The sequence below is a fragment of the Microbacterium sp. FG3 genome, from assembly GCF_057809335.1.
This window is the reverse complement of the sequence record NZ_JBMDJT010000006.1, coordinates 1-54971: the sequence shown is the minus strand read 5'-3', so window position 1 is coordinate 54971 and position 54971 is coordinate 1. Positions and strand designations below refer to the sequence as shown.

53 protein-coding genes, 1 tRNA gene and 1 pseudogene (1 of these 55 running past the window's edge) are annotated in these 54971 nt (G+C 72.5%); 22 read left to right on the top strand and 33 right to left on the bottom strand.

The annotated features are described in order from the left end of the window. The 6 genes from ACODR5_RS03585 to groES all read right to left on the bottom strand — a co-directional run. Window positions 1-1199 carry the 5' portion of a PTS fructose transporter subunit IIABC gene (locus tag ACODR5_RS03585; RefSeq protein WP_488982785.1) on the bottom strand. Its footprint begins 850 nt before the window's first position, so 1199 of the gene's 2049 nt are visible here — the first part of the coding sequence; it begins with the start codon at window positions 1197-1199; its stop codon lies beyond the left edge, outside the window. A gap of 54 nt (window positions 1200-1253) precedes the next feature. After that, the gene (locus ACODR5_RS03580; RefSeq protein ID WP_460815867.1) at window positions 1254-2276 is read right to left on the bottom strand and encodes a 1-phosphofructokinase family hexose kinase; all 1023 of its coding nucleotides are present in this window, start codon (window positions 2274-2276) and stop codon (window positions 1254-1256) included. Further along, a complete protein-coding gene (locus tag ACODR5_RS03575; RefSeq protein ID WP_460815866.1) occupies window positions 2264-3043 on the bottom strand; it encodes a DeoR/GlpR family DNA-binding transcription regulator in 780 nt (259 codons plus the stop codon). Before ACODR5_RS03575 ends, ACODR5_RS03580 begins: the two co-directional genes overlap by 13 nt. Window positions 3044-3187: 144 nt before the next feature. Then, complete coding sequence (locus ACODR5_RS03570) at window positions 3188-4459, bottom strand: ABC transporter substrate-binding protein (protein WP_449853497.1); 1272 nt, start codon at window positions 4457-4459, stop codon at window positions 3188-3190. A 144-nt stretch (window positions 4460-4603) separates the two neighbouring features. Next, window positions 4604-5548, bottom strand: coding sequence for an EamA family transporter RarD (gene rarD, locus ACODR5_RS03565; protein WP_449853498.1), 945 nt, complete (start codon window positions 5546-5548; stop codon window positions 4604-4606). A gap of 213 nt (window positions 5549-5761) precedes the next feature. Further along, window positions 5762-6058 (bottom strand): co-chaperone GroES, encoded by a 297-nt coding sequence (gene groES, locus ACODR5_RS03560; protein ID WP_039394204.1) that lies wholly within the window; start codon window positions 6056-6058, stop codon window positions 5762-5764. A gap of 137 nt (window positions 6059-6195) precedes the next feature. Between groES and ACODR5_RS03555 the strand changes: the two genes are divergently transcribed. Genes ACODR5_RS03555 through ACODR5_RS03545 form a run of 3 tightly spaced genes read left to right on the top strand, consistent with a single transcriptional unit; the run spans window position 6196 to window position 8732 of the window. Next, window positions 6196-7383, top strand: a complete 1188-nt coding sequence (locus tag ACODR5_RS03555; RefSeq protein WP_488982753.1) for a class I SAM-dependent methyltransferase — start codon at window positions 6196-6198, stop codon at window positions 7381-7383. 42 nt (window positions 7384-7425) lie between these two features. Then, on the top strand, window positions 7426-8349 hold the full coding sequence (locus ACODR5_RS03550) for an LLM class F420-dependent oxidoreductase (protein WP_460815862.1): 924 nt from the start codon (window positions 7426-7428) through the stop codon (window positions 8347-8349). A gap of 8 nt (window positions 8350-8357) precedes the next feature. Continuing rightward, window positions 8358-8732 carry a DUF3052 family protein gene (locus tag ACODR5_RS03545; RefSeq protein ID WP_460815860.1) on the top strand — a complete coding sequence of 125 codons (375 nt, stop codon included), beginning with the start codon at window positions 8358-8360 and terminating at the stop codon, window positions 8730-8732. 5 nt (window positions 8733-8737) lie between these two features. On the opposite strand, the gene tadA is transcribed toward ACODR5_RS03545, so the two are convergent. Then, window positions 8738-9199, bottom strand: a complete 462-nt coding sequence (tadA, locus tag ACODR5_RS03540; protein ID WP_460815859.1) for a tRNA adenosine(34) deaminase TadA — start codon at window positions 9197-9199, stop codon at window positions 8738-8740. Window positions 9200-9240: 41 nt separating this feature from the next. Next, window positions 9241-10284 (bottom strand): NAD(P)-dependent alcohol dehydrogenase, encoded by a 1044-nt coding sequence (locus ACODR5_RS03535; protein ID WP_488982752.1) that lies wholly within the window; start codon window positions 10282-10284, stop codon window positions 9241-9243. Window positions 10285-10430: 146 nt separating this feature from the next. On the opposite strand from ACODR5_RS03535, the gene upp reads away from it, so the two are divergent. Continuing rightward, on the top strand, window positions 10431-11069 hold the full coding sequence (gene upp / locus ACODR5_RS03530) for a uracil phosphoribosyltransferase (RefSeq protein ID WP_449853504.1): 639 nt from the start codon (window positions 10431-10433) through the stop codon (window positions 11067-11069). Window positions 11070-11078: 9 nt separating this feature from the next. Here upp and ACODR5_RS03525 read toward each other — a convergent pair whose 3' ends face one another. Next, complete coding sequence (locus tag ACODR5_RS03525) at window positions 11079-14597, bottom strand: TM0106 family RecB-like putative nuclease (RefSeq protein WP_488982751.1); 3519 nt, start codon at window positions 14595-14597, stop codon at window positions 11079-11081. A gap of 68 nt (window positions 14598-14665) precedes the next feature. Between ACODR5_RS03525 and ACODR5_RS03520 the strand changes: the two genes are divergently transcribed. Further along, window positions 14666-16729, top strand: a complete 2064-nt coding sequence (locus tag ACODR5_RS03520) for an NAD(+) synthase (protein WP_488982750.1) — start codon at window positions 14666-14668, stop codon at window positions 16727-16729. 49 nt (window positions 16730-16778) lie between these two features. Further along, window positions 16779-18233: a lipase maturation factor family protein gene (locus tag ACODR5_RS03515; protein ID WP_488982749.1), complete on the top strand. Its 1455-nt coding sequence runs from the start codon at window positions 16779-16781 to the stop codon at window positions 18231-18233. 3 nt (window positions 18234-18236) lie between these two features. Here the strand turns inward: ACODR5_RS03515 and ACODR5_RS03510 are convergent, their stop codons facing one another. From ACODR5_RS03510 to ACODR5_RS03490, 5 genes are all read right to left on the bottom strand, one after another. After that, window positions 18237-18797 (bottom strand): hypothetical protein, encoded by a 561-nt coding sequence (locus tag ACODR5_RS03510; RefSeq protein WP_460815852.1) that lies wholly within the window; start codon window positions 18795-18797, stop codon window positions 18237-18239. A 121-nt stretch (window positions 18798-18918) separates the two neighbouring features. Further along, window positions 18919-19464, bottom strand: coding sequence for a hypothetical protein (locus tag ACODR5_RS03505; RefSeq protein WP_488982748.1), 546 nt, complete (start codon window positions 19462-19464; stop codon window positions 18919-18921). 327 nt (window positions 19465-19791) lie between these two features. Then, complete coding sequence (locus tag ACODR5_RS03500) at window positions 19792-20814, bottom strand: transposase (RefSeq protein WP_488982747.1); 1023 nt, start codon at window positions 20812-20814, stop codon at window positions 19792-19794. A 383-nt stretch (window positions 20815-21197) separates the two neighbouring features. After that, window positions 21198-21626: a hypothetical protein gene (locus tag ACODR5_RS03495; RefSeq protein ID WP_449853510.1), complete on the bottom strand. Its 429-nt coding sequence runs from the start codon at window positions 21624-21626 to the stop codon at window positions 21198-21200. Between the two features lie 83 nt (window positions 21627-21709). Next, window positions 21710-22882: a phosphotransferase family protein gene (locus ACODR5_RS03490; protein WP_488982746.1), complete on the bottom strand. Its 1173-nt coding sequence runs from the start codon at window positions 22880-22882 to the stop codon at window positions 21710-21712. 112 nt (window positions 22883-22994) lie between these two features. Between ACODR5_RS03490 and ACODR5_RS03485 the strand changes: the two genes are divergently transcribed. Both ACODR5_RS03485 and ACODR5_RS03480 read left to right on the top strand, forming a co-directional pair. Continuing rightward, window positions 22995-24617 carry a sensor histidine kinase gene (locus tag ACODR5_RS03485; RefSeq protein WP_488982745.1) on the top strand — a complete coding sequence of 541 codons (1623 nt, stop codon included), beginning with the start codon at window positions 22995-22997 and terminating at the stop codon, window positions 24615-24617. Continuing rightward, window positions 24602-25276, top strand: a complete 675-nt coding sequence (locus ACODR5_RS03480; protein ID WP_449853513.1) for a response regulator transcription factor — start codon at window positions 24602-24604, stop codon at window positions 25274-25276. The genes ACODR5_RS03485 and ACODR5_RS03480 overlap by 16 nt, the downstream gene beginning before the upstream one ends. Window positions 25277-25280: 4 nt before the next feature. On the opposite strand, the gene ACODR5_RS03475 is transcribed toward ACODR5_RS03480, so the two are convergent. Genes ACODR5_RS03475 through ACODR5_RS03460 form a run of 4 tightly spaced genes read right to left on the bottom strand, consistent with a single transcriptional unit; the run spans window position 25281 to window position 30266 of the window. Then, entirely contained in the window at window positions 25281-25886 is a 606-nt protein-coding gene (locus tag ACODR5_RS03475; protein WP_488982784.1) for a nucleoside deaminase, read from the bottom strand. 11 nt (window positions 25887-25897) lie between these two features. Then, window positions 25898-26077: a hypothetical protein gene (locus ACODR5_RS03470; RefSeq protein ID WP_449853515.1), complete on the bottom strand. Its 180-nt coding sequence runs from the start codon at window positions 26075-26077 to the stop codon at window positions 25898-25900. A gap of 26 nt (window positions 26078-26103) precedes the next feature. Then, window positions 26104-29091 (bottom strand): AAA family ATPase, encoded by a 2988-nt coding sequence (locus tag ACODR5_RS03465; RefSeq protein ID WP_488982744.1) that lies wholly within the window; start codon window positions 29089-29091, stop codon window positions 26104-26106. Next, window positions 29088-30266 (bottom strand): exonuclease SbcCD subunit D, encoded by a 1179-nt coding sequence (locus tag ACODR5_RS03460; RefSeq protein WP_488982743.1) that lies wholly within the window; start codon window positions 30264-30266, stop codon window positions 29088-29090. Before ACODR5_RS03460 ends, ACODR5_RS03465 begins: the two co-directional genes overlap by 4 nt. Before the next feature lie 92 nt (window positions 30267-30358). Between ACODR5_RS03460 and ACODR5_RS03455 the strand changes: the two genes are divergently transcribed. Next, a complete protein-coding gene (locus ACODR5_RS03455; protein WP_488982742.1) occupies window positions 30359-30661 on the top strand; it encodes a DUF1905 domain-containing protein in 303 nt (100 codons plus the stop codon). A 4-nt stretch (window positions 30662-30665) separates the two neighbouring features. Here the strand turns inward: ACODR5_RS03455 and ACODR5_RS03450 are convergent, their stop codons facing one another. Together ACODR5_RS03450 and ACODR5_RS03445 are read right to left on the bottom strand one after the other, a co-directional pair. Then, window positions 30666-31097, bottom strand: a complete 432-nt coding sequence (locus ACODR5_RS03450) for a type II toxin-antitoxin system VapC family toxin (protein WP_488982741.1) — start codon at window positions 31095-31097, stop codon at window positions 30666-30668. Window positions 31098-31102: 5 nt separating this feature from the next. Beyond that, a complete protein-coding gene (locus tag ACODR5_RS03445) occupies window positions 31103-31363 on the bottom strand; it encodes a type II toxin-antitoxin system prevent-host-death family antitoxin (RefSeq protein WP_488982740.1) in 261 nt (86 codons plus the stop codon). A 163-nt stretch (window positions 31364-31526) separates the two neighbouring features. Between ACODR5_RS03445 and ACODR5_RS03440 the strand changes: the two genes are divergently transcribed. The 3 genes from ACODR5_RS03440 to ACODR5_RS03430 all read left to right on the top strand — a co-directional run bounded on the left by ACODR5_RS03440 (window position 31527) and on the right by ACODR5_RS03430 (window position 35358). Then, window positions 31527-31853 carry a hypothetical protein gene (locus tag ACODR5_RS03440; protein ID WP_449853521.1) on the top strand — a complete coding sequence of 109 codons (327 nt, stop codon included), beginning with the start codon at window positions 31527-31529 and terminating at the stop codon, window positions 31851-31853. A 71-nt stretch (window positions 31854-31924) separates the two neighbouring features. Further along, window positions 31925-32380 (top strand): (deoxy)nucleoside triphosphate pyrophosphohydrolase, encoded by a 456-nt coding sequence (locus tag ACODR5_RS03435; protein ID WP_488982739.1) that lies wholly within the window; start codon window positions 31925-31927, stop codon window positions 32378-32380. Beyond that, window positions 32377-35358: a DEAD/DEAH box helicase gene (locus tag ACODR5_RS03430; RefSeq protein WP_449853523.1), complete on the top strand. Its 2982-nt coding sequence runs from the start codon at window positions 32377-32379 to the stop codon at window positions 35356-35358. Before ACODR5_RS03435 ends, ACODR5_RS03430 begins: the two co-directional genes overlap by 4 nt. A gap of 118 nt (window positions 35359-35476) precedes the next feature. Here the strand turns inward: ACODR5_RS03430 and ACODR5_RS03425 are convergent, their stop codons facing one another. Beyond that, window positions 35477-35866: a PNPOx family protein gene (locus ACODR5_RS03425; RefSeq protein WP_488982738.1), complete on the bottom strand. Its 390-nt coding sequence runs from the start codon at window positions 35864-35866 to the stop codon at window positions 35477-35479. Window positions 35867-35917: 51 nt separating this feature from the next. Between ACODR5_RS03425 and ACODR5_RS03420 the strand changes: the two genes are divergently transcribed. Next, a complete protein-coding gene (locus tag ACODR5_RS03420) occupies window positions 35918-36697 on the top strand; it encodes an alpha/beta fold hydrolase (protein ID WP_488982737.1) in 780 nt (259 codons plus the stop codon). Window positions 36698-36706: 9 nt separating this feature from the next. Next, complete coding sequence (locus ACODR5_RS03415) at window positions 36707-37492, top strand: SseB family protein (protein ID WP_488982736.1); 786 nt, start codon at window positions 36707-36709, stop codon at window positions 37490-37492. A gap of 56 nt (window positions 37493-37548) precedes the next feature. Here the strand turns inward: ACODR5_RS03415 and ACODR5_RS03410 are convergent, their stop codons facing one another. Both ACODR5_RS03410 and ACODR5_RS03405 read right to left on the bottom strand, forming a co-directional pair. Further along, window positions 37549-38265: an alpha/beta fold hydrolase gene (locus ACODR5_RS03410; protein ID WP_488982735.1), complete on the bottom strand. Its 717-nt coding sequence runs from the start codon at window positions 38263-38265 to the stop codon at window positions 37549-37551. Between the two features lie 41 nt (window positions 38266-38306). Next, on the bottom strand, window positions 38307-38597 hold the full coding sequence (locus ACODR5_RS03405) for a GNAT family N-acetyltransferase (protein ID WP_449853528.1): 291 nt from the start codon (window positions 38595-38597) through the stop codon (window positions 38307-38309). A 383-nt stretch (window positions 38598-38980) separates the two neighbouring features. On the opposite strand from ACODR5_RS03405, the gene ACODR5_RS03400 reads away from it, so the two are divergent. From ACODR5_RS03400 to ACODR5_RS03385, 4 genes are all read left to right on the top strand, one after another. Beyond that, complete coding sequence (locus tag ACODR5_RS03400; protein ID WP_488982734.1) at window positions 38981-39697, top strand: winged helix-turn-helix domain-containing protein; 717 nt, start codon at window positions 38981-38983, stop codon at window positions 39695-39697. Between the two features lie 49 nt (window positions 39698-39746). Then, window positions 39747-40715, top strand: a complete 969-nt coding sequence (locus tag ACODR5_RS03395; RefSeq protein WP_488982733.1) for a DNA-3-methyladenine glycosylase family protein — start codon at window positions 39747-39749, stop codon at window positions 40713-40715. A gap of 88 nt (window positions 40716-40803) precedes the next feature. After that, window positions 40804-40998 carry a hypothetical protein gene (locus tag ACODR5_RS03390; RefSeq protein WP_449853537.1) on the top strand — a complete coding sequence of 65 codons (195 nt, stop codon included), beginning with the start codon at window positions 40804-40806 and terminating at the stop codon, window positions 40996-40998. A gap of 360 nt (window positions 40999-41358) precedes the next feature. Then, complete coding sequence (locus ACODR5_RS03385) at window positions 41359-42183, top strand: aggregation-promoting factor C-terminal-like domain-containing protein (protein WP_488982732.1); 825 nt, start codon at window positions 41359-41361, stop codon at window positions 42181-42183. Between the two features lie 13 nt (window positions 42184-42196). Here ACODR5_RS03385 and ACODR5_RS03380 read toward each other — a convergent pair whose 3' ends face one another. The 4 genes from ACODR5_RS03380 to ACODR5_RS03365 are packed head-to-tail and all read right to left on the bottom strand — an operon-like array spanning window position 42197 to window position 46031. Beyond that, entirely contained in the window at window positions 42197-42952 is a 756-nt protein-coding gene (locus tag ACODR5_RS03380) for an iron ABC transporter ATP-binding protein (RefSeq protein WP_488982731.1), read from the bottom strand. Beyond that, complete coding sequence (locus ACODR5_RS03375) at window positions 42949-43962, bottom strand: iron chelate uptake ABC transporter family permease subunit (protein WP_488982730.1); 1014 nt, start codon at window positions 43960-43962, stop codon at window positions 42949-42951. The genes ACODR5_RS03380 and ACODR5_RS03375 overlap by 4 nt, the downstream gene beginning before the upstream one ends. Next, a complete protein-coding gene (locus ACODR5_RS03370) occupies window positions 43952-44974 on the bottom strand; it encodes an ABC transporter permease (protein ID WP_488982729.1) in 1023 nt (340 codons plus the stop codon). Before ACODR5_RS03370 ends, ACODR5_RS03375 begins: the two co-directional genes overlap by 11 nt. A 31-nt stretch (window positions 44975-45005) precedes the next feature. Further along, the gene (locus ACODR5_RS03365) at window positions 45006-46031 is read right to left on the bottom strand and encodes a siderophore ABC transporter substrate-binding protein (protein ID WP_488982728.1); all 1026 of its coding nucleotides are present in this window, start codon (window positions 46029-46031) and stop codon (window positions 45006-45008) included. Window positions 46032-46151: 120 nt separating this feature from the next. Here ACODR5_RS03365 and ACODR5_RS03360 point away from each other — a divergent pair, with 120 nt between their 5' ends. After that, window positions 46152-46949 (top strand): siderophore-interacting protein, encoded by a 798-nt coding sequence (locus ACODR5_RS03360; RefSeq protein ID WP_488982727.1) that lies wholly within the window; start codon window positions 46152-46154, stop codon window positions 46947-46949. A gap of 12 nt (window positions 46950-46961) precedes the next feature. Here ACODR5_RS03360 and ACODR5_RS03355 read toward each other — a convergent pair whose 3' ends face one another. Next, a complete protein-coding gene (locus ACODR5_RS03355) occupies window positions 46962-47798 on the bottom strand; it encodes an aldo/keto reductase (RefSeq protein WP_488982726.1) in 837 nt (278 codons plus the stop codon). Between the two features lie 34 nt (window positions 47799-47832). On the opposite strand from ACODR5_RS03355, the gene ACODR5_RS03350 reads away from it, so the two are divergent. After that, window positions 47833-48423 (top strand): DnaJ family domain-containing protein, encoded by a 591-nt coding sequence (locus ACODR5_RS03350; RefSeq protein ID WP_488982725.1) that lies wholly within the window; start codon window positions 47833-47835, stop codon window positions 48421-48423. Between the two features lie 16 nt (window positions 48424-48439). On the opposite strand, the gene ACODR5_RS03345 is transcribed toward ACODR5_RS03350, so the two are convergent. Beyond that, window positions 48440-50107 (bottom strand): alpha-amylase family protein, encoded by a 1668-nt coding sequence (locus ACODR5_RS03345; RefSeq protein ID WP_488982724.1) that lies wholly within the window; start codon window positions 50105-50107, stop codon window positions 48440-48442. Next, window positions 50104-51069, bottom strand: coding sequence for a TIGR03885 family FMN-dependent LLM class oxidoreductase (locus ACODR5_RS03340; protein WP_488982723.1), 966 nt, complete (start codon window positions 51067-51069; stop codon window positions 50104-50106). Before ACODR5_RS03340 ends, ACODR5_RS03345 begins: the two co-directional genes overlap by 4 nt. Window positions 51070-51420: 351 nt before the next feature. On the opposite strand from ACODR5_RS03340, the gene ACODR5_RS03335 reads away from it, so the two are divergent. Beyond that, the gene (locus tag ACODR5_RS03335; RefSeq protein ID WP_488982722.1) at window positions 51421-51852 is read left to right on the top strand and encodes a MarR family winged helix-turn-helix transcriptional regulator; all 432 of its coding nucleotides are present in this window, start codon (window positions 51421-51423) and stop codon (window positions 51850-51852) included. A gap of 87 nt (window positions 51853-51939) precedes the next feature. Here the strand turns inward: ACODR5_RS03335 and ACODR5_RS03330 are convergent. From ACODR5_RS03330 to ACODR5_RS03320, 3 genes are all read right to left on the bottom strand, one after another. After that, a tRNA-Arg gene (locus ACODR5_RS03330) sits at window positions 51940-52012 on the bottom strand. Window positions 52013-52070: 58 nt separating this feature from the next. Beyond that, entirely contained in the window at window positions 52071-52664 is a 594-nt protein-coding gene (locus tag ACODR5_RS03325) for an asparagine synthase (RefSeq protein ID WP_488982721.1), read from the bottom strand. 76 nt (window positions 52665-52740) lie between these two features. Further along, window positions 52741-54174, bottom strand: a complete 1434-nt coding sequence (locus ACODR5_RS03320) for a glyceraldehyde-3-phosphate dehydrogenase (RefSeq protein ID WP_488982783.1) — start codon at window positions 54172-54174, stop codon at window positions 52741-52743. A 258-nt stretch (window positions 54175-54432) separates the two neighbouring features. Here ACODR5_RS03320 and ACODR5_RS03315 point away from each other — a divergent pair. Next, window positions 54433-54971 (top strand): annotated as a pseudogene (locus ACODR5_RS03315) (hypothetical protein); the annotation flags it as partial.

The following is a 54971-nucleotide window of genomic DNA, read 5'->3' as shown; positions in this document are numbered from 1 at the left end:
CCGGCGAGCGCCGGTACGAGGAAGCTCATCGAGATGTTGCCGATCGCGAACGCCACGGCCCCGAGGTACTGCAGCAGGCCGCCCTCCGGCAGGTGCCACAGCGCGTTCTCGACCGCGATCGTGTTCGCGACCTCGTTGATCCGGTAGCCGCCCAGCAGGAAGCCGAGCGCCATCAGCAGGCCGCCGCCCGCGACGAACGGGATCATGTACGACACGCCGGTCAGCAGCACGCGCGTGATGCGGGCGCCGAGCGACTCGGCCGGGCGCTGCCCCTCCCCCGCGTCCGCCGCGCCGGCCGTGCCGGGCACGCGCTCGGCCGCGGGGTCGGCCGCCGCCCGCGCAGCCTGGGCCAGCAGCTCGGCCGGGTGCTCGATGCCCGCCTTGACCGGGCGGCGCACGACGGGTTTGCCTGCGAAGCGCTGCGGCTCGCGCACGTCGACGTCGACCGCGAAGACGACGGCGTCGGCGGCCGCGATCACCGCAGGGTCGATGGCCGCGTAGCCGCTCGATCCCTGCGGCTCTACGTGGAAATCGACGCCGGCCTTCCTCGCGGCCGCGGTGAGGGCGTCGGCCGCCATGTACGTGTGCGCGATGCCCGTGGCGCACGCCGTGACGGCGACGATGCGCGCCGGCCGCCCCTCGACGAGGAGGCCGTCGGCCCGCGCCGCCTCCGCGGGCGCCTCGGCCGGCGTCGCCGGCTCGGAAGCGGCATCGGGAGCGGCATCGGGAGCGGCGGTCTCGCCCGCCTCCTCGCCGATGGCCCGGCGCACGATCCCGACCACCTCGTCCGCGTCGCCCGCGGCCCGCAGCGCGGCCAGGAAGTCCTCGTCCATCAGGTTGCGGGCCAGGTGCGAGAGCACGGCCAGATGCTCCTCGGCGGCCGTGTCGGGCGCCGCGATCATGAACACGATGTCGCTCGGCTCGTCCTCGGCGCCGAAGTCCACGCCGGGCTTCAGCCGCGCGAACGCGAGCGACGCCTCGGTCACGACCGCGCTCTTCGCGTGCGGGATGGCGATGCCGCCCGGCAGGCCCGTGGCGTCCTGCTCCTCGCGCTTCCACGCGGCGGCGAACAGGGCCTCGGCGTCGGTGGCGCGGCCCTGCGCGACGAAGCGCGCGGACAGCGCGCGCAGCACGCTCTGCTTGTCGGACCCGAGATCCTCGTCGAGACTGACGAGCTGCGGGGTGATGGTGGACACGATCTCCTCCTCGAATGGGTGCGGCGGCGGTGCCGCGCAGGTGATGTCGGTGCCGGATCAGCCGACCGGACGCACGGGGATCTCCCCCGTCGGCAGATCGGCGGGCGTGGCGAGCTGCGTGCCGGGCAGCGCCGCGGTGGCGGACCCGTGCCGGATCGCGGAGCGCAGCCGCCCCGCGGCGTCGTCCCCCGCCAGATCGGCGAGCAGGTAGCCGGCGAGCGCGCTGTCGCCGGCGCCCACCGTGCTGCGCACCTCGGTGCGCGGCGGCTGCCCGGCCCACGCGCCGTGGGCGTCGATCAGCACGGCACCGTCGCCGCCGAGCGTGATCAGCGCGGACCGCACGAGCGCGGGCACGACGGGGGCGGCGAGCTCCACCGCCGCGGCGGCGGGATCGGCCGAGAACCGGCTGCGCAGCCCCGGATAGACCTGCGCGCCCTCCCGCGGCCCGAGCTCGCCGCGCGCGTCGCCCAGGGCGTACACCAGCCCGGCCAGCTCGTCCTCGTTCGGCTTGATCAGGTCGACGGCCGCGTGGGCGACGACGTACGCCAGCGGCGCGCCCGACGCGTCGACCGCGATGCGCGGCGGGCGCTCCGTGCGCTCGCGCACCGCCCTGACCACGTCGACGTAGAAGTCGGCGGGCACGCCGGGAGGCAGCGAGCCGCACAGCGCCAGCCAGGCGGCACCGTCGGCCGCCTCCACGACGGCGTCGATCAGGGCATCCGCGCGGGCCTCGTCGAGCACCGGCCCCGGCAGGTTGATCTTGGTGGTCTCGCCCTCGGGGTCCGTGAGGGTGAGGTTCGCGCGCACACGGGCGTCGATCGGCACGGTGCGCAGCCGCAGCGACGGGGGCGCGGCGGTCTCGGCGAGCGCGCGGTACGGATCGTCGCCGGCCAGCGGCAGCACGGCCGTGACGTCCCGCCCGGCGGCGGCGACGATCCGCGCCACGTTCATGCCCTTGCCGCCCGCGTCCTCGCGCGCCGCCTCCGCCCGCTGCACCTCGCTCGGCCGCAGCGGCTCCCCCAGCACCACCGTGCGATCGAGCGACGGATTCATCGTCAGCGTCACGATCACGGCGTCCACACCTCCACATCCGCCTCGGCGAGGGCCCGCGCCAGCTCGCCCCCGGGCGCCCGGTCGGTGACGAGCACGTCGATCTCGTCGAAACGGGCGAAGCGCTGCAGCGACTCCTCCTCGAACTTCGAGGCGTCGGCGAGCAGGATGGCGCGCCGCGCGGCGCGGATGATCGCCCGCTTCACGTCCGCCTCCTCGGGATCGGGCGTGCTCGCCCCGAAAGCCGCGGAGAGCCCGTTGGCGCCGATCAGCGCGACGTCGGGCCGCAGCGCGGCGATCGCCGCCACGGTGCTCGCGCCCACGGCCGCTCCGGTGATGCCGCGCACGCGCCCGCCGAGCGCGGTCAGGTCGGCGAATCCCGCGGCGGTCAGGCCCGCGGCCAGCACGACGGAGTGGGTGACGACGTGCACGCCGCCGTCGCCGAACCACCGCGGCAGCAGCTCCGCCACCGCGCCGGTCGTCGTGCCGGCGTCGAGCAGGACGGAGCCGGTGAAGGCGCGCCCGAGGCCGTCGAGCGCCCGCGCCGCGATCGCGGCCTTGGCCGGCGCGCCCCGGCGCTGCCGTTCGCGCAGATCCGCCTCGGCCGCGCTGCCGCGGTCGGGGGCGACGGCGCCGCCGTGGACGCGGCGCAGTGCGCCCGCCCGCTCGAGCGCGGCCAGGTCGCGCCGCACGGTCTCGGTGGTGACCCCGAGCCGCTCGGCCAGGCCCGCCACCGACACCCGCGCCTCGTCGAGCAGCACCCGCTCGATCAGCTCCCTGCGCTCCGTCGCGTACATCGTCCTCCCTCGGATGCACAGACGATACAACACATTCCCACAGAACCCAACACATCCACAGGTGCGCGGGCTACGTGGTCCCCGCCGCACACGACGGAGCCCCGCTCCCCTCGGGGGAGGAGCGGGGCTCGTCGCGTGCGGGCGTCAGCCCTCGTACGGGGTGTACGTGTTGTCGGGGCCGTACTGGTAGATGTTGATGAAGCCCTCGGTCGGGTCTCCGACCTCGTCGAACGTGATCGGGCTCGACGGGCCGTCGTAGTCCGCCACGCCGCCGCCGAGGATGATGTCGGCGCAGGCCGCGAACGAGTCGCACTTCTCGCCGTCGCCCGATCCGCCCGAGACCTCGATGAGCTTCTCGGCGATCGCCGCCGAGTCGGTCGACTGCGCCGCGAGCGACGCGAGCGCCAGCAGGATCGTCGCGTCGTACGACTCCGGAGCGTACGTGTAGTCGGTCAGCGCCTCGCCGCCCGACTCCTCCAGGAAGCCGTCCAGGCCGTCGATGAAGTCCTGCACCTGGTCCGGGGTCGGCCCGGGGTAGGTGCCCTTCGCGCCCTCGAGCAGGCCGGCGGGGAAGTCCGCCTCGTACGACGCCATGTTGCCGTCGACGAGGAAGACGTCCTCCGCGGCGAAGCCCTGCTCGATGAGGCTCGGCAGGATCGTCTTCGCCTCGTCGAACGAGATCACCGTGATGGCGTCGGGGTCGGCCGCCAGCACCTCGGAGATCTGCGAGTCGAACGACGTGTCGCCCGGGTTGAACGTCGGGGCCGCGACGACCTCGCCGCCCGCGGTCTCGAACGCCTCCGTGATGTACTTCGCCAGGCCCGTGCCGTACGAGTCGTTCAGCACGATGAGGCCGAGCGTCTGGTGCCCGAGCTCGGCGACGAAGTTGCCGTGCACCTCGCCCTGCAGCACGTCGGACGGCGCCGTGCGGAAGTAGAGGCCGTTGTCGTCGTACGTCGTGAAGGCGTCGGAGGTGTTGGCCGGCGAGAACTGGATGACGCCGGCGCCCGTGACCTGGTCGATGAACTGCAGCGAGACGCCCGACGAGGCGGCGCCGATGATCGCGGCGGGGTCCTCGCTCAGAAGGCGGGGGATCTCGGCCTCGTACGCCTTGTTGTCGAGGTCGCCCGAGTCGCCGTGCACGATCTCGACCGACAGGCCGGTCGTCTCGGCGTACTCGTTGATGAGCGACTCGGCGTAGTCGACGCCGGCGATCTCGGGCGGGCCGAGGAACGCGAGCGAGCCGGTCTGGGGCAGGGCCGTGCCGATCGTGAGCGTCAGCTCCTCGCCGGGGGTCACGGGCTCGGCGCTGTCGTCGGGCGCGGCCTCGGTGCCGCCCGCGCAGCCTGCGAGCACGAGCGACGCCGCGCCCGCGAGCGCGGCGAAGCCGAGCAGCGCCTTCCTGGATCGAACCATCGGGGTATGTCCTTTCGAAGTGGCTTCCGCGGGTTCGGGTTGAACACATCGCCCACGGTTGCACGCACGTTACCCCGGAGGATGTTTCCGGTATGTTTTCGCGACGTTTAATAACTGAGCAGTATGCCCCGCGACACCGGATCGTTATCTTCCGCGTGCCCTGCGGATGCGACGGCCCTGCCGCACCATGTCGACCACGAGCACCGCGCACGCGAGCCACACGATCGCGAACCCGGCCCAGCGCTCGGGCGGCATCGGCTCGCCGAGCAGGAAGGCGCCGGTGACGAACTGCAGGATGGGCGCGATGAACTGCAGCAGGCCGACGGTCGTCAGGGTGACGCGGCGCGCGCCCGAGGCGAAAAGCAGCAGGGGGATGGCGGTGGCCACCCCCGCGAGCGCGAGCAGGACGGCGTGCACCGGCCCCGCGGTGCCGAAGGTGAGGCCCGTCGTGAGCGCCACGATCACGAGCTGCACGATGGCGATCGGCGTGAGCCAGAACGTCTCGAGCGCCAGGCCGCTGACGGCGTCCACGGCGCCGCCGATCCGGTTCTTGACGAGGCCGTACAGTCCGAAGCTGGCCGTCAGCGTCAGGGCGATCCACGGCACCGATCCGTACGCCACCACGATGACGAGCACGGCGACCACCGCGATGCCGATGGCAGCCCACTGCAGCGGGCGCAGCCGCTCGTGCAGCACGAGCACGGCGAGCAGGACCGTGGCGATCGGGTTGATGAAGTAGCCCAGGCTGGCCTCGACGACATGGCCGGTCTGGGTGGCCAGGAGGAACGCCTGCCAGTTGACGTAGATGAGCACGCCGGCCACCGCGGTCCACAGCGCCAGGCGGCGATTGCGCAGCACCGCGAGCATGCGCGTCCAGCCGCCCGCGATCGTCAGCACCACGGCGCAGAAGACGAGCGAGAGCAGCACCCGCCAGCCGACGACCTCCCACGGGCCGGTCGGCGCGAGCGCGACGAAGTACAGGGGCAGGAAGCCCCACAGCAGGTAGGCCCCGAAGGCGTACCCGGTGCCGAGCACCCGCTCCCGATCCGGATCGACGATGCGGGCGGGAGGCGGCACGGGCACGGTCACCGGATCAGGCTACTCGCGCCGCGGCGGCCACCCGGCGCGCACGCCTGCCAGATGCCGCGCGATTCCCGCCGATCCGGCACGACCGATCCGGGGACGACGTCCGATCCGGCACGACCGATCCGGGGACGACGTCCGATCCGGGGACGCGCGTGGATCGGGAACGACGAAGGCCCGACCCCCTTGCGGGAGCCGGGCCTTCGCGCGAGCTGCGTGTCAGCGGACGACGACCGCGAGGACGTCGCGGGCCGAGAGCACGAGGTACTCGTCGGCACCGAACTTCACCTCGGTGCCGCCGTACTTGCTGTACAGGACGCGGTCGCCGACGGCGACGTCGAGCGGGACGCGGTTGCCGTTGTCGTCGATGCGGCCGGGGCCCACGGCCACGACCTCGCCCTCCTGGGGCTTCTCCTTGGCGGTGTCGGGGATGACCAGACCGCTGGCAGTGGTCTGCTCGGCCTCGACCTGCTTGATGACGATGCGGTCCTCGAGCGGCTTGATGGAAACCGACACGGTGTACCTCTTCTTTCCCTGTGCTGTCAGAAGACTTGAGTTCGCACTCTCGCGCGGAGAGTGCTAACGCCAAGTGTAGGGACCCGTTGGCACTCTCGCAACGCGAGTGCCAACCCCCGTCGCCGTACCCTGAGGGGATGGATCGGTCCGAGCTCGACGCCCTGCTCACGCGCGAGGGGCTCGCGCTGCTCGACTCGCTCGATCCCGTCGAGACGGCCGCCGACGTGGCGCGCGCCGTGTCGCGCCTGCGCGCCGCGGGGCGCTCCCCCGACCTCGTCTCGGCCGTGGTGGGCCAGGTGCGGCTGCGGCAGCGCGGCGCGGTGAAGTTCGGCGCGCTCGCCGAGCGCATGCTCTTCACCCGCGCGGGGCTCGAGCAGGCCACGCGCCTGACGGTCGCGACCCACCACGCCGAGCGGATGCGCCGGGCGGGCATCGGCCGCGTGGCGGACCTCGGATGCGGGATCGGCGGCGACGCGCTCGCGTTCGCCGGGCTGGGGATCGACGTGGCCGCGGTCGACGCCGACGAGGTTACCGCGGCTCTGGCCGCGTACAACCTCGCGGCGTTCCGGCCGGGCACCACCGTCACGCACGGGCGCGCCGAGGACGCCGACCTGTCGTCGGTCGATGCCGCGTGGCTCGATCCCGCGCGGCGCACGGCGGGCCACGCCGAGACCAGGCGCGTGGCGCCGTCCGACTACTCGCCGCCGCTGGATTGGGCCTTCGGGCTCGGCGACCGTGTGCCGACGGGCATCAAGCTCGGCCCCGCACACGACCGCGACGCCCTGCCCGACGACGCCGAGGCGCAGTGGGTCAGCGCCGACGGCTCCACGGTGGAGCTCGTGCTGTGGTCGGGCGCGCTCGCGCGCGACGGCGTGCGGCGCGCGGCCCTCGTGCTGCGCGACGGCGCCGCGCACGAGCTCACCGCCCCCGGCGACACCGAGGACGAGCCGGATCGGCCGCTCGGCGCCTTCGTGCACGAGCCGGAGGGCTCGGTCATCCGCGCCCGCCTCGTCGGCGACGTCGCCCGCGCGCTCGACGCGGGGCCGATCGCCCCGGGGATCGCGTACCTCACCGGCGACGCGGCCGTGACGAGCCCGTTCGTGTCGAGCTTCCGCGTGCGCGAGACGCTGCCGGCCGACGTGAAGGGCCTCGGCAAGGCGCTGCGGGCGCGCGGGATCGGCACGCTGGAGATCAAGAAGCGCGGCGTCGACGTGGATCCCGCCGCGCTGCGCCGCAAGCTGGCGCTGCGCGGCGACGAGTCGGCCACGCTCCTCCTCACCCGGGTCGGCGGCCGCCGGCTCGCGATCCTCGCCGACCGCGTCTGACGCCGCGAGCCCGACCCGTGGCGGGTGCGGCAGACTGGCCGCATGGAGTACTGCGTCTTCACCGAGCCCCAGCAGGGCGCCGACTACGACACCCAGCTCGCGTTCGCGCAGGCGGCCGAGCGCCTCGGCTTCGACGGCTTCTTCCGCTCGGACCACTTCCTGAAGATGGGCGACTTCTTCGACGGCCTGCCCGGCCCGACCGACGCCCTCACGACCATCGCGGGACTCGCGCGCGAGACGTCGCGGATCCGCCTCGGCACGCTCGTCTCGTCCGTCACGTACCGCCACCCGGGCCTGCTGGCGATCCAGGCCGCTCAGCTCGACGCGATGTCGGGCGGCCGCTTCGAGCTGGGCCTGGGCACGGGCTGGTACGAGGACGAGCACCGCGCGTACGGCATCCCCTTCCCCGCCAAGCGGTTCGACCTGCTCGAGGAGCAGCTGCAGATCCTCACGGGCCTGTGGGCGACGCCGGTCGGCGAGACCTTCTCGTTCGAGGGCGCGCACTACCGCCTCGAGGACTCGCCCGCGCTGCCCAAGCCCGTGCAGAGCCCGATGCCGCTCATCGTGGGCGGCGCGGGCCCCACGCGCACGCCCGCGCTCGCCGCCCGGTACGCGACGGAGTTCAACATCGTGTTCCAGCCGGAGGACGTGATCGCCGATCGGTTCGCGCGGGTCACCGCGGCGTGCGAGCGGATCGACCGCGACCCCGCCACGCTCAAGCGCACGGTGGGGCTGACGGTCCTCGCCGGCGCCACCGAGGCGGACGTCGCGCGGCGCGCGGCGAACACGGGCGTGGACCTCGAGCGGTTCCGCGCCGGCTTCAACCTGTGCGGCTCGGCGGCCGAGATCGCCGACCGTGTCGGCCGCCTGCAGGAGCTGGGCGCCGAGCGCATCTACCTCCAGATGATCGACATGACCGACCTCGACCACCTCGCCTACCTGGGCGAGGAGCTGCTGCCGCGCTGAGGCCCGTCATGTCGAGGACCGTCGCGGAGAAGCTGCAGATCAAGCCGGGCACCGAGCTGCTGTTCGGCCCCGCCACCGCCGAGCAGCGCGCGCTGCTCGATCCCCTGCCCGAGGGCGTCACCGTGGTCGACGGGATCGAGCGCGACACCGACGGCGTCGCCGTCCTGTTCGCGGCGGATCGCGCGGAGCTCGACCGGCTGCTCGCCGACGTGATGCCGGTGCTCGCGTCGGCGCGGGCGGTGTGGATCGGCTACCCGAAGGGCAATCGCACCGACATCAACCGCGACAGCATCTGGGCGCGCGTGCGCGAGTTCGGATGGACGCTCAACGGCAACATCGCCCTCGACGACGAGTGGTCCAGCGTCCGCGCGAAGCGGGTCTGATCGGATCAGCGGCGGGCCTCGAAGAAGGCGCGCAGCAGCTTCTGCGACTCCTCCTCGCGCACGCCGCCGACGACCTCGGCGCGGTAGGGCAGGCGGCGGTCGCGCACGACGTCGTACATCGATCCGGCCGCGCCCGCCTTGTCGTCCCACGCGCCGAACACGAGTCGGCCGATCCGCGCCTGCAGCACCGCGCCGGCGCACATGAGGCACGGCTCGAGGGTGACGACGAGCGTGCGGCCCTCGAGGTTCCACGATCCGACGTGCTCGGCCGCCTGCCGCAGCGCGACGACCTCGGCGTGCGCGGACGGGTCGTGGTGCTCCTCGCGCCGGTTGCGCCCCTCGCCGATCACGCTGCCGTCGACATCGAGGACGACGGCCCCGACGGGGATCTCGCCGGCGGCCGCCGCCTCGGCGGCGAGCGCGAGCGCGCGCGCCATCGCCGCGGCGTCGGCGGGATCGGGCGTCATGCCTCGAGCGTACGCGGCGACCGGCGCGGGCCAGGCCCGCGTCAGGGCGTGATGACCGCGCGGCCGCGGAGCGTGCCCTCGTGCAGGCGGTCGTACGCCTCCGGCGCGTCGTCGAGCGAGAAGCGCTCCGTCTCGACGTGGACGAGGCCCGCGCGGGCCAGGTTCAGCACCTCGATGAGCTCGGAGCGCGAGCCCCAGTACGGCGAGCGGATGCTCGAGTCGTACGGCTTGGCGAGCATGCCCACGTCGGCCTTCGTCGCGCCGACGCCCACGAGCACCTGATCGGTCTCGATGCCCGAGAGCGCCGCGCCCAGGTCGACGGTCGGCTGGATCGCGACGAAGTCGAAGATCGCCGTGACGGTGCGGCGCCCCGTGGCCTTCTCGATCGCGGCGGGCGCGTCCTCGTTGGACAGGAACGCGTGGTGCGCGCCGACGTCCTTCGCGAGCGCGAGCTTCTCGTCGTTCACGTCGAGGGCGATGACCGTGGCGGGAGTGAGGGCGCGCAGGATCTGGATGGCCACGTGGCCGAGGCCGCCGGTGCCGATGACCACGGCCGTGCTGCCGGGACCGAGCTTGCCGAGCGATCCCTTGATCGCGTGGTACGGCGTGAGGCCCGCGTCGGTGAGCGCCACGTTCTCGACGGGATCGAGGTCGCCCAGCGGCACGAGGTGGCGCGGATCGTCGATGATCATGTACTCCGCCATGGACCCGTCGTGGCCCAGCCCGGGAGGCGTGATCCCGAGCTCCGCCGCGCGCTCGCAGTAGTTCTCCTTGCCCTGCGAGCAGGGGTAGCAGGTGCCGCAGCCCCACGGCCCGTACACCGCGACGGCATCGCCCACGGCCACGCTCGTCACGCCCTCGCCGAGCTTGTCGACGACGCCGACGCCCTCGTGACCGAGCGTCATGGGCAGCGGGTAGCCGAACTGGGCGTACTCCTCCTCGCTCAGCCCCATCACGAACGAGTCGGAGTGGCACGCACCGGCGGCGGTGACCTTGAGGCGCACCTGCCCGGGACCGGGCTCGGGAGTCGGGACCTCGACGACCACCGGCGGCTTGCCGACCTCGACGTACTGCAGTGCCTTCATGATGAGCTCCTCTCCGGGGCGCCGGGCGGCGTCCTCCACCCCCACTCTCTCGCGTGCGCGGCCGCGGGGGAAGCCCGCCGCGCCCGGGCGCGCCTCGGCGGCCGCCCGACTGGCTGGGTCCCAGGCGCCGCGACTACCTTGGTCTTATGCGCCTGCACGTTGCGGACCACCCGCTCATCACCCACAAGCTGACCGTCCTCCGCAACGAGAAGACGCCCTCCCCCGTGTTCCGCCAGCTCACCGAGGAGCTCGTGACGCTGCTGGCCTACGAGGCGACCCGCAACGTGCGCGTCTCGCCGCGCGAGATCCAGACCCCGGTGACGACGACGATGGGCGTGGAGATCAGCGAGCCGAAGCCGCTCGTCGTGCCGATCCTGCGCGCGGGACTCGGCATGCTCGACGGCATGGTCAAGCTCGTGCCGACGGCCGAGGTCGGCTTCCTCGGCATGGTGCGCGACCACGAGACCCTCGAGCCCACGACGTATGCCGAGCGTCTGCCCGACGACCTCAGCGACCGCCAGTGCTTCGTGCTCGACCCGATGCTCGCGACCGGCGGATCGCTGGGCGCGGCGATCGACTTCCTCTTCGACCGCGGGGCGCAGGACGTCACCGCGATCTGCCTGCTCGGCGCGCCCGAGGGCGTGGCCGCGATCGAGCGCCAGGTCGACGGCAAGGACGTCACGCTCGTGCTCGGCGCCCTCGACGAGAAGCTCGACGAGCGCGGCTACATCGTGCCGGGCCTGGGCGACGCGGGCGACCGCCTGTACGGCTCCGCCGGCTACTGAGCCCCGGCTCTACGCGCCGACCAGGCGGGCGAACGCGCTCATCCGCGCGACGCCGTCCGCCGTGTGCGGCAGATCGTCGAGCAGCGCGGGCGAGTGCACGAGGTACGACGCGACCATCGCGCGCGAGACCGCCACGTTGAGGCGGTTCTGCAGCAGCAGGAAGTCGCTGCCGCGCGGGGCGTCGCGGCCCGAGGAGGCCGCGAGCGTCACGATCGAAACGGCCGCCTCCTGTCCCTGGAACCGGTCGACGGTGCCGACCCGCACGGCGCCGAGGCCGGCCTCGGCCAGCGCGCGCTCGACGCACAGCACCTGGGCGTTGTAGGGCGCGACGACGATGACGTCGGCGGGCGCGAGCGGGCGGGCATCGCACGGCGTCGCGGTGCCGTCGTCCTCGATCCGGATGTCGGTGAACGAGCGGCCGATGAGCCCGCGCGCGATCCGCACGACTTCCGCCGCCTCCTCCGGCGACTCCGTGGCGTTGCCGTGGTGACGCACGGGCACGACGTGCAGGCCCGGCTCGAGGCCCTCGACGGCCCGCAGCTCGGCGCCGGCGCGCGAGGCGAGGCGGGCGGCGTACGACAGGTCGGACACGACCCGGGCGACGGCGGGGTGCATCCGCACCGAGCGGGCCAGGAAGTAGCCGTGCGTCGACGGGATCACCTGCTCGCCGGCCATCACCCAGCCGAGCGCCGACGTGTCGACGGGCTCCGGGTGCGTGCCCTGGCTCACCTGCGGCAGCTGCTGCGGATCGCCGAGCAGCAGCAGGCGGTGCGCGGCCAGCGAGACGGCGATCGTCGAGGCGAGCGAGAACTGCCCGGCCTCGTCGATCACGAGCAGGTCGAGGCTGCCGCGCGGCACGCGCTGCTCGTGCGCGAAGTCCCACGCGGTGCCGCCGATGACGTAGCCGTCGGGGTGCTCGGCGGCGAAGGCCGCGACGCCGTTCTTCGGGATGACGGTGAATGCGGCCTCCGCACCGCCGTCCTTCGGCGCCTTGGCAACGCGGCCGGGCGCCAGGCCCGCGGCGATCACGCGGTCGAGCATGTGCTCGACGACCGCGTGCGACTGTGCGACCACGCCGACCTTGAAGCCGTGCTCGGCCACGAGACGCGCGATCACGTGCGAGCCGACGTACGTCTTGCCCGTGCCGGGCGGGCCCTGCACCGCCAGGTAGCCGCGCTCGAGGGCGAGCAGCGAGGCGGTGATCGCCGCGACGTCGTCGCCCGCGCTGGGCGCGAGCCCGCCGGGCACGCGCGGCGGGACGCGGCGCAGCAGGTCGGTGGCGGCGTCGGCGGGGAAGCCACCCGACTCCGCGGCCGACAGGACCGACTCGGCCCAGGCCTCGATCGCCTTCTGCTGGTTGCCGGCGCGCGGCGGCGGGGCCGGCGCGACGGCCACGGGCAGCTCGCTCCAGGTCATGCCGCCGATCGCGGTCTCCTCGACCACGATGCCGTCGTCGAGCTCCTCGATCACCCGCACGCCGCGCGGCACGTGGATCCACCGCGACGACACCTCGGCCGCGAACGGCGCGGGGCGCGCATAGAGCACGAACGGCTCCGCACCCTCGCGGATGCGCGTGCCGGGCGCGACGTCGCCGCGCAGGGCGACGACGCGGCGTTCGGCGCGGCGCCCCTCCTGCGGCACGTGCCAGTCCTCGACCATGCGGCTGCGCGATGCGTCGACCGCGACGACGTCGCGCGTGTCGGCCCACAGTGACAGCGGCTCACGCAGGCGCTGGAAGTGCCCCTGCCAGTAGCTCTTCGCCTCGCGCGGGTAGTAGTCGATCGCCGCGGCGCCCAGGCGCAGGGCCGCCGCATCCGCGCCGTCCGGTTCGGCCGCGTCGGCGCGCAGCCGCAGCGCCTCGGCGAGCGGCGACGGCTCGTACGTGATCGCCTCGTTGTGGTCGGGCGGCGCCGGCCGTACGCCGGTCTCGCGGGCGCGGTCGACGAGCCAGTCGCGCAGGCGCCGCGTCGAGACGCAGTCGTAGGCGTTGTACGCGGCGAGGTCGTCGAGGATCGCCCGAGCCTCGTCCGCGCGCCCGGCGGCCAGGAGCTCGCGCGCCTCGACATAGCGCAGGATCGAGTCGCCGCCCTGCTGCACGTCCTGCGTGCGCACCTCGTCGCCCATGTAGAGCGGCTCGAGCTTCTTGATGGAGTACGACCGCGAGCCCACCCGCACCGCGCGGCGCACGATCGGGTAGAGGTCGACGAACAGCTCGTCGCGCAGCATGCGGTCGACGTCGCCCTCGCGCACGCCGTGCCGGGCCGCCATGGCGGCCAGGTGCGTGGGCTCGTAGGGCGCGTAGTGGTAGATGTGCATGCCGGGGTGCGCGGCCCGGCGCGCGGCGACGAAGTCGCAGAACCGCTCGAGCGCCTCGCGCTCGGCCGCCAGGTCGTGCGCCCACAGCGGCGTGTAGCGCTCCTGCATGTCGACCCAGCCGAAGAGGTAGTCGATGCCCCACTCCTCGTGACCGTCGCCGTCGCCCTCGCTGTAGAGCGGGTCGCCCTCGAAGTCGAAGAAGATGTCGCCCTCGTCCGGTCGCGGCATGGTCGCGAGTGCCTCCGGCATCACGACCTCGTACGACGGGACGGGGTGCTCCTCGACCGCGGCGTCGGGCGCGGGCACGCCGGCCGGGCTCGCGAGCTGCAGGCGCGCCTGCGTGCGCAGCCCCGCGAACACGTCGGGGTTCATGCCGCGCGGGGCCTCGGGCGCGGCGGCCAGCTCGTCGACCGTGGCGATGCCCGCGGCGCGCAGCCGCTCGCGCTGCACGGGCCGCATGCCGGCCACGAGCAGCACGTCGCGCTGCGCGATCACCTCCTGCTCGCACGTGGCGCACCGCCCGCACGCCACGACGCCGAGCTCGCCGCGCGGGTCGCCCCACGCGAGGGGCTCGCCCGCCGCGCCGAGCTCGAGCCGGCGGTCGGCGATGAGGTCGCGGATCCGTCGGCGGCGCACGCGGAACAGCGGCAGCAGGTCGTCGACCCGGTGGGTGCTCGTCGATCCGTCGCCCAGCAGCAGGTCGACCTCGTCGGAGTGCGGGATGCCGAGCCGGTCGAGCTGGTCGACGTACGCCGCCAGCTGCATGAGCGCCGTCACCTTGGCCCGGCGCGCGAGCTTGGAGTCCTGCACGCGCCAGGATCCGTCGGGCTCGCGCAGCAGGAAGTCGGCGAACCCGACGAACTCCGCTGTCGAGAACGCGGCCTGGAACACGACGCGCGCGTGCGGCGCCGTCAGCGCCGCCATCGTCTCCTCGACGGCGCGCGCCATGCCGGCCTCGTCGCTCGAGCGCTGCCGCTCGATCTCGACGACCGCGCCGCCGAACCGCTCGCGGTACCGGGCCAGCACGCGCTCCTCGTGCGCGTCGCCGAGGCGGGCGGCCCGCTCGAGCATCTCGTCCTCGGGCTCCTCGACCTCCGGCACGCGACCGAGCCGGGCGTCGAGCGCGCGCAGCCACGCGAACTCGCACTCGGCGGCGGCCTTGAGGTCGCTCGCGCTCCACACGACGCGCTGCTCGGACGGGATGTATCTCACCCCTCGAGGCTATCCGCGGGGTCCGACATCGCCGGACCGCGGCGGCCCTCCCGTGACAGACTGAACCCGTGAGCGACTTCGCATTCGAAAGCGCGTACGGGCACGGCTTCGCGCGGGTGGCGGCCTGCACGATCCCGCTCGCCATCGCCGATCCCGCCGCCAACGCCGAGGCCGTGCTCGCGAGCGCGCGCGAGCTGCACGACGAGGCCGTCGCCGTGGCCGTGTTCCCCGAGCTGTGCCTGTCGGGCTACGCGATCGACGACCTCGTGATGCAGGACGCGCTGCTCGATGCCGTCCGCGAGGCGATCGAGCGGATCGCGGCGGCCTCGGCCGACCTGATGCCGATGCTCGTCGTCGGCGCGCCGCTCGCGCGCGGCAATCGCCTCTACAACTGCGCCGTCGTCATCCACCGCGGCGCGGTGCTCGGCGTCGCGCCGAAGTCCTATCTGCCCACGTACCGCGAGTTCTACGAGCGCCGCTGGTACGCGCCGGGCGACGACGCGCGCGGCGAGATCGAGCTGGGCGGAGCGGCCGTGCCCTTCGGCCCCGACCTGCTCTTCGAGGCCGAGGACGTGCCGGGCCTCGTCGTCCACGCCGAGGTGTGCGAGGACTTCTGGGTGCCGATCCCGCCGTCGGCGCTCGCGGCGCTGGCCGGCGCGACCGTGCAGCTGAACCTCTCGGGCAGCCCTATCACGATCGCCCGCGCGGACGACCGGAGGCTGCTCGCGCAGTCCGCCTCGTCGCGGCACCTGTCCGCCTATGCGTATGCCGCCGCCGGCATGGGCGAGTCGACGAACGACGTCTCGTGGGACGGGCAGACGATGATCTACGAGGCCGGCACGCTGCTGGCCGAGACGGAGCGCTTCCCCGACGGTCCGCGCCACGCCGTGGCGGACGTCGACCTCGACCGCCTGCGCCAGGACCGCATCCGCCAGGGCACGTTCGACGACAACCGCCGCGCCTTCGCCGACCGCATGGCGTTCCGCACCGTGCGCTTCCGCCTCGATCCGCCGACCGGCGACGTGGGCCTGCGGCGCACGCTCGACCGCTTCCCGTTCGTGCCGGACGACCCGGACCGCCTCGCGCAGGACTGCTACGAGGCCTTCCATATCCAGGTTTCGGGCCTCGTGCAGCGCATGCGCTCGATCGGCGACCCGAAGCCCGTGATCGGCGTGAGCGGCGGGCTCGACTCCACACACGCGCTGCTCGTCATCGCGCGGGCGATGGATCGGATGGGCCGCCCGCGCAGCGACATCCTCGCGTACACGATGCCGGGCTTCGCGACGAGCGAGCACACGAAGTCCAACGCGATCGCGCTGGCCGAGTCGGTGGGCGCGACGATCGAGACGATCGACATCCGGCCCGCCGCCACCGAGATGCTGCGGCAGATGGGCCACCCGTTCGGCGCGGGCGAGCCGGTGTACGACGTGACCTTCGAGAACGTGCAGGCGGGCCTGCGCACCGACTACCTGTTCCGCCTCGCCAACCACCACGGCGGCATGGTCATCGGCACGGGTGACCTCTCGGAGATCGCGCTCGGCTGGTCGACCTACGGCGTGGGCGACCAGATGAGCCACTACGGCGTGAACTCGGGCGTGCCGAAGACGCTCATCCAGCACCTCATCCGCTGGGTGATCGCGCACGGCGACGAGCAGGGCGTGACGACCGAGGAGGCGACCGTGCTGCAGGCCGTGCTCGACACGGAGATCAGCCCCGAGCTCGTCCCCGCCGGCCAGGACGGCGCGGTGCAGTCGACCGAGTCGACCATCGGCCCCTACGCGCTGCACGACTTCGCGCTGCACCACATCCTGCGGTACGGCATGCGGCCGTCGAAGATCGCCTTCCTCGCCCAGCATGCGTGGGCCGATCCGCAGTCCGGCGCGTGGCCCCCGGGCTTCCCGGAGGAGGATCGCTTCGGCTACGACCTGCCGACGATCGCGAAGTGGCTGCAGGTGTTCCTGAAGCGCTTCTTCGGCTTCGCGCAGTTCAAGCGGTCGGCGATCCCGAACGGCCCCAAGGTCTCGCCCACCGGCTCGCTCTCGCCGCGCGGCGACTGGCGCGCCCCGTCGGACGGCAACGCCCGCGCGTGGCTCGCGGAGCTGAAGCGGGCGCTCCCCGACCTCGTGGAATGACGGTCGCGCGCCGTGGAGTGACCGGCCCGCGCCGCCTATCGTGTGACGCATGGACGGCTTCGCGGCGGTCGACTTCGAGCTCGCGCGGCAGGTGCTGCAGCGCGGCGTCGCGGCGCTGTACCTCATCGCCTTCCTCTCGAGCCTGAACCAGTTCCGGCCCCTGCTCGGCGAGCGCGGGCTGCTGCCCGCACCCGAGCTGCTGGCCTGGGCGCGCTCGTCCGACCGCGCCGGGCGGATGCTGCGGCCGACGCTGTTCCGATGGATCCGGTACACGGATCGCCGGCTCGTCGCGCTCTGCGTGGCGGGGATCGTCGTCTCGGCGCTGCTCGTGGCGGGCCTGCCGCAGCTCGGGCCGCCGTGGCTGCCGATGCTCTGCTTCCTCGCGATCTGGTTCGGCTACATGTCCATCGTCTCGATCGGGCAGACGTTCTACGCCTTCGGCTGGGAGATGCTGCTGCTCGAGATGGGCTTCCTCGCCGCGTTCCTCGGCTCGAACGGCCAGCCGCCGGCCACCGGGATCCTCGTGATGTTCTGGTGGCTGGCGTTCCGGCTGGAGTTCGGCGCCGGCATGATCAAGATCCGCGGCGGCCGCGAGTGGCGCGACCTCACGGCCATGACGTACCACCACGAGACGCAGCCGATGCCCGGGCCGCTCAGCAGGCAGGCGCACCTGCTGCCGCGGTGGTTCCACCGGTTCGAGGTGATCGGCAACCACATCGCGCAGCTGCCGGCGCCGTGGCTGCTGTTCGCCCCCGCACTCGGGCTGCTCGTGCCCGACGCGATCCCGCAGGCGATCGGCGCGGCGGCGGCGGCCGTGATGATCCTGACCCAGCTGTGGCTCGTGGCGACGGGCAACTTCGCGTGGCTGAACTGGTCGGCGATCGTGCTGGCCGCCTCGGCGATCGCGGTGCCGTGGGCGCCGTCGCCGTCGGCGGAGATCCCGCCGTGGTGGATCGTCGTGACGAGCGTCGTCGCGGTCGGCTACGCCGCGCTCAGCTGGCCGGCCGCGCGCAACCTCGCCTCGCGCGGGCAGCTGATGAACGCGAGCTTCAACCGGTGGAACCTCGGCAACACGTACGGCGCGTTCGGCACCGTGACGCGCGTGCGCGACGAGGTGGTCGTCGAGGCGACCGAGGACGACGATCCGCACACGGCCCGCTGGGTGGAGTACGCGTTCAGGGGCAAGCCGGGTGACGTGCGGCGCATCCCGCCGCAGGTGGCGCCGTACCACCTGCGGCTGGACTGGCTGATGTGGTTCCTCGCCCTCGGCCGCGTGGAGGAGTGGTTCGAGGTGTTCCTCGTGCGGCTGCTCGAGGCCGATCGCGCGACGCTGCGCCTGCTGCGCCGCGATCCGTTCGAGGGCCGCCGGCCGTGCTGGATCCGCGCCACGATGTACCGCTACCGGTTCGCCACGCGCGAGGAGCACCGCCGCACGGGCGCGCGGTGGGTGCGCGAGGAGCAGTACCGCATGGTGCGGCCGATGGCGCTCGCCGACCTCGCGTGAGCGTCAGTCCCGGTCGGCCTCCACGCGGTCGCGCAGGCCCACGCGATCGGGGATCTCCATGGCGAGGCCCGGCAGCCAGCTCGACGGCTTCGGCCACGGCCGCGACGACGGCAGGGCGCGCAGCAGGTGCCGGATGTCGGCCTCGCGCGGGTTCTCGGAGCCGGACGCGGGCAGGATGCGACGCGGGGCGCGGTGCCCGAGCGCGCCGCACCACCAGTGCCGCCACGTGTCGGGCGCCGCCTCGGGCTCGAGCACGATGTAGTAGTCGGGCATGAGCGCGCCGCGCTCGAAGTGGGCGAGGGCCTGCTCGACCTCGACCTCGAGCGCGCCGAGCGTGGCGCGCTCCTCGAACAGCTCCACCCAGGCGGCGGCGACGTGCTCGAGCGGATCGGCGTCGTGCACGATCCACGGGCGGCTGGTGGCGGTGATGCGGCGGGCGGCGAGGGCGGGCTCGGTGTCGCGCAGCGAGAGCGTCTCGACGCCGTCGATCCCGTCGAGGTTCGCGAGGGCCTCATCGGAGGCGGATCCGACGACGGCCACGATGGTTCCTGTCGTGTTCTCCATGCCCCACTGTATGGCGATCCGCCGGGCGCTTGGCAAGACCCTCGCGCGGCTCCGCGGCCCCGATGCACGACGCAGCGCCCCGGACGGCCCGTCCGGGGCGCTGCGATCGGGCGGCAGGGCGTCAGTCCGACGCCGCGGAGCCGATCGACGCCGCGCTGGGCGCGGACGCGGCCGACACCGCCGACGCGGGCGAGCCGGGAGCCGGAGCGGGAGCCGGAGCCGGAGCCGGAGCCGGGGCGGGAGCCGGCGCGGGAGCCGGGGCCGGCGCGGCTGCAGGCGACGGCGCTGAGGCGACGGTCGCCGGGGAGGCGGGCGTCGCCGGGGAGGGAGCGGTCGGGGCCGAGGGCGCCGTGGCGGGCGAGGCCGCGGTCGGTGCGGACGTGGGCGAGACGCCCGTGGTCGCGGTGTTCGCCGTCAGGGCGGACGCCGCCGTCTCGGGCGTGACGATCGAGAACGAGGTGCCGTTCTCGGACATCCGCAGCTGGATCGTCCCGTCCTCCCCGACCGCGACCTTGCCGCCGTTCCCGGCGGGCACGCTCTCGTTCGCGTCGCCGCGCAGGTCCATCGACGCGGCCGTCGCGGCGGCGCCGCCGGCGAGGATGACGACGCCCACGACGCCCGTGACGCCGTAGGCGATCCACTTCTTGTTCAGGCGCTTCTTCTCCATGATCTTCGTCTCTTCTCTCCGCCGCGGCGGTGTCGGTGTGCGATCCGATGCCGGTCGTTCCGGCGATGTGACCACTCTCGCGAGCCCTCCTAAAGGCGCCGGGAACCGGCGGTGAGGCCGTTCTTAGGAAGCCCGCGCGGTTCTTCGATTCGCCCGGGATCCGCGCGATTCCGCGGCGGCTCGATCGGGTTCCCTCATGCGATGGTTCCGCCGCGGCGCAGGCGGAGGATGCGCGCCGGCTTGCGGTGGTCACTTCATCTACGCGGCTGCGCCGCTCCGTTCAGCAACCGATGGTCCGGAAGGGATCGGTTGACGCTTCTATGTGTGTCAAGTGTGTTCGAGGAGTCGGTAGGTGTGTCGGGCGATGTAGCGTTTCAGGCTTCGTCGGATGTCGCGGTCGGTGCGGCCTTGTTGGCGTCGGCGGGTGATGTAGGCGCGGGTTTCGGGGTGTGTGCGGGCTCGGGTGATCGCGATGCGGTGGAGGGCGGCGTTGAGGCGTCGGTCGCCGGATCGGTCGAGTCGGTGGCGTTGGTGGTTGCCGCTGGAGACGGGTTTCGGGGCGGTGCCGGCGATGCGTGCGAACGCGGCTTCGGAGCGGATCCGGCCGGGGTGTGACCAGGCGGTGTAGATGGTGGCCGCGCTGACGGGGCCGATGCCGGGCTCGGTCAGCAGGTCGGGGGCAGCGCGGCGGACGATGGTGAGGATGTCGTGCTTGTTGGCGGCCAGGGCGTCGTGCAGCTGGAGGATCCGGGTGGCCAGGCGGGCGGCTTCGGCGGCGGCGATGGTCGTGGCGGGCTCGTCGTGCGCGGCCGGGCTGGTCAGGTGGCGGATGGTGGATAGCGGGAGGGTGGTGCGCGCGTCGATGCCGAGAGCGAACCGGCGGGTCAACGCGATCAGCGCGTTGGTCTTCTGGGTCTTCTCGCGGGTCATGTCTTCGCGGGCGGTCAGCAGCACGCTCAGCGCGTCGCGGTCTGTGCCGGCGCGGCGGTCGCGGAGCGCGTCGGTCTCCAACGGCAGGGTCGAGGTCGCGGCCAGGACCGCGTCGATGCGGTCGTCTTTCCCCGCTCGCCGGTATCCGGGCGTGGGCGCTTCGACCACCCGGTATCCGGCACTCTCGAGCTCGACCGACAGGCGCCGCCCGTAGGAGGAGGCCCCGTCGATCGAGGCCAGCACGGCACCACCGGTGGTGTGGGAGATCCAGTCGCGGGCCTTGCCGATCCCCGCGGTGGTGTTCGGGAACGACCGTTCCGCGATGACCCGCCCCGCGGTGGTGACGATCGCGTACTGGTGGGCGCGGGCATGCGTGTCGACCCCGATGACGAAGTCGTAGACGTCTGCGACGATAGGCAACAGCGGCATCCTTCCTGGTGATTGGGCAGCGATGGTCGCGGCCGGTGCCAGGGCCTGCACAACGTGCGTCTCGGGACGGAACTGTCACGAGCCGGCTAAGCAGCGTGGCGTGCTTCTATCAAGTCACCGAGACAACGCAGGCCCGGCACCGGCGTCCCCACGCGGCGGACGAATCAACCGCACGACACACCCTCACGAGCAGTCAGCTGAACGGGGAGTCACCCCGCGCGGAAACACCAGCACCGAGCCTGCCAGCCAGCACCACCGGCCGCCACCGACAATGACAGCTGAACGGAGCGGCGAAGCCGCGGAGATGAAGCGACCACCGCAACTCCACACGAAAGCCCCGCCGCTCGGACGAGCGGCGGGGCGGGGCGCGAGGATCAGTCGCTCTCGGCCGACGCGACGGAGGCGGCGCTCACCGGCGACGGAGGCGAGACCGGCTCGGGCGCGGGAGCCGGGGCCGGGGCGGGCGCAGGCGCCGGAGCGGGGGCGGGCTCCGGAGCGGGAGCGGACGGCGCGGATGCGACCTCGCCCGGGGTCGCGGCCGAGGCGGTGCTCGGGCCGGCGGTCGAGGCGGGGGTGGCCGCCGTCGCGGTCTCGCCGGGCGTCGCCGCGCTGATGGCGAGCGTCCCGCGGGCCACCGCCTGGCGCGACAGCTCGGTCTCGGCGCCCGTGATCGTGCCCTGCGCGATGACCTGGCCCGTGCCCGTGCGCAGCTCCATGGCGGAGGCCGCGGCGAAGGCGCCGCCGCCGATCACGGCCACGCCGAGCGCACCGGTGACTCCGTAGGCGATCCACTTCCTGTCCATGCGTCCTCCTGCGTGTGCGTTCCGGGCGCTCTCAGTCTCGCGAGGCGCGCTAAACGGCTCGGAAGCCGTTCATGAGAAGGCTCTTAGGCGCCCGCGTCGGCCGCCGAGCGCAGGGGCGCGTCGTCGCGGATCGCCTCGGCGAGCGCCAGCAGCCGCCGGGCGCGAGGAGCACCGGCGCGCTCGGCCGCGGCGAGCGCGTGGCCGAGCAGGTGCACGACGGCGAGCGCGCCCACGCGAGGCGAGCGCCACCGCTCGCGCGCGCCCTCGGCGAGCGCCCAGATCCGGTCGAGCCCGCTCATCCCCTCCGTCAGCAGCGCGCTGGCGGTCGCGTGCGAGACGAACGCGGCGGCGTCCTCGGCCGCGTCGCCGATCCCGGCCGTATCGGCGTCGATGATCCCGCTGATCCGGATGTCGCTGCCCGTGCCCTGCAGGAACAGCTGCCCGAGGTGCAGGTCGCCGTGCACGACGACGCGCGGGCCGGTGCCGGCGGCGAGGGCGGACGCCGCGGCATCGCGCAGCGCGTCGACGCGGCGCCCCTCGCCCGGCAGCGCGTCTCGCAGCCGGACGGCGTACCAGGGCAGCCGCGCCGGCACGCCCGTGCGCGCCTCCCACGGCGCCGTCGCCGCCGCCACGGCCGAGCGCAGGCGGTCGGCCTCCGCGAGCAGCTCGTCGGGGTGCCACTCCACCTCGGTCGCCGCGACGCCCTCGGCCTGGTCGATGACGAGCACCCCGTCGGGCGACCAGCCCCGCACGGCGGGCACGGGCAGCCCGGCCTCGCGCAGGGTGCGGTGCGCCTCGACGACGCGCTCGATGCGGCTCGGCCGCACCACCTTGATCCAGGCGCTGCCGCCGTCGGCCGGCACGCGCAGCACCGCGCGCCGGCCGGGCCGGTACCCGACCATCTCGGGCGCGCCCTCGGCGTCGATGCCGAGCCGACGCAGCAGCACCCCCAGGGCCCCGCCGAAGGCGACGGGCACGAGCGCGGGCAGGTGCGGATCGGCGGGGTGCGTCCACACCCGCGCGACCCCTTCGAGCACGAGGCCCGTCTCGGCGGGCACGGGCAGGCCCGAGGTGTCGACGTACGCGAGGGAGGTCGCTCCCCCGTCGTGCGCGACCTCGAACCCGGCGACGGATCCGCCGCGCCCCAGCGGCTCCCGGCTGATCAGCCGCAGCGCGGCGGGGTCGGTCTCGAACGCCTCGGCCAGCAGCGCCGCCTCGTCGATCCGCGCGGCCGCGGGCACCTCGGTCTCCTGCATGATCCAATCCCACCACCGCCGTCTCAGACGCGCACCGCCCGCGGGGTGAGAGTGCTCTTATATTCGCGCTGTCCGGCCGTTTCCCCTCCGGCGCGCACGGAATACTGAACGCATGGATTCGCCCCAGGCCGCACCGAGGCGCCGCCGCGTGCTCTCGGTGCGCGCGCGCCTCATGGCGGTGATCACGGCGGTGGCCGTCGTGGGCCTGGCGGGCGTGGGCGGCGCGGTGTACCTGGTCGAGCGCGAGCGCATCCTCGCGTCGGTGGAGGATCTGCTGCTCGACAACCTGGGCTCGGCGCAGCAGTTCGTGCAGAACGTCGTGGCCGATCAGCCCGGCGCCACGGCCCGCGACGCGCTGCGGGTGGTGGTGGAGCGCATCAGCCCCGACGACAACATGGGCGTGCTCGGCATCGTGAACGGCGCCGCCGAGCTCAAGCCGGGCGTGCCACTGGACCTCGATCTGGAGGACAACGCCGGCTTCGTCGAGCACGTGGTGCGCGAGGCGGATCAGCGCAACGCGATGCTCGGCCGCTACGTCGACGGCGACTCCGCCTGGCAGTACCTGGCGACGCCGATCGTGCTCGAGGGCGACACCGGCGACGACGAGGTGCTCTTCGTCATGGCGTACGACCTCAACGCCGAGCTCGCGGAGATCAACGAGCCGGCCCGGGCGTACCTCGTCGCCTCGGGGATCATGATCGTCCTCATCGTGGCGGCGGGCGCGCTGGCCGCGGGCCGGCTGCTTCGGCCGCTGCGTCAGATGCGCGAGACGGCCGAGCGCGTGTCGGGCCAGTCGCTCACCGAGCGCCTGCCCATCGAGGGCCGCGACGACGTCTCGGAGCTCGCGCGCACGATGAACGACATGCTCGACCGTCTCGACCAGGCGCTCGATTCGCAGCGGCAGCTGCTGAGCGACGTGCGCCACGAGCTGCGCACCCCGATCACGATCGTGCGCGGCCATCTCGAGCTGATGGATCCCGCCGATCCGGCCGACGTGCGCGAGACGCAGGAGCTCGCGATCGACGAGCTGGACCGGATGAGCACGCTCGTGCAGGACCTCTCGGAGGCCGCGTCGCTGCACGGCGCGTCTCCCGTGCGCGTCGAGCCGACGGACGTGCCGGATCTGCTCTCGCAGATCGTGCGCAAGGCGCGGGCGATCGAGGGCGCGACGGTGACCGAGGGGCCCGTCGTCTCGGCCGTCGTGCCCCTGGATCCCGGCCGCGTCACGCAGGCCGTGCTGCAGCTGACGCAGAACGGCGTGACCCACGGCGGCGGCCGGCTCGTGATCGGCAGCCGGATCGCCGACGGCGCGCTGGAGATCTGGGTGCGCGACTTCGGGCCCGGCATCCCCGTCGAGGCGCGCGAGCGGGTGTTCGAGCGCTTCCACCGCGAGGACGCCACCGGGCGCGGCAGCGGGCTGGGCCTGAACATCGTGCAGGTGATCGCCCGCGCCCACGGCGGCTCCGCCCGCGTGATCGACCCCTACGACGGCCCGGGCGCGGTGTTCGTCCTCTCGTTCCCGCTGCCGCACGGCGCTCCCGGCGAACCGGAATCGACGTCGGGGGTGCCGGCCGATGCGGACATCCCGCCGCGGCCTCCGCTGCCGGCGGCGGATCGCGGTGCGGACGGCGGTCCGCGATCGGGCCCGTCCGCCGATCCGGGTGTCGATCCGTCCGGTTCCGATCCCTCCCCCGATTCCCCGACCGCGAAGGAGACGCCGTGGCCTCGATCCTGATCGCCGACGACGAGGCCCGCATCGCCGGGTTCATCGAGAAGGGGCTGCGTGCCGCGGGCTTCGCCACGCGCGTCGCGCCCGACGGGGCCGAGGCCCTGGACCTGGCCCTGACGGGCGAGTTCGACCTGCTCGTGCTCGATGTGAACATGCCGCGGATGGACGGCTTCGCGGTGCTCGACCAGCTGCGCGGTTCGGGCTCGCGCATGCCGGTCATCATGCTCACCGCGCGCACCGACCTGAACGACACGGTGGCGGGCCTGGAGGGCGGCGCCGACGACTATCTCGGCAAGCCGTTCCGCTTCGACGAGCTGCTGGCGCGCATCCGGCTGCGCATGCGCGCGGCCGAGGAGGGCGCGGGCGCGGGCGGCGCCTCGGGCGAGCTGCGGCATCGCGACCTCGTGCTCGACGTGCGCTCGCGGCGGGCGGTGCTCGACGACGGCACGAGGGTGGATCTGTCGGCGCGGGAGTTCGCGCTGGCCGAGGAGCTCGTGCGGCACGCGGGCCAGGTGCTCAGCCGCGAACAGCTGCTCAGCCGCGTGTGGGGATTCGACTTCGACCCGGGATCGAACGTGGCCGACGTGTACATCGGCTACCTGCGCCAGAAGCTCGGCGCGGATCGGATCGAGACGGTCCGCGGCGCCGGCTACCGCATGGCGTGACGCGCTACGCGCCGGAGCGGGCGTTGTAGACCGTGACGTCGCCGGCGTCGACCCCCGCTCCGTAGGCGCGCAGCACGGCGACGCCCTCGTCGTGCAGCACGCCCTGGGCCACGCGGATGCCGCGCGCCTCGAACTGCTCGGCCCAGTCGGCGACCATGGGGCCCTCGTCGAAGGTGGTGATCTGCTCGACCTCGGGGCCGTCGACGCCGATGACGAGCGAGCGGACGCCCGACCACAGCACGGCACCGTAGCACTGCACGCACGGCCGCGCGTTGACGACGATCTCGTGCTCGGGCAGGCCCTCGCCGCCGAGATCCCACGCGCCCAGGTGCGCCTGTGCGAGGCCGAGCGCGACGACCTCGGCGTGCGCGGACGAGACGCCACTGCCGAGCACGGCGTTGACGCCGACCGACACGATCCGGCCGGTGGCGCGCTCCGACACGATCGCGGCGAACGGCCCGCCGCTGCCCTCGCGCCAGTTGCGGTCGGCCAGGCGGTGGGCGAGGGCCATGCGGTCCTCGACGGCGGGGATCTCATCGGGCAGGTCGGCGAGCTCGTCGCGCACCCAGGCGGGCAGCGCGATCGTGAAGCTCTCGGCGAGCGGCGGCATGTCCACGGCGCTCACTCTTCGCTGCGGCTGAAGACGAGGCGCAGCGCGGCGAAGACGAGGACCGCCACGACGGCGACGGCCACGAGCTTGGCGATGAACCACATCAGCGAGAAGAGCAGCTCGATGACGAACCACGCGATGACGACGGCGACGATGACGCCGATCCAGGTCCACAGGGTGCTCTTGTTCACGCTTCCAGCCTAGGCCCCGGTGCGGATCACGCGAAGGCGGGCGCGTCCTGGTGGATCACGCTCCAGCCGTGCGGGGTCTGCTCGACGCGCAGCTGGGCGGGGATCTGCTCCTTCATCGCCTCGACGTGGCTGATGACGCCGACCGTGCGGCCGCCCTGGCGCAGCTCGTCGAGGGTGCGCATGGCGACGTCGAGGGTCTCGGCGTCGAGGGATCCGAAGCCCTCGTCGATGAAGAGCGTGTCGAGGCGGATGCCGCCGGCCCGACTCGTGACGACCTCCGCCAGGCCCAGCGCGAGGGCGAGGGAGGCGAGGAACGTCTCGCCGCCCGAAAGCGAGTGCGGCGGGCGGGCGCGCCCGGTGAAGCGGTCCATCACCTCGAGGCCGAGCCCGCTCGCGGCGCCGCGCGCGGCGAGGGCGTCGCTGTGCTGCAGGCGGTAGCGGTCGCCCGACATCTCGGCGAGCCGGGTGTTCGCGGCCGCGACGATCTCTTCGAGCTCGGCGGCGAGGACGAAGGTCTCGAGCTTCATGCGCCTCGCGTTCGGCGCGCGGCCCGCGACGGTGTCGGCGAGGCGCCGGATCGCGGCGGCCTCAGCCGCGAGGCCGGCGATCTGCGCGTGCGCGGCGGCGATGCGCTCGACGGCGCCCTCCAGGGTGCGGGCGCGCTCGGCGGCGGCGGTGTGCGCCTTCACGGCGGCTGCCCACGCCTCCTTGGCGGCGGCCACCGCGGCGGCGCTCGCGGTCGTGTCGACGGGCTCCTCGGGCAGCGCCTCGAGCTCGAGCTCGAGCAGGGTCGAACGCGTGGCGGCGAGGGCCGTGTCGTGCTCGTGGATGCGCGCGTCGAGGGACTCGCGCTGCGCCGCGTCGCGCAGCGCGGTGAGCGCCTCGGCGGGGTCGGGGAAGCCGGCCTCGTCGACCGCGGTCTGCAGCGCGGCCGCGGCGTCGGCGGCGGCCTTCTCGGCGCGCGCGGACTCGCGCTGCGCCTCGGCGTAGGCGGTCGCGGCGGCGACCAGGCGCTCCTCCGCGTCGATGCGGGCGGCCACGGATTCGGCCGATCCCCGCACCTCCGCGACGGCGGCGCGGTTCTGCGCGAGCGCGGCCTCGGCCGCCTCGATGCGCGCGTCGAGGTCGCTGCGCTCGGCGATGATCGCCGCGTGCTCGGCGTCGGCCCGCTGCGCCTCGGCCTCGAGCGCGTCGCGCTCGGCGACGAGGCGCTCCTTCTCGGCGGCGGCGGCCTCGGCGGCGGAGAGCTCCTGCTGCTTCGCGGCGAGCGCGGCCTCGAGCTCGTCGGCCGTGCCGCCGGCGGCGTCCCTCTGCGCGTCGGCGTGGGCGCGGTCGGCCTCGGCGAGGGCGGCGTTGGCGGTCTCGTACGCGGCGGTCGCGTCGCGGCGGGCGGCGTCGGCGCGCTCGATGTCGTCGACGGTGACGGGGTCGTCGCCGCGCCCGGCGGGCGCGGGGTGGCTGGTCGATCCGCAGACCGCGCAGGGCTCGCCGTCGACGAGCTCCGCCGCCAGTTCCCCCGCCATTCCGGCGAAGCGGCGCGCCTGCAGGTCGGCGAGGTGCGCCTCGGCCTCGTCCTTGCGCCTCTTGGCCTGCTGCAGTGCCTCGAAGGCGGCGCGCTGGGCGTCGGCAAGCGCCGCGAGCGAGCGTGTTGCGGCGAGCCGGGACTCGAGGGCGGCGACCGCCTGGCGCAGCGCGTCGATGGTCGCGGCGGCGACCTCCGCGCGGCCGAGCGTGGCCTGGATCCGCTCGCGCTCGGCGGGCAGCGCGCGCGTGCGCTCGGCGAGGGCGGCTGCGCGCTCGGCGGCGTCGGCGGCGCGGGCGCGCAGATCGCCCAGCGCCCGCTCGTCGGCGTCGAGCCGGGCCTCGATGTCGCGCAGGGGTCGCCACGATCCGATGCGCTGCTGTGCCGCCGCGACGAGCTCGTCGAGGGCGTCGGGGTCGGCGCCGGCCTCGTGGCCTGCGCGGGCGTCGTCCCACTCCGCGCGGGTGTCGTCGAGCGCGGCGCCGGCGGCCTCGACCGCGGCGAGCGCGCGGGCGGCGGCGTCCTTCGCGGCGCGCACGGGCTCGGCGCGCTGGGCGGCGTCGCGCTCGGCGCGCAGCGCGGCGATGTCATCGGCACGCGCCTCGAGCGCGGCGAGGGACTCGCGGGCGGCGTCGCGGCGCCGCTGCTTGTCGCGCTGGGCGGTGCGCTCGGTGTGCGCTGCCTCGGCCGCGGCGAGCTGCCCGGTCACCTGCTGCTGGGCGGCGTCGGCCTCCTCGGCGAGGTGTCGCGCCCGGAGCGCGGCGCTGCCGATCCAGGCGATCCGCTCGTCGAGGCCGGGCTCGCCCTCGAGCGGCTCGAGGATGTCGCCCGCCGTCGCCTCGGCGTGCTCCAGCCGCGCCGTGAGGGCCTGGCTCTCGCCCTCGACGCGCGCCACGGCGTCCTTGCGGCGCTCCTCGAGCGCGCGCTCGTAGTCCTCGAAGCGCTTGGTGCCGAACAGCGTGCGCAGCAGCGCCTGCCGCTCGTCGTTCCTGGCGAGCAGGAAGCGCGCGAAGCGACCCTGGGCCAGCAGGATCACCTGCAGGAACTGCTGCTGGTTGAGTCCGATGACCTCGTCGACCAGCTGCGCCACGTCGACGGGGCGCGCCGCGCGGCCGATCCACTCCTCGCCGACGCGCTCGTACATGCGCGCCTCGGCCTTCTGGGGCGTGAACCCGTCGCCGCGCTTCTTCGGCCGCAGGTAGTCGGGCGACCGCTCGATGCGCCAGGTGCGCCCGCCGGTGGTGAACTCGAGCGCGACCTCGGTGGGGTCGTCCGGCCGCGTGTGATCGCTGCGCAGGCGCTTGTCGCCGTCCTCGTAGCGGGGCACCGATCCGTACAGCGCGAAGCAGACGGCGTCGAGGATGCTCGACTTGCCGGCGCCCGTGCGTCCGCCGATCAGGAAGATGCCGTCCGCGGCATACGCGTCGAGGTCCACGGTCTGGCGGGCGCGGAACGGCCCGAACCCCTCGATCTCGATGCGGTGGATCCTCATGCCGGCACCGTCGCCTCACGGTCGGCCGCGGTGCGCGCGGCGATGACGTCGGCGAGCAGCTCGTGCTCGTCGGCCGTGGCGCCCTCGCCCTCGCGCACGTGGGTGAGGAACGTGTCGATCAGCTCGCCGTCGCTGCGCGCGGCCACGACGCGGGCGCGGTAGCTGAGGCCGTCGTCCTCCGCGCGGTTCTGCGGGTCGAGCTGGATGGTGGCGCAGTGCGGGAAGCGCTGCTGCAGGCGGCGCATCGGCTCGGGCTGCGGCGTCGCGTCGGTGAGGACCGCGCACACCCAGGCGTCGGCGTGCACATCGTGCGCGACGTCGGACAGCAGCTCGTCGAGCGTGCCGCGCAGGGTGACGAGCGGGCGCGGCACGGGCAGCTCCAGCCACTCGACGCCCGCGAGCCCGTCGGCGTCGAGGTCGACGAGCCACGAGCCGCGCGGCTTGCCGGCCTCGCTGAAGCTGTAGTGCAGGGGCGCGCCGCTGTAGCGGATGTGCTCGCCGAGCCGCGAGCGGCCGTGGATGTGCCCGAGCGCGACGTAGTCGGGGCCGTCGAAGGCCGCGAGCGGCACGACGTCGAGCGACCCCTGCCGCAGGTCGGTGCGGATCTCGCGCTCGACACCCGGGCTCGCCTCGACGCCGGCGGCGAAGCAGTGCGACGCCACGACCGATCGGCCGCCGCGCGCGGCACGATCCTCGTTCACGAGCGACATCGCGTGCGCGATCGCCTGCTCCTGGGTGCGGATGACGGTGCCCGGCCAGATGCCGCGCACGATGATCGGCTCGAGGTACGGGATGCCGTAGAAGTGCACGGGCCCGTGCTCGTCGGCCAGCGTGACGGGCGTGCCGACGCCCGCGGGATCGGTCACGACGTGGATCCCGTCGCGCAGCAGCGGCGCCATGAACCCGAGCCGCGCCGCGTTGTCGTGGTTGCCGCTCGTGAGCACGATCTGCGCGCCCGCGTCGCTGATGCCGCGCAGCACGTCGGTCAGCAGCGTGTAGCAGGCGGCCGCGGGCGTCGCCGAGTCGAACACGTCGCCCGCGATCACGACGACGTCGACGCGGTGCTCACGCACCTGATCCGTGAGCGTCCCGAGCACACCGCGCAGCGCATCGAGGGTCGAGTTCCCGTGGAACGACCGCCCGATGTGCCAGTCAGAGGTGTGCAGGATCCGCATACCCCCACGGTAAGGACGGCCTCCGACATTCCCGCGGCACACCGCCGCGGTTGCGCCGATCCCCGGCCGGATCGCCGCGGGATGATGGATCCATGCCGACGTACACCTTCACCGCGCCGCTGTGGAAGTGGTCCGCGCGCACCGAGGCCGGCGGCTGGTGGTTCGTGAGCCTGCCGTTCGAAGTGGCCGACGCCGTCGAGGGCCACGCGATGCCCGGCGCGGGCTTCGGCAGCGTGCCCGTCGAGGTGACGGTGGGCGCCACGACCTGGCGCACGAGCGTCTTCCCCAGCAACGAGCAGAAGACCTACGTCCTGCCGATCAAGAAGTCCGTCCGCACCGCCGAGGGCATCGGCCCGGGCGACGACGTGCGCGTGGAGCTGCGGGTGGAGGGCTGAGTCCTCAGCCCTCGCTCGCGAGAGGCTCCCAGGGGTTCACGATCTGCACGCCCGTCGGGGCGAAATCGGCCACGTTGCGCGTGGCGACGATCAGGCCGTGCACCAGCGCCGTCGCGGCGATGAGTCCATCGCGAATCGGCCGCGGGTTCGGGACGTGCAGTTCGGCGTCGCGGTACGCGATCTCGTACGTCACCGGCAGGACTCGGCCGCTGAAGAGCGGAAGCACCTCGTCTTCGAACCAGGCCTCGAGGCGATTGCCGCTCGTCGGGTCCGTCCGCTTCTTCTGGAGGATCCCGCGCTGAATCTCCCCCACGGTGATCACCGAGAGGTAGGTGTCGAGTACGTCGACGTCACTCAGCCAGGTGGTGACGTGGGGATCACGCCGTTCGGGAGACCTTCGCGCCTCGGAGACGACATTCGTGTCGAGGAGGAACATCGTGTTCAGTCCGCGAGGTCCGGAATGACGGCAAGGGACCGATCCGGCTCGATCTCGAGATCATCATCGTCACCTCTGCGCGCACCGAGCACGTCGAGGAGCGTGCGGCGTCCACGGCGTGGGTCGAACAGCCTCGCGTAGTCAGCTGCCGAGAGCAGCACGGCCGTCGTGCGGCCGCGTTCGGTGATGAACACGGGCTCCGCCTCGGCCATCGCCTTGACCTCGCTCGGTCGCTGATTGAACTGGGTTGCCGTGACCCTTGACATGTTCACCCCCGCATGTGGGTAGGTAGGTAGTTATTTTATGGCGCGGTTCCGCTCCGGGCAACGGCCCGAGGCTGTCAGCTTGTGCAGACCGCGTCCGCACAGGGTGTCGGTGCCTCACGGCAGGATGTCGCCCAGATCGGGACGCCACTCGAGGAGGCATCAGATGACCAGCCCAACCCCAGGAACGGGTGCGACCGCCCACTACCCCCAGGACCGATACCCCTACGTCATCACGCGAGTGAGCGAGACGGGCAACACCTTCTGGATGACTCCACTCGCCGAGGTAGACACCTCGACGGGACACGAGCCTTCACACTTCGACGGCCCTTTCCCGGTCTGGCGCCACACGTACACCCCGAGCGAGCTGCTGAGCATGCGCCAGGAGGACGCGCGCGAGATCAGGGTGACGCTCACCGCGAGAGGCTGGACCCACGGCGGCGTGCCGGTGACCGTCGGCAAAGCGCACTACTACCGCAACTACTCGTACTGATCGGCGCGCCGGGCGAACAGGCAGAGTGGGTGCGGCGCGATGTCCCGCGCGTCAAAGCCGTGAGTCCGCTCGTGTCGGTCGCAGCCGATAACGTGGCAACCAACGCCCACCTCACCACCCAAGGGACCATCGTGAAGAAGCAGATCAATGTTGTCGGCGCGGTCATCGTCAAGGACGCCCTGATCCTCTGCGCGCAGCGTGGGCCCGGCAGCCTGGCGGGAATGTGGGAGTTCCCTGGCGGCAAGATCGAGCAAGGCGAGACACCCCGTGAAGCCCTTCTCCGGGAGATCGACGAGGAGCTTCATTGCACTGTCGAGGTCGGCGAGGAAGTGACGACCACGACACATGAATACGAGTTCGGCATCGTAACGCTTACGACCTTCCTGTGTGAACTCGTCGATGGCACGCCGGAGCTCACCGAGCATGCGGAGGTTCGTTGGCTCCCGCCGTATTCGCTATCCGACCTCGAATGGGCACCCGCCGATGTCCCCGCCGTGGAGATTCTGCAGGATAAGCTCGCGGCGTGAGCAATCCCGACTTCACGCGGAGCGACGAACTCCAGCTCGACATCGACTTTGGCTATCTCAGCAAGGACACCGACGCGCCGCGGCAGTTCAACCCGAGAGTCGTACTCAACACCGAGGACATAAAGGTCCTGCACACGCTCGCCGAGGAAATCCGCCGTTGCGACACATTCACGTTCTCGGTCGCGTTCGTGTCGTCACGCGCGATCCAGCTGCTCAAGCAGGAGTTCGCGAACTTCGCTGGTAAAGGGCGGATTATCACGTCGGATTACCTCGGCTTCAATGCACCAACCGCATTCGACGAACTGCTGAATCTTGGGGATCAGCTCGGCATCGAGGTCCGGCTTCACGATTCGCGGGCGTTCCACCCCAAGGGTTACATCTTCGAATCGGCCCGTTCCATCACCGCCATGATGGGGAGCTCCAACCTCACCCACACCGCGATCGCGTCGAACCACGAGTGGAACCTCAAGGTCACCGCGTCCCGGGGAAGCGATCTCGCCGACCAGATCTCGCGCCTCGTTACGCGGCAGATCGAGGATTCGAAGCCGCTCACTCGCGATTGGATCGAGCAGTACCGCAAGCGGTACGTGCCTCCGACGGCCCGCTCAACGCCGACGGATCGCCCCGACTTCTCCGATGCGCCCGACTCGATCGCGGACGAACCCGTCGCCGACGACGCAGACCCCCGCCCCGAACGCGTCCGGCTCGCACCGGCGCGACCGGATACCACCGAGCCCGAGACGCTGTGCCCGAATCGCATGCAACAGGACGCGCTCCACGAGCTGGCACGGGTGCGTGCGGAAGGCGCCAACCGGGCGATCGTGGTGTCGGCGACAGGCACAGGCAAGACCATCCTCTCGGCGTTCGACGTGCACGCATGCGCGCCCAAGAGGCTCCTGTTTGTGGTTCACCGCGAGCAGATCCTCGATCGCAGCATCGCCGAATATCACCGCGTGCTTGGCGGATCTCTCGCGGACTACGGCAAGTTCACGGGCAACGTGAAGCAGCAGGACCGCCGTTATGTCTTCTCTACCGTGCAGACGCTGTCGCGAGCGCTCGACCAGTTCCGTCCCGATGAGTTCGACTATGTGGTGATCGATGAAGCTCATCGCGCCGGCGCGGAGGGGCATCTCCGGGTGCTCACGCACTTCACACCGAAGTTCATGCTGGGTATGACGGCTACGCCCGAGCGCACCGATGCATTCAACGTGTTCGAGCTGTTCAACTACGTCGTGCCGTACGAGATTCGGCTACAGCACGCTCTCGAAGAGGGGATGCTCGCACCCTTCCACTACTACGGCGTTGCCGATGTGACGCTCTCGGACGGCACGACCATCAACGCCGAATCCGACCTGTCAGCGCTCATTAACCCGGAACGTATCGATCATGTGATTAAGGCCATTGAGCTCTACGGTCAGGCAGGCGTCGCGCCGCGCGGGCTCATCTTCTGCAGTCGGCAGACAGAGGCACATGCACTGTCCTCGGCGCTGAACGAGCGAACTCTGCACGGCAAGCCGCTCCGCACCATTGCTCTCACGGGATCCGACAGCATGGACGTACGTGAAGCCGCCGTGGGAAGCCTTGAGCGCGGCGAACTCGACTACATCCTTACTGTCGACATTTTCAACGAGGGTGTCGACATCCCGTCGGTGAATCAAGTCATCATGCTGCGTCAGACGCAGTCGCCGATCGTGTTCGTCCAGCAGCTCGGTCGGGGGCTGCGCAAGGCTGCCGGTAAGGAATATCTCGTCGTCATCGACTTCATCGGCAACTACGCGAACAACTTTATGATCCCGATCGCGCTCTACGGGGATGAGACCCTCAACAAGGAGTCCCTACGCAAGGACCTAGTCACGGATAGGGGCGTCCTTCCGGGCCTTTCCAGCATCTCCTTCGATCAGATCTCGAAGGAACGGGTGCTCGCTGCTATCCAGTCCGCGAAGCTCACCAGCGCCGCGAGCTTGCGACGCGCGGTGAAGTCGATGTTCAACCGCCTTGGGCGCGAGCCCTTGCTCTGGGACTTCTGGCGCTTCGAGTCCACTGACCCGGTCGTTCTTGCGACCCACCGCGAACACTTCCCTGCCCTCGTCGCGTCAGCGCTGGGGAACGCGCTGCCGCTCACGGATACGGAGAGTAAGGCACTGCAGTTCATTACCCACGAGCTGCTCGTCGCCAAACGCCCGCATGAGCTCGTGGCGCTTCGCGCCCTTTTGGAGAGTGGCGGCGTTCTGGATCGCGACGACCTTGCTGCAGCTCTTGCCCTCCGGGGCGCCTCGACCTCGGCCCGTGCGCTCGACGCCCTCATTCGGGTGCTCACGCTCGAGTTCCAGATTCAGCAAGAGGTCGCTCGTTATGGCGCCCCGATCATTGTGCGGCGTAGTAGCGGGATTGCGCTGAGCGAGGATTTCACCCGCTCGTACGCAGCGGACGCACGGTTCGCTGAGGCTGTAGATGACGCTATACAAACAGGTCTGGCGCTCATCGAAGCCCGATACGCCGCCGACCGCCCGCTGAAGCCCGGCATGCAGTACACACGCAAGGATGCCTGCCGCCTTCTCGGCTGGGACAACAACGAGATGGGCGCAATCTTCGGCTACAAGGTTCACCGCGCGACCTCCACGTGCCCGATCTTCATCACCCTTCACAAGGACGAGGACGTCTCGGCGAGTACGGCGTACGACGATGAGCTTCTCGATGCATCGAACGTCCATTGGTTCACAAGAAGCCGTCGGACGCTCGCGACACCCGAGGTGCGTTCGATCATTCAGGGCGAAGTCGACGTGCACGTGTTCGTCAAGAAGGACGATGCTGAGGGCGCCGACTTCTACTACCTCGGGCAGGCACACGCGTCCAACCCCATGCAGACGACAATGCCTGACAAGGACGGCTCACCGCTCGACGTCGTCCACATGAATCTTCGACTCGAGTCGCCCATGCCGCACGCTCTCTACGCCTACTTTCACCCGTCGTTGGACTAGTGCCCCAGGGGAAGCGAGGGCGGCAGCCCGGCATCCGGCGGATGGATCGGTCCCGGCGCGGGCCGGAGCCGACGGGTCGTGTGACGGGCGGCGCTGAGGCGCCCCGCGCCGGTGCGCTCTACTCCCCCACCACCCGCAGCAACCGAAACTCGCGCCGCCGCAGCAGGCGCAGCACCCACGACGCCGGGGGCCCGAACGCCCGCAGCCCATCCCGCACGCCGTAAGGCTCGACGGCGGTGATGCGGTACCACCGGCCGCGGTGCAGCACCCGCCCGCCGCCGGCGCGCACGTTGCGGTACCAGTTGACGCCGTCGCCATAGGTGAGCTCCGCGACGAGACCCTCGGGCACACGGGCGAGGATCAGCGGCGCCTCGTACGTGCGCCCCGACTTGCGGCCCACGTGCTCCACGAGCGAGAACGGCCCGCGGCCACGCCGGGCCGCGCGCAGGGTCAGCGGGTTGAGCGTGCGGTTGAGCAGTGCGAGGTACCGCTTCTTGAAGGCGCGCATGCGGCACAGTCTGCTCCGGTCCGGGCCGCGCCGCCCGGGTAGGTTCGATCCATGCGTCTCGAACCGCCGGCCCGCCCGTTCACGTACGAGGGCGCCACGCTCGTGTGGGAGGAGCGCGGATCGGGCGACGTGACGTTCGTGCTGATCCACGGGATCGGGATGGGGCGGAGCGTGTTCGGCGGGCTCGGCGAGCGGCTGAGCGCCCACGGCCGGGCGATCGCGATCGACCTGCCCGGCTACGGCGAGGCGCCCGAGCCGCCGCGCGTGCCGACCGTGGAGCGGATGGCCGACATGGTCGCCGCGTTCCTGCGCGCGCACGGGATCGAGGCGCCGGTGCTCGTGGGGCACTCGATGGGGGCGCAGGTGGCCGTCGAGGTCGCCGCGCGGCACCCGGCCCTCCACGCCCGCCCGGTGCTCATCGGGCCGACCGTGGAGATCGGAAAGCGCCGCGCGTTCACCCAGCTGCGGCGCCTCGCCACCGACCTGCTCGACGAGAGCCCCAAGGTGCTGCTCATCGGCGCGCGCGAGTACGTGCGCGCCGGGCCGCACCTGCGCCTGAAGATGCGCGCCATGCTCACCCACGCGCCCGAGCGGGCGTTCCCGCGCGTGGCGGAGCCCGCGCTCGTGCTGCGCGGCGAGAAGGACCTCGTCGCCCCGCACGACTGGTGCCGCGCCGTCGCCGACGCCCTGCCGCTCGGGCAGCTGCGCGAGATCCCCGACAGCGGGCACGAGGCGATGATCCGCAACCCCGACCCGGCGGCGGATCGGATCGTCGCATGGCTCGCCGAGACCGGCGAGCGCGGGGTCGCGGATGCCGATCCGTCCGCGTAGCGTGGCGGGATGACAGACCCCCAGCAGCCATCGCTCGTGCAGCACGCCCGACTCCAGCAGGCGCTCGACGCCTGGGCTGAGCGGAAGGACGCGCAGACGCACAGCGACGCGCTGCGGCGGGCCATGTCGGGCCAGCTGCTGCTCGACATCAGCGCGTCGACGTTCGCCGATCCCGACAACCCCATGCAGCAGGGCGACACGCTCGCCGTGGCCTCCGTGCGCGACGCCGACGGCAAGGACCTGCTGCTGGCCTTCACCGACAACGATCGCCTGCGCGCGTTCACCACTGCCGAGGAGCCGCGCTCCCTCGCCCAGTCGGGCGCGGCGACGCTCGAGCACGCCATCGCGCAGCACGAGGGGATCGCGATCGACGCCGGCACGGACGGCGCGTTCATCGCGTACGCCGACGAGATCTCGCGCGCCTTCGGTGCCAACCCCGCCGACGCCGCCCGACTCGCCTCGGCGACGGTGGACGGCGGGGTGCCGCTCGACGAGTTCCTGGGCCTGCTGCGCGACGCCGTCGTCTACGTGGGCGGCATCCCCGTCGCGGGCGAGGACGGCGAGGTCACCGGCTACCGGATCGCGACCGCCACGCGGGCGGACGGCGGCGTGCTGCACGCCGTGTTCTCCAGCCCCGCCGAGCTGTGGGCCTGGGCGCCCGACGCCATGGCGCAGCCGACGACGATCGACCGGATCGTCGAGAGCGCCCGCGACGACGGCATGGCCGGTCTCGTCGTGAACCCCGTCGGCCCGAGCGCCGAGCTCGAGCTGGCCTGGTTCGACCGCGCGGAGTGACGCCGGGCCGGGAGTGACACCGGGCCGGGCGCAGAACACCCCCGACCCGGGGCCCGCTACTCCCGCTCTTCGGCCGCCCGGTTCGCCGCCTCCACGAGCACCTGCGCGGTCTCGGCGGGCTTGGTCAGCTGCGGCCAGTGGCTCGTGGGCAGCCCGATGATCGTGAGCTCGTGCACGGCGCCGAGCTCGGTGGTCATGGGGTGCCCCGCCTCGATCAGCTGCTCGATCTGCTCCTTCGGGAACGCCGTGGCGAACACCGTCACGGGGATGCGGTGCCGCGCCTCGTCGCGCAGGCGGATCGGCTCGGACGCGACGCGCGCCGGCTGCGGGATCGCGTTCGCGACGAACTCCGCGAGCTGCTGCTCGGCGAAGTCGGCGAACTCCGCGTCCTCGAAGTACGACGCGCGGTCCTCGGGGAACGGGATGACCCCGTCGACGACGGGCAGCTCGTCGTTGACGACGAGGCCGTCCGGCGGCGGGAACGAGTCGACGAACACGACGTGCGCCACGCGATCCGGCCGCGCGTCTGCCGCGCCCCACGCCACGTTGCCGCCGCCCGAGTGGCCGGCGAGCACGACCGGCCCGTCGATGCCGTCGATCAGCGCGACGACCGCGTCGATCTGATCCTGCAGCCCCACATCCTTGCTGTCGCCGGGCGCGAGGCCCGGCAGCGTGGGCGTGTGCACGCGGTGCCCCGCGGCCTCGAGGGCCGGCACCTGCGCCGACCACGACGATCCGTCCAGCCAGAAGCCGGCGATGAGAATGATGTCCATGCCCCGACGCTAGACCGGGCCACCGACATCCGAAACGCCCGTCAGCGCGCGGCGAGCACCCCGGCCCGCTCCGGATGGGCGGCGAACCAGTCGGCCACGTACCAGCACACGGGCAGCACCTCGCGGTCGCCGCGCGCCTCGATGTCGGCGACGGCACGCTCGGTGATCTCGCCGGCGTACCCGTGCCCGCGGAACGACGGCACCGTGAACGCGCGCGTGAGCGCCACGGTGCGGCCGTTGTCGCGGTAGTCCAGCACGCTCACCAGGTCGTCGCCGCGGTGCAGCGTGTAGCGGGAGGCCGCGGTGTCGTTCGCGAACGTGAGATCGGTCACCCGAACAGGCTACGCGCGTGCGGCGACACCGGCGCCGGAACGCCCGATGACGTCATGTTTCGTCACGCGGCGACGCGGTTTGACATGCGGCGTCACACCGGGCAATAATCGGCGGCATGTCTGCCAACGCCACGATTCTGTCCGCCCAGGAGGCGAACGGAGTTGCCGGGATGATGATGCCCGGTCGCGTTGGCATGTGCTGTCGAATGTGCCGCTGAGTCGAATCCGTTCCTCGCTGCACCGCTCGCGCCGCTCTGACGGGCGCTGAGCCCGAGTTCCCCGCGGAGCTCTCCCCGCCGCATCCTCACGCGGCCCCGCTGCATCGCATCCCGATGCCGCATCGACGCACACCCGCATCGGGTGACATCCCCAAGGACCTCCTCATGTCGAACACCGCCTTCCTCGACCGCCCCGCTGCCACCCAGACCTCGACCCGGGCCGCCGCCGACACGGCAGCCCCCGCCGGCTCCCCGATCCGCTCCTCCGCCGCCGCCCTGCCCGCCGGCACCTCGCCCCGCGGCTTCGCGCTGTACGTGGGAATCGACGAGGTGAAGGCCGCCATCGACGGCGTCAGCCTGCCCACGCTCGTCGAGGCGCTGCGCCGCACGCTCGCCGAGCTCGCGCCGAGCGCCGAGACCTACGCCGCCGTGGCCCTCGCACCGCAGTCGGCCGGCGGGCGCGACGTGGACGTCGTGCGCCTCGCGCTCAAGGAGCCGGGCGCCGCCGCGCGCGCCAAGCAGGAGGCGCCGAAGCCCGAGACGGGCACGGGTGTGGTCGTGGATCTGTCGCGCAAGCGCATCGTCATCGACGGCGAGACCGCGCCGCTCACCTTCAAGGAGTTCGAGCTGCTGCAGTACCTCGTGCTGCGCGAGGGCCGCACGATCGCGCGCGGCGAGCTCGTCGAGTCGCTGTGGGACGCCGCCGACGCGAACGCGCCCGGCGAGCGCACGATCGACGTGCACGTGCGCCGCCTGCGCGCCAAGCTCGGCCGCTACGAGGAGATCGTCCGCACGGTGCGCGGCGTCGGCTACCGCTTCGACCGCCACGCCGACGTCGCCATTCGCTACGGCACCGGCACCCCCTCCCCCGACCGCTTCTGATCCGCACCCTCACACCTCGCGTGTCGGCGGCCCGGCGTAGCGTGGGGGCATGATCCCGGCCGCCGCGCTCGCCCCGCGTCACGCGACGCGCACGCGCGACCCCCGGCCCGATCCGGGTCCACGGCTCGAGGGCGAGTACCGGCCGCGCGGCGAGCTCGACCTCGTCGCCACCGTCGCCGCGCTGCAGCGCGGACCGGGCGATCCGACACAGACGATCGACGGGCCCGTGCTCTGGCGCGCGACACGAACCCCCGAGGGCGTCGCGACGCTCGCGTTGCGGCAGGCGGCCGACGGATCGGTGCGGCTGGCGGCCTGGGGGCCCGGGCGCGAGTGGGCCATCGCACAGGCCCCGGCGCTGTGCGGCGCGGGCGACGATCCCTCGTCCTTCGAGCCGCGCCTGCCCTGGATCGCCGAGGCGCACCGCCGCCACCCCGGGCTGCGGATGGCGCGCACCGAGCTGCTCTTCGACGCGCTCGCGCAGGCGATCACCGAGCAGAAGGTCACGCTGCGGCAGGCGTTCGGCGCGTGGCGGCGGATCGTCACCTGGTGCGGCGAGCGCGCCCCCGGGCCCACGCCGGTGCCGATGTTCGCCCCTCCCGCACCGGAGGGCTGGCGGCGCGTGCCCTCGTGGGCGTGGCACCGCGCGGGGCTCGAGCCGCCGCAGGCCCGCACGATCGCCGAGGCCGCCGCGCGGGCGGCCTCGCTCGAGCGCGCCGCGTCCGCCGGCCGGCTCGACGCCGCGCTCGGCAGTCTGCGCGGCATCGGACCGTGGACGATCGCCGAGACGCGGATCCGGGCCCTCGGCGATCCGGACGCCGTGAGCGTGGGCGACTTCCACCTCGCGCATCACGTGGGCTACGCCCTCACCGGCGCGCGCACCGACGACGCCGGCATGATCGAGCTGCTCGAGCCCTGGCGCGGGCACCGGCAGCGCGTCATCCGCCTCATCTACGCCGCCGGCCGGGCCGAGCCCCGGCGCGGCGCGCGCCTGCACATGGAGGACCACCGCGACCGCTGACGCGAGCCCACGACCGCCGCGACGGCCGCGCCGAGGACGGCCGCGCCGACCCCGCCCGCCGGCCGCACCGAGCCCGTAGCCTGGGGGCATGACCCGCTCCCGCACCCTGCTCCTCGCGCTCGGCGTGCTGGCCCTCGGCGTCGTCATCGGCGTCATCCTGCAGAACGTGCTGCTCGGGGCACTGCTGGGCCTCCTGGGCGCCCTCGCGATCTTCCTCGCGTTCGAGAGCCGCCGCGGCCGCAACGCCGGCGTGAACGACGAGGACAAGGGCATCGAGCTCTGAATTCCGCCCCTGATCGGGCCTCTCAGCGAACTCGGAGGTCACCGGTCAGGCGTCTTGTTATCCGTTCGTTACGCAAGATACCGGATCCCGCCCGATCCGCATGCTGACGCGGATCGGGGGCGATTCGACGGATCGCGGCCGGGGCGAATCGCCGTGGGACCAGGAGTTACGCTCTCACGCCACGTCCAGGTAAACGCCGGGTGGCGCTCAGGTTGCGACTGGCAGGGTCGTCCGGTCGTACCCGATCGCCCGCGCTTCCCGATGCGCGGGGCCGCCGAACCGAAGAGCGGCCACCGTCCTGGCGGGACCCGAACCCGCCAGGGCCCTCGACGCGGGTGCCCTGAACACGACACGGACCCGATGCTCCACACGCTTCCCCACGCCACGCCCATCACCACCCCGCGACGGCCCCGGCGCTCGCACCGCGGCCGCTTCCTCGCCACCGCCGCGCTCGGCGCCGCGCTCCTCGTCACCGGCACCGCCCTCACCGCGCAGGCCCAGACGCAGGCCGCGCAGGCCGAGGCCGCCGCCGCGACGCCCGCTCCCGACGCCCCCGAGCTGTCGATCCCGGCCCGCGTCGCCGACGAGGCCGAGTCGACGCTCGCCGAGGCGAACGCCGTGCTCGAGACCGCGGTCGACGGCGTCGACACCGGCGAGCTGCGCGATTACGTGCACAAGCTCAGCAACTACGACCAGATGCCGCAGGTCACGGTCACCGGCCTCGTCGACGCCGCCTCGCAGGAGGCGCAGGAGGTCGTCGCCCAGACCGCGCAGGTCAAGGCCGACGCCGCCCGCGAGGCCGCCGAGGCTCAGCGCGCCGCCGAGGAGCAGGCCGCGGCCGAGGCCGCCGCCGCGCAGGCCGCCGCCGTCGCCAGCACCCCCGAGGGCGCCCAGGCCGCCGCGCGCGACATCGCCGCGTCGCAGTACGGCTGGGGCGCCGACCAGTTCGGTTGCCTCTACAACCTCTGGATGAAGGAGTCGGGCTGGAACCACCAGGCCATGAACCCCTCCAGCGGCGCGTACGGCATCCCGCAGTCGCTGCCGGGATCGAAGATGGCCACGGTCGGCGCCGACTGGCAGACCAACCCCGTCACCCAGATCCGCTGGGGCCTCGACTACATCTCGCGCGCCTACGGCACCCCGTGCGCCGCCTGGGGCCACTCGCAGTCGGTCAACTGGTACTGAGCCCGACCGCCCGTCAGTCCCAGAGGACGACGCGGCGCCCGTTGAGCTGCTCCACGCGCACGGGGGTCTCGTAGAGCTCCACGAGCTTCGGGACCGTGACGACATCCTCCACGGGGCCGTGGTGCAGGACGCGGCCGTCGCGCATCGCGATGATCGTGTCGGCGAACTGCGCCGCGATGTTGATGTCGTGCATCACGACGACGATCTTCAGCCCGCGGTCGTCGGCCAGGTCGGCGATGAGCTTCATGAGCGCCACGGCGTGCTTGGGGTCGAGGTTGTTGAGCGGCTCGTCCAGCAGCACGTACTCCGTGTCCTGCGCGAGGGCCATCGCCACGAACGCGCGCTGACGCTGCCCGCCCGAGAGCTCGTCGAGGAAGCGGTGGCGGTAGGGCTGCAGGTCGAGGTCGTCGATCGCGCGCTCGATGTGCGCGCGGTCGTCGACCGTGAGGCGCCCGCCCGAGTGCGGGAAGCGCCCGAACTCGACGAGATCCTCCACCGTGAGCCGCGCGGACACGTGGTTGTCCTGCCGCAGCACCGCGATCGTGCGGGCGAGCTCACGCGAATCCGCCTTCGTCACGTCCCGCCCGTCCACCGTCACCGTGCCCGCATCGGGGCGGATCAGTCGGCCGACGAGCCCGAACAGCGTCGACTTGCCGGCGCCGTTCGGCCCGATCAGCGCGGTCACGCCCGCGTCGCCGAACGAGACCGTCACGTCGTCGAGCACGGTCGTGTGTCCGTAGCGCTTGGTGGCGCTCTCGAGCGCGATCATCGCGCCCCCTTTCGCAGCACGAGGAAGAGGAAGAACAGGCCGCCGACGAACTCGATGATGGTCGACAGCGTGGCGCCGAAGTCCAGCACCTGCTCCAGCAGCAGCTGACCGCCCACGAGGCACAGCACGCCCAGCAGCACGGCCGTCGGCAGGGTCCACACGTGGCGGAACGATCCGGCGTACGCGTACGCGAGGTTCGCCACGATGAGCCCGAAGAAGAGGATCGGCCCCACGAGCGCCGTCGAGGCGGCGACCATGACCGACACGACGAGGAAGAGGATCATCACCGTGCGCCGGTGATTCACCCCCAGACCGACGGCGGCCTGCTCGCCGAGGGTGAGCACGTCGAGCGTGCGCAGCAGGGGCAGCAGCGCGGCGACGCCGCCCGCCACGAGCACCGCCGTGAACAGCAGCAGCGTGGGATCGGGCTTGGTGAGCGAGGCGAACATCGCGTCGGCGACCACGTCGAAGTCGAGCGGATCGAGCATGCGCTGCATCCACTCGGTGAAGCTGCGGAAGAACGTGCCGAGCACGATCCCCACGAGCAGCATGAGATGGATCGAGCGTCGCTTGCCGCCGAACATCCACGTGAACAGGAACACGCTGAAGCCGACCATCACGGCGACCTGGATGAGCCACATCACCCAGCTGTCGGCACGCAGGAAGCCCACGGAGCCGAACAGGAACACCGTGAGGGTGACGATGAGGCCGAAGAACGCGTCGAAGCCCATGATCGACGGCGTGAGGATGCGGTTCTGGGTGATCGTGTGGAACACGACCGTCGAGACGCCCACGGCCACCGCGACGACGATCATCGTCAGCACCGACAGCCCGCGGATCTGCAGGCCCAGCAGCAGCACGCTCGGCGGTAGATCCCACAGCAGGTAGAACGCGATCACGGCCGCCACGGCGGCAGCGAGCACGCCGAGGCGCACGGCCGGGCGGGCCCACAGGGCGGCCAGCGGCGCGCGCGCCGGGGCGGAGACGGCGGCGGGGGTCTCAGTGAGCACGCGAACGCCTCCTCAGCAGCAGCCACAGGAACAGCGCGGCGCCGATGACGCCCACGATCACCGACAGCGGGATCTCGTACGGATGCCGCAAAGTGCGGGCCAGGATGTCGCACGCGACGAGGAAGACGGCGCCCAGGCCCGCGACCCACGGGATCGAGCGGCGCACGTTGTCGCCGATGATGAGGCTCACGACATTCGGCACGACGAGGCCGAGGAACGGGAGCATGCCGGCGGTGACGAGCACCGCGGCGGTGATGACGGCCGTGACGACCATGCCGATCGCCACGACGCGGCGGTAGTTCAGCCCGAGGTTCGTCGCGAACTCCTCGCCCATGCCGATGACGCTGAAGCGATCGGCCGCGAACCAGGCGACGACCACCATGGCCGCCGCGAACCAGACGAGCTCGTAGCGCCCCGTCATCACGCTCGCGAAGCTGCCCTGCGCCCACTGCCCGAGCGACTGCAGCAGGTCCTGGCTGTACGCGAAGAAGGTCGTGACGGCGCCCACGACGCCGCCGAGCATGATGCCCACGAGCGGCACGAGCACGAGGTGCCGCACGGGCACGCGGCGGATGACGCGCAGGAACACCCACGTGCCGGCGAGGGCGAAGGCCGAGACGACGACCATCTGCAGCATGACGGGCATGCCGGGCCACAGCAGCAGGATCATCAGCATGCCCAGCGAGCCGAACTCCGTCACGCCCGTCGTCGACGGCTCGACGAACTTGTTGCGCACGAGCATCTGCATGATGAGGCCCGCGATGCCGAGCGAGGCGCCGACGAGGACGAGGGCCACGGTGCGCGGGACGCGGCTGGCCAGCAGCAGGAACATGCCGTGGCCGTCGGCGTTCACGCCGCCGGTGAGCGAGACGTCGCTCGAGGCGCCGATGAACAGGCTCAGCGCCGAGAGGGCGACGAGGAGCACGCCGATGAGCACCCCCACCCACGTGCGCCGGGATCGGCGTGCGGGGGCGGGGGCGCTCGTCAGCGAGGTGGCCGGGGCGACGGCCATCACAGGAACCGCATGAGTTGCCGGCGGCGCCTTACTCGGCGATCTGCATGACGTCGTCTGTCATGATCTTCGTCGTCTCGATGCCGCCGAACACGATGTACCAGGCCACCGGGTCGAGATACACGATGTGGCCCTCCTGCGCGGCCGTCGTCTGGTTCACGATGTCGTTGTCGAGGATCGCGGCGGCCGACTCGCTCGATCCGCTGTCGCCGCCCGTGGCCGTGTTGCGGTCGATCACCCAGAGGTAGTCGGGGTCGGCCTCGAGCAGGAACTCGAACGAGATCGGCTCGCCGTGGGTGGCAGCCTCGATGTCGTCCATCACCGGCTGCACGCCGAACACGTCGTAGATCAGCCCGCCGCGCAGGTTGCGGCCGGAGTAGTCGCCCAGCGAGGGCTTGAGCGCCGAGATGCCGTCGCCCGAGACCATGACGCCGAGGCCCGTGCCGGCCTCGGCCGTGACGGCCTTGGCCTCCTCGATGCCCGCCTCGAGCTCCTCGATCGCCGCGGCGGCCTCGTCCTGGGCCCCCAGCACCTCGCCGAGGAACGTGACGTTGCGCTCGAGGGTCTCCTCGAAGGAGCCCTGCGACGACATGTCGATGGTCGGGGCGATGTCCTTCAGCTCGTCGTAGAGCGCCGCCGAGCGGCCACCCAGGATGATGAGATCCGGCTCCTGCTCGGCGATCGCGAGCACGTCGGCCTCGAAGAGCGTGCCGGCGTTGAACGCGTCGTCGGCCAGGCCGTCCTCGAGGTAGTCGGGCACGGAATCGAGCGGCGCGCCGGCGACCTCGCCGCCCAGGCTCGTCCACGTGTCGAACGACGCCATGTCGAAGATGACCACCTTCTCGGGGTCGCGCGGCACCTCCACGCTCACGTCCTCGTACGCCGGCTCCTCGTCCTCGCCCGCGGTGTTGAACGCGAAGTCCCACACGAGCGGCTCGGCGGTGCCGGGCTCGGGCGTGCCCTCCGGCGCGGAGGCGTCGGCGGCCGCGCAGCCGGCGAGCGCGAGGGCGGACGCGGCGACGATCGAGAGCGTCGCGAGCGGGCGGGTGGTCTTCATGGGCATGCTCCTATCGGGAGATGCGCGGTATCAGCCGCGGCTCCGTCGGTGAGGGGGATCAGCGGATCGGGATTCGGACATTCCCGTCCGACCCGCTGCTGGTTAGGCTAACCTAACCATATGCCGCTGTCGAGCACCGCCCCCGCGTCCGCCTTCGCCCTCGAGCGGGAGCCGCAGGAGCTGAGGTTCCGCGCGACGCGCCTCGTCTCGCGCGAGGCCATCACGCGGCACTACCTCCGCATTCGGCTGCAGGGCGACGACCTCGTCGGCTTCGGCCCCGCGGGACACGACGACCACATCCGCGTCTTCTTCGGCGGCCCCGAGACCGCCGACGCCCCGTTCGGCACCGTCGAGGAGCTGCGCGCGCTGCCCAGCCGCGAGTTCACGCCGCTGGCCTGGGGCGACGACTGGCTCGACCTCGAGTTCGCCGTGCACGGCGACGAGGGCGTCGCGGGCGTGTGGGCGGCGACCGCCCCGCTCGGCGCGATCGCCGGCGTCGGCGGCCCGCGCGGATCGATGCGCATCGCGGGCACGCCCGACGGCTGGCTGCTGGCGGGCGACGAGACGGCCGTGCCGCAGATCCGCCGCTACGCCGCGCTCATCCCCGAGGGCGCGGACGCCCGCATCCTCGTCGAGGTCGCGGATGCCGCGCACGAGATCCCGATCGACGCCCCCGTGCGCGTGGAGTACGTGCACCGCGACGGCGCCGCGGAGGGCCGGGCCCTCGCCGCCGCGCTCGATGCCGTCACGGCCGAGCAGCGCCCGGCCGGCTCGGTGTTCGGCTTCGTCGCCGCCGAGCAGTCCATCGTCAAGCCCGGCCGCGCCCTGCTGTGCGACCGGTGGGGCCTCGGCCCCGAGCAGATCGTCGTGAAGGGCTACTGGAAGCGCGGCGACGCCGGCTACCACGCGCCCCACTGAGCCGATCCGGCGCTACATCTCCTCGTGCGTGTCGGGGTCGCCGTCCCAGATGCGCCCGCGCTCGAGCGCCGAGATGGCGGCGACCTCGTCGTCCGTCAGCTCGAAGCCGAACACGTCGGCGTTCTCGATCTGGCGCGTCGGATCGGACGACTTGGGGATCGGCGTGGCGCCCAGCTGCACGTGCCAGCGGATGACCACCTGGGTGGGGCCGACGCCGTGCGCCGCGGCGATGTCGTGCAGCACCGGCTCGGCGAGCAGGTCGCTGCGGCGACCCAGGGGGCTCCAGCTCTCGGTGCGGATGCCGTGCTCGGCGTGGAAGGCGCGCAGCTCGGCCTGCGGGAAGTACGGGTGCAGCTCCACCTGGTTGACGGCCGGCACCACGCCGGTCTCGTCGATGAGGCGCTGGAGCATGGGGATCGTGAAGTTGGACACGCCCACCGACGCGACCACGCCCTCGTCGCGCAGCGCGATCATGCCGCGGAACGTGTCGACATACTTGTCCACGCGCGGATTGGGCCAGTGGATGAGCAGCAGGTCGATGCGGCCGAGGCCCAGCGTCTCGCTGGAGGCCCGCCCGCTGGCGATCGCCTCGTCGTAGCCGTGGTGGCGGCCGGGCACCTTCGTCGTGACGATGATCTCGTCGCGGTCGATGCCGCTGCGTCGCACGGCCTCGCCGACCTCCCGCTCGTTGCCGTAGTTCACGGCGGTGTCGAGCAGGCGATAGCCGCCCGCGATGCCGGATTCGATCGCGGCGATGCCGTCGTCTCCGGTGAGCTTGTAGGTGCCGAGGCCGATCTGCGCAAAGGGCCGTCCGTCGTTGAGCGCGATGCGAGGGATGTCGATGGCCATGCCCCGACCCTACGCCTCGTCGTACCGTGGAGGCATGGCCGCGCGAGACGACGACGCCACCGGCGAGGCGGAGGACCCGCGTCTGGCCGCCCTGCGCTACCGGCTCGAGCGCGACGGCGTCATTCCCCGCGAGGACGAGCCCGAGCCGCGCCGATCCGGCCCCCAGTGGTCGACGGCCGAGGAGCGCGCGGCGGTCGTCGAGCAGGCGATCCAGCAGGCGATCCGGCGCGGCGAGTTCGACGACCTGCCCGGCGCGGGCAAGCCGATCGAGGGGCTCGGCGAGCGGCACGATCCGGACTGGTGGGTGCGCCGCAAGATCGAGCGCGAGCAGCTCACGGGCCTCGGCCCGCCGGCCCTGGCGCTGCGCGTGGAGCACGCGGAGTTCGCCGAGCGCCTCGACGCGCTCACGCACGAGCGCGACGTGCGCGAGTACGTCGAGGACTTCAACCACCGGGTGCGCGAGGCGCGGCTGCAGCTGCTGGGCGGCCCACCCGTGGTCACCCCCGAGCACGACGTGGAGGCCGAGCTCGAGGCGTGGCGCGAGCGGCGCGCCGAACGCGCCCGCGCCGCCGCCCGCGCTCGCGCGCAGGAGCCGCCGCGGCGCCGCTGGTGGCGGCGGCGCTGACGGGCCGCGTCGCGCCCTACGTGAGCCGGCCGTCGCCCGGTCGCGAGACGCGCAGCCAGCGGTAGCCGTAGGCGGGCAGCTCCAGCTCGACCTCGCCCTGCTCGCCCACCTCGAGCCGCTCGGCGCCCAGCAGGTCGACGAGCGAGACGCCGTCGGGCTCCCCCTCGAGGCGGAACCGCGTGACGGCGGGCTCGTCGGCGAAGTTGTGCACCGCGATCATGCGGCCCAGATCCGCCGTCAGCGAGTGCACGAGCACGGCGGGCGCGTCCTGCTCGATCACCTCGAAGTGGCCCCACCCGAGCTCGGGCGACAGGCGGTAGCGCGAGACGAGGGCGCGGAAGAAGTGCAGCAGCGAGCCCGGATCCTCCAGCTGGTCGGCCACATTCACGTGCTGCGGCCCGTACCCGCCCTCCGGTGGGCGCGACGCAAGCCGCCGCGGCGGCGCGCTGGAGAACCCGCCGCCCCGCTCGGGCGACCACTGCATGGGCGTGCGCACCGCGTGCCGGCCCGGCAGGTCGGGGTTCTCGCCCATGCCGATCTCCTCGCCGTAGAACAGCACGGGCGTGCCCGGCAGCGTGAACAGCAGGCTGTACGCCATCCGGATGCGGCGCGGGTCGCCCTGCAGCATCGGCGGCAGCCGGCGCACGATGCCGCGGCCGTACACGCGCTGCCCCTCATCCGGCGCGAGCGCCTCGAACACCTCCTGGCGCTCGCCCTCGGCGAGCTGATCCAGCGTCAGCTCGTCGTGGTTGCGCAGGAAGTTGGCCCACTGCGTCTCGACGGGCAGCTCGGGGCGGGAGCTCAGCGTCTCGACGAGCGGGGCGGGATCCTGCCGCACGAGCGAGAGATAGAGCCGCTGCATGCCGGCGAAGTCGAACTGCATCGTCAGCTCCTGGCCGTCATCGTTCGCGCCGAAGTACGCCACCTGCTGCTCGTACGGCAGGTTGACCTCGCCCAGCAGCACGGCCTCGCTCGAGCGCCGCTGCAGGAAGCGGCGGATGTCGCGCAGGAAGTCGTGCGGATTGGCCATGTCGGCGCCCTCGGGCACCTCGAGCAGGAACGGCACGGCGTCGACGCGGAAGCCCGACACCCCCAGCTCCAGCCAGAAGCCGACCGTCTTGGCGATCTCGTCGCGCACGCGCGGGTTGGTCACGTTCAGGTCGGGCTGGTGCTCGTAGAAGCTGTGCAGGTACCACTGCCCCGACTTCTCGTCCTTCGTCCACACGCCGTCGGCCTCGCCGGGGAAGACGGGGTTCTGCTGCCCCTCGGGCGGCGGATCGTCGCGCCACACGTAGTAGTCGCGATACGGCGAGTCCACGCTGCGCTTCGCGGCGACGAACCACGGGTGCCTGTCGGACGTGTGGTTGATCACGAGGTCGACGATCACCCGCATGCCGCGATCCTTCGCCGTGCGCACCACCTCGACGAAGTCGCCGTGGCTGCCCAGGCGCGGGTCGATGCCGTAGAAGTCCGTCACGTCGTAGCCGTCGTCCTTGCGGGGGCTCGGGTAGATCGGCATGAGCCACAGGCACGTCACGCCGATCTGGGCGAGGTAGTCGATGCGGGCGGCGAGCCCCTGCAGGTCGCCCACCCCGTCGCCGTCGGAGTCGACGAACTTCTCCACGTCGAGGCAGTAGATGACCGCCGACTTCCACCACAGGTCGCTCGTGTCCGTGAGCCTCATGTCCGTTCCCTCAGCAGGGGCAGGATGTCGGACTGCGCGGCCGCGAGGAAGTCCGACTGGTCCTGCCCGACGTGATGCAGATAGACGCGGTCGAATCCGATCCGCGTGAGCTCGGCGACGCGCTCGGCCAGCTCGCCCGCGTCGCTCGCCACCATCACCGCCTCGCGCAGCGCCCGCTCGTCGACCTCGCCGACGGCGGCGTCGAAGTCCTCGGGCTGCTCGATGTCCCAGCACCGCGGCGGCGAGACGAGGCCGTTGCGCCACTGATCCCGCGCGATCGCGAGCGCGTCGGCGTCCGACGCGGCCCAGCTCACGTGCACCTGCAGCACGCAGGGGCCCGATCCCCCGGGCGACCGGTAGGCGTCGACCACCCGGCGCAGCGCGTCCGGCGCCTGGGCGACGGTCGCGAGCCCATCGGCCCACGACGCGGCCCAGCCCGCGGTCTCCGGGCTCGTCGCGGCCGCGAGGAACGGCGGCGCGACCTCGGGCCGGCTCCACAGCCGCGCGCGGTGCACGGTGACGCGGCCGTCGTGGCTGACCTCCTCGCCCGCGAGCAGCCGGCGCATGACGTCGGCGCTCTCGCGCAGGCGCTCGTTGCGCTCGTCCTTCGGCGGCCACGGGTCGCCGGTGACGTGCTCGTTCATCGCCTCGCCGCTGCCGAGCGCCGCCCAGAACCGGCCCGGGAACATCTCGCCGAGCGTCGCGATCGCGTGCGCGAGCACGACGGGGTGGTAACGCTGCCCGGGCGCCGTCACCACGCCGAACGGGAACCGGGTCTGCGCGAGCGCAGCGCCGAGCCAGCTCCAGGCGAAGCCGGACTGCCCCTGCCGCGGGCTCCAGGGCGCGAGGTGATCCGAGCACATCGCGCCGTCGAACCCGACCTCCTCGGCGCGGGCCACGTCGTCGAGCAGAGCGCTGGGCGCGATCTGCTCGTGCGAGGCGTGGAATCCGATGAACACCATCGGCCCGATGATTCCGCGCCGCGAGCGGTGGCGGAACCCCCTTTCGCGCGTCGGTCGGGATGCGCTAACGGGCGGCGGGACGCACGCCGCTCCGTCGATCGGAACCGCTGCACCGACCTTCGGGTTCCGATGAACATCCGGTGAATGTCACAGAAAAGTAACGCCGGAGCTTCCCTCCGTTACTTATCCGTTATAGAGTCCTCATCACGGAAGCCGTTTGCTGTGGCGGTGACCGCATGTGATTGCAGGACACTCTTGGTGCAAGGGACAAGGGGCCGGTCGGATCCTCACCGACCGGCCCTTTCCCTTGCCCGGGGAGCGCCGGCGGTCGCCTTGGATACAGTTGAATACATGGCTGATCGCAGGCTCGCCGTCGAGGCGTGGGAGAACCTCTTCCGCGCGCAGCACGAGATCTTCGCGCTGCTCGAGGGCGACTTCGACGGCGCCGCCCTCACGCAGCCCGAGTACGACGTGCTGCTCACCGTCGTGCGCTCCCCCGACCGCACCGCGCGTCTGCGCGAGGTGACGGCCAACATGCTCATCAGCCAGCCGAGCGTCTCGCGCCTCGTGGACCGGATGGTCACGCGCGGCCTCGTCACGAAGGCGCCGGATCCCGACGACGGGCGGGGATCGCTCGTCACCGCCACGGAGGCGGGCGAGCGGGCGTTCCGCGCGATCGCGACCCGCCACGGCAAGCACATCGCCGACCGCATGAGCGCGCTCAGCACCGACGAGCTGAGAATGCTGAAATCTCTCACGCAGAAGCTGCGCGACTCCCTGTAGATCCAGGGGAGGTGCGGCTTCGAGCCGGGAGACGACGAAGGCCCGGTTCCTCAGGAACCAGGCCTTGTCTACTGTCTCAACACAGTGTGCGCCCGAAGGGACTCGAACCCCTAACCTTCTGATCCGTAGTCAGATGCTCTATCCATTGAGCTACGGGCGCAGTTTCCGCTGCCGAAGCAACCTGTCCATAGTACATCACGCGTCGGCGCCTCGCGAAATCAGGCCGACTCCGCCGTGCCCTCCTCGTCGGGCTCCGCGCCTTCCCGGGCGCGCCGCCGCGCGCGGGCGTCGGCCGAGAGTCGCTGCAGATCGACCAGACGCAGCGCCTGCATGCGCGCGTCGCGCATCCGGGCGTAGTCGGGGTCCTGATCGGGGCGCATGCCCTCGATCCGCAGCCGACTGTCGAGGTTCTGCTGCACATCGTGCCACGCAGCGTCGCGCGCGGCCTCGACGAGCGCGCGTACCTGGTCGGGGGCCTCCGCCCGCTCGCGCAGCTGCTTGGCCACGCCTGCGGCCTGCCGGGCGCGGCGCCGCAGGTTGCGCACGTCGCGGTCGCGGTAGTCGTGCGTGCCGTGCGGCTGCGAGTGCTTCCCCCACGCGCGCTTGCGGGCGGCGGTCATCGCCTCCGACACCTGCTCCTGCTCGTCGGCCAGCTGCGACAGCGCCTCGCGGGCGGTCGGCGCGAAGAGCTCGGGATCGAAGTTGCCGCCCAGCGAGATCGTGCTCACCAGGATGCGGTTCTTCACCTGCAGCCGCGCCGCGGCGAGCGCGATCGCCACACCCTCCGCGATGGCATCGGCGTTGCGTCCCACGAGCCCTCCCCTATCCCCTCCCAGGGTAGTGGAGTGCGTCCGCGCGCCCACCGGGAACCGCCCCGAGCCGGGCCCGTCAGACGGCGGCCGACACCGTTTCGGGCACGGCCTCGACCGCCACGGGATCGCGCTCGGGGAGCACCACGGGGTGGGCCCCCGCCATCCGCTCGAGCACGCGCACGACCTGGCACGAGTAGCCGAACTCGTTGTCGTACCAGACGTAGAGCACGACGTTCTCGTCGCCGTCCGCGACCGTGGCGAGCCCGTCGACGACGCCGGCCCTGTTGCTGCCGACGAAGTCGCTCGAGACCACCTCGGGCGATTCGATGTAGTCGATCTGCGGGCGCAGCGGCGAGGTGAGCGAGGTCTGCCGCAGGTGCGCGTTGATCCCGTCGCGGGTGACGGCGCGCCCCAGCCTCAGGTTCAGGATGGCGAGCGAGACGTCGGGCGTCGGCACGCGGATGGCCGATCCCGTGAGCTTGCCCTTCAGCTGCGGCAGCGCCTTCGCCACGGCCTTCGCCGCCCCGGTCTCGGTGATGACCATGTTGAGCGTCGCGGCCCGGCCCCGCCGGTCTCCCCGGTGGAAGTTGTCGATCAGGTTCTGGTCGTTGGTGAACGAGTGCACGGTCTCGACGTGCCCGCGCTCGATGCCGTAGGCCTCGTCGAGCACGGCGAGCACGGGCGTGATGGCGTTGGTCGTGCACGAGGCGGCCGACACGATCGCGTCGCCCGGCGCGATGTCGTCGCCGTTCACGCCGGCGACGATGTTCTTGATGGCACCCTTGCCCGGGGCCGTCAGCAGCACGCGCGCCACGCCCCGCGACCGCAGGTGCTGCCCGAGCCCCTCCTCGTCGCGCCAGCGCCCGGTGTTGTCGACGACGATCGCGTCGTCGATCCCGTACCTCGTGTAGTCGACGGCGGCGGGATCGTCGGCATGGATCACGTGGATGAGGGTGCCGTTGGCGAGGATCGTCTGGTTCCGCTCGTCCACCTCGATCGATCCCCGGAACGCGCCGTGCACCGAGTCGCGGCGCAGCAGGCTGGCGCGCTTGCGCAGGTCGGCGTCGCCGCCCCCGCGCACGACGATCGCGCGCAGCCGCAGCCCGGACGCCCGGCCGGCGTGCGCGATGAGGATGCGCGCGATGAGGCGGCCGATGCGCCCGAAGCCGTAGAGCACCACGTCGGTCGGCGCGGGCGCCTGGGCCCCGACCACCTCAGCCAGCTCGACGCGCAGGAAGTCGGCCAGGGCCGCGGGCTCGTACGAACCGCCCTGCGCGTCGAACCGGGCGATGAGGCGGGCGATGTCGATCGATGCGGCACCGAGATCGAGGCTCTCGAGCGCCTCGAGCACCGCGAGGGTCTTGGCCGGATCGAGCGCCTCCTCGTCCGTCTGCCGCGCGAAGCGATGCGCCTTCAGGATGTCGACGGGCGAGCCGCCCACGAGGCGCCGGCCGTGGATCGAGGGGACGACGCCGTGGTCGCGGTGCAGGCGCCCGATCACGGGGATCATCCGCTCCGCGAGCTCCTCCCGCGCGGTCCACGCCGACTGCTGCTCTTCGTACGCGCCCACGTCACTCCTTCGCTTGTGGCGATCTGCGTTGCCAGCCTAGGAATGCCGGGCGCCGTCTTGCCGCCGCCGGTGCGCGCAAGAACCGGGGTTCTTTCGCAGGACGCAAGGGAATCGGATCCGGGTGCCCGGGGAGCGACGCCGTAGGCTTAGGGGGAATATCGCAAGGCCCGCTCGCGGGTCGCGTCCGAGGGGGATCACATGCAGTACGTACCCACGTGGCCGGTCATCGCCGCGCGCATCGACGCGACCGGAAACGGCGTGCTCACGATGAACGACACCGAGCACCCGATCGCCACGGACTCCGCCGAGAACGCCCGCCGCGAGGTCGTGCGCTTCTGCGCCGAGACCGCCCAGCGCCTGCAGCGCCCCGTGCGCGTCACGGTCGAGGAGCCCGACGCGACGTGGCCGCTCATCGTGCACCCGGACGGCAAGGTCGACGCGGCCGAGGAGCCCGTCGACGAGCCGGCGCCCGTCGTCGCCCCCGAGCAGGGCCAGGGCGAGGCCGACGGCTCGGCGTTCGCCGGCCCGCGCCGCTCCAGCCACCTGCCCGCCGACACGGCCGGCACGCCGGTCACCGCGCCGCCGCGCGGGCCCGAGCCGATCCAGGACGCCGACGCCCCCGCCGTGCCGGTCGATCCGGCCTCCGCCGCGGCCCAGGCGCCCGAGCCCGCCGCCCCCGCGCCCGCCCCGGCCGCCGCGCCGGCCGCCACCACCGCCGACGAGGCGCAGGCAGCCGA

Bases quoted from the DNA above. Each gene is read 5' to 3' on its own strand.
- ACODR5_RS03385 (WP_488982732.1), top strand. From the start codon at position 41,359: ATGCTCCACACGCTTCCCCACGCCACGCCCATCACCACCCCGCGACGG.
- ACODR5_RS03390 (WP_449853537.1), top strand. From the start codon at position 40,804: ATGACCCGCTCCCGCACCCTGCTCCTCGCGCTCGGCGTGCTGGCCCTC.
- ACODR5_RS03400 (WP_488982734.1), top strand. From the start codon at position 38,981: ATGTCGAACACCGCCTTCCTCGACCGCCCCGCTGCCACCCAGACCTCG.
- ACODR5_RS03350 (WP_488982725.1), top strand. From the start codon at position 47,833: ATGGCCGCGCGAGACGACGACGCCACCGGCGAGGCGGAGGACCCGCGT.
- ACODR5_RS03440 (WP_449853521.1), top strand. From the start codon at position 31,527: ATGACCAGCCCAACCCCAGGAACGGGTGCGACCGCCCACTACCCCCAG.
- ACODR5_RS03335 (WP_488982722.1), top strand. From the start codon at position 51,421: ATGGCTGATCGCAGGCTCGCCGTCGAGGCGTGGGAGAACCTCTTCCGC.
- ACODR5_RS03370 (WP_488982729.1), bottom strand. From the start codon at position 44,974: ATGGCCGTCGCCCCGGCCACCTCGCTGACGAGCGCCCCCGCCCCCGCA.
- ACODR5_RS03535 (WP_488982752.1), bottom strand. From the start codon at position 10,284: ATGAAGGCACTGCAGTACGTCGAGGTCGGCAAGCCGCCGGTGGTCGTC.
- ACODR5_RS03445 (WP_488982740.1), bottom strand. From the start codon at position 31,363: ATGTCAAGGGTCACGGCAACCCAGTTCAATCAGCGACCGAGCGAGGTC.
- tadA (WP_460815859.1), bottom strand. From the start codon at position 9,199: ATGACGCCCGATCCCGCCGACGCCGCGGCGATGGCGCGCGCGCTCGCG.
- ACODR5_RS03465 (WP_488982744.1), bottom strand. From the start codon at position 29,091: ATGAGGATCCACCGCATCGAGATCGAGGGGTTCGGGCCGTTCCGCGCC.
- ACODR5_RS03360 (WP_488982727.1), top strand. From the start codon at position 46,152: ATGCCGCTGTCGAGCACCGCCCCCGCGTCCGCCTTCGCCCTCGAGCGG.
- ACODR5_RS03420 (WP_488982737.1), top strand. From the start codon at position 35,918: ATGCGTCTCGAACCGCCGGCCCGCCCGTTCACGTACGAGGGCGCCACG.
- ACODR5_RS03395 (WP_488982733.1), top strand. From the start codon at position 39,747: ATGATCCCGGCCGCCGCGCTCGCCCCGCGTCACGCGACGCGCACGCGC.
- ACODR5_RS03345 (WP_488982724.1), bottom strand. From the start codon at position 50,107: ATGAGGCTCACGGACACGAGCGACCTGTGGTGGAAGTCGGCGGTCATC.
- ACODR5_RS03495 (WP_449853510.1), bottom strand. From the start codon at position 21,626: ATGGACAGGAAGTGGATCGCCTACGGAGTCACCGGTGCGCTCGGCGTG.
- ACODR5_RS03550 (WP_460815862.1), top strand. From the start codon at position 7,426: ATGGAGTACTGCGTCTTCACCGAGCCCCAGCAGGGCGCCGACTACGAC.
- ACODR5_RS03340 (WP_488982723.1), bottom strand. From the start codon at position 51,069: ATGGTGTTCATCGGATTCCACGCCTCGCACGAGCAGATCGCGCCCAGC.
- ACODR5_RS03460 (WP_488982743.1), bottom strand. From the start codon at position 30,266: ATGCGGATCCTGCACACCTCTGACTGGCACATCGGGCGGTCGTTCCAC.
- ACODR5_RS03490 (WP_488982746.1), bottom strand. From the start codon at position 22,882: ATGCAGGAGACCGAGGTGCCCGCGGCCGCGCGGATCGACGAGGCGGCG.
- upp (WP_449853504.1), top strand. From the start codon at position 10,431: ATGCGCCTGCACGTTGCGGACCACCCGCTCATCACCCACAAGCTGACC.
- ACODR5_RS03425 (WP_488982738.1), bottom strand. From the start codon at position 35,866: ATGCGCGCCTTCAAGAAGCGGTACCTCGCACTGCTCAACCGCACGCTC.
- ACODR5_RS03320 (WP_488982783.1), bottom strand. From the start codon at position 54,174: ATGATCCCCGTGATCGGGCGCCTGCACCGCGACCACGGCGTCGTCCCC.
- ACODR5_RS03555 (WP_488982753.1), top strand. From the start codon at position 6,196: ATGGATCGGTCCGAGCTCGACGCCCTGCTCACGCGCGAGGGGCTCGCG.
- ACODR5_RS03545 (WP_460815860.1), top strand. From the start codon at position 8,358: ATGTCGAGGACCGTCGCGGAGAAGCTGCAGATCAAGCCGGGCACCGAG.
- ACODR5_RS03505 (WP_488982748.1), bottom strand. From the start codon at position 19,464: ATGGAGAAGAAGCGCCTGAACAAGAAGTGGATCGCCTACGGCGTCACG.
- ACODR5_RS03455 (WP_488982742.1), top strand. From the start codon at position 30,359: ATGCCGACGTACACCTTCACCGCGCCGCTGTGGAAGTGGTCCGCGCGC.
- ACODR5_RS03415 (WP_488982736.1), top strand. From the start codon at position 36,707: ATGACAGACCCCCAGCAGCCATCGCTCGTGCAGCACGCCCGACTCCAG.
- ACODR5_RS03485 (WP_488982745.1), top strand. From the start codon at position 22,995: ATGGATTCGCCCCAGGCCGCACCGAGGCGCCGCCGCGTGCTCTCGGTG.
- ACODR5_RS03515 (WP_488982749.1), top strand. From the start codon at position 16,779: ATGGACGGCTTCGCGGCGGTCGACTTCGAGCTCGCGCGGCAGGTGCTG.
- ACODR5_RS03380 (WP_488982731.1), bottom strand. From the start codon at position 42,952: ATGATCGCGCTCGAGAGCGCCACCAAGCGCTACGGACACACGACCGTG.
- ACODR5_RS03355 (WP_488982726.1), bottom strand. From the start codon at position 47,798: ATGGCCATCGACATCCCTCGCATCGCGCTCAACGACGGACGGCCCTTT.
- ACODR5_RS03410 (WP_488982735.1), bottom strand. From the start codon at position 38,265: ATGGACATCATTCTCATCGCCGGCTTCTGGCTGGACGGATCGTCGTGG.
- ACODR5_RS03510 (WP_460815852.1), bottom strand. From the start codon at position 18,797: ATGGAGAACACGACAGGAACCATCGTGGCCGTCGTCGGATCCGCCTCC.
- ACODR5_RS03450 (WP_488982741.1), bottom strand. From the start codon at position 31,097: ATGTTCCTCCTCGACACGAATGTCGTCTCCGAGGCGCGAAGGTCTCCC.
- ACODR5_RS03575 (WP_460815866.1), bottom strand. From the start codon at position 3,043: ATGTACGCGACGGAGCGCAGGGAGCTGATCGAGCGGGTGCTGCTCGAC.
- ACODR5_RS03570 (WP_449853497.1), bottom strand. From the start codon at position 4,459: ATGGTTCGATCCAGGAAGGCGCTGCTCGGCTTCGCCGCGCTCGCGGGC.
- ACODR5_RS03475 (WP_488982784.1), bottom strand. From the start codon at position 25,886: ATGCCGCCGCTCGCCGAGAGCTTCACGATCGCGCTGCCCGCCTGGGTG.
- ACODR5_RS03365 (WP_488982728.1), bottom strand. From the start codon at position 46,031: ATGAAGACCACCCGCCCGCTCGCGACGCTCTCGATCGTCGCCGCGTCC.